Here is a 57,671-nt window from a genome sequence, read left to right on the forward strand (position 1 = left end):
GCCGCCTTGCGGTCGATCCTGCCTTGCTCATCGCCTCTCCCGGTCATCAACACTATGGGTGTTGCATTGACCCGTTGAAACCGCCGGCCCAAAGAAAAAGTAACCCAAAAGAAATGGCCTGAGAGCCAAGGCTCGCGACGCGACTAGAAGGAGCGGTGGGCGGCTGCGGTAACCTGATTAACCTGGGTCTACACGAAACCACAGTGCGTTTACGTAGCGGGTGCTTCAACGTGCCGTGGCGAAGAGGATGTTCAAGGACTGGCGCCAGCCTTTGCTCTTCGTTCCTGCTTACCTCACGCCATCACCCCTCTCCCCTCCGGGGAGAGGGCAGGGTGAGGGGCCGGGGCTCGCGGTAACGCCGCATCGGGCGCTACTTCACCTCTTCCGCATCCGGCGCAAACTTTCCCTCCTCAGCCAGCCGCGCGAACAGGCCGCCGCGCCGGATCAGTTCGTCGAAACGGCCCTGCTCGACCAATCTTCCCTGATCCAGTACCAGAATCAGATCGGCGTTGCGCACTGTGGAAAGGCGGTGGGCGATGACGAAGGTGGTGCGGCCGCGGGTCAGTGCGTCGAGTGCTTTCTGGATGCGGGCTTCGGTGGTGTTGTCCAGGGCGCTGGTTGCTTCGTCCAGCACAAGGATCGGTGCGTTCTTCAGCATCGCTCGTGCGATAGCAAGGCGCTGGCGTTCGCCGCCGGACAGTGAGCGGCCGCGTTCGGCCACCATTGTTTCGTAGCCTTCGGGTTTGCGTGCGATGAATGCGGCTGCTTCCGCGGCAACTACGGCGGCCTCGATTTCGGCGTGGTCGGCGTCGGGTTTGCCTACGCGCAGGTTGTCCAGGATGGAGCGGTAGAACATGCCGGGGTCCTGGAATACCACGCCTACGTTCCAGCGCAGGGATTCCAGGGTGATGTCGCGGATGTCGTGGCCGTCGATGGTGATGCGGCCGCCGCTGGGGTCGTAGGCGCGGTACAGCAGGCTGAGTGCGGTGGTCTTGCCGGCGCCGGTGGGGCCGACCAGGGCAATAGTGGTGCCGGGTTCGGCGCGGAAGCTCAGGTCGTGCAGCGCGGGCTGTACGGGGTCGTAGCCGAAGCTCACGTGTTCGAATGCTACTTCGCCGCGCACCGCGGGCAGGTCCTTCGCGCCGATGGCGTCGACCACGCCGGGGCGTTCGTCCAGCACGGCGAAGTAATCGCGCAGCGACTGGCTCTGGAAGAACAGGCCGGAAATGAAATTCGCCAGCTGCTCCAGGCGGCCGATCAGCATCATCGAGAAACCCACGAAGCTGACGATGCCGCCCACCGTCACCTCGCCGCGCGCATGCAGCGCGCTGCCCAGCGCGAAGATCGCCACGATGGTGAGCGTGCTCGCCGCGCGGTTGAGCACCGACAGGATGGCCCAGCCGCGCAGCACCGGATACTGCGCATCCAGCACGCGGCGCATCATGTCTTTCAAAGCAGCCGATTCGGCGGCCAGGCGGGTGAAGCTCTGTACCACCGTCACGTTGCCGAACACGTCGCCGGCGCGGGTGGCGATCTCGTGGTGCAGTTCCTCCACTTCACCTTGCGCGCGGTGCGTGCGGCGCACCGCCACCGCGTTGAAGGTGGCGAAGCTCAGCATCAGCGCCACCATCAGCAGCGCCAGTTTCCAGTTCATCCACAGCGCCAGCGGGATCATCACCACGATCGCCAGCAAGGTGGCCAGCTGCTCGCGGAAGAAGCCCAGCCACAGGCCGAACAGATTGCCCACGCCGTTGTTCATGATGCGCGCGAGGCGGCCGGTGTGGTGCTCGCTGTGGAAACCCAGCGAGAGCGCCGCCGCATGCTCGAAGAACAGCGCGATCGCCGCGAGGCGGCGGCGGTGCGCGAGGCGGTCCGCATGCAGCGACACCCACACGCCGGCCAGCACGCCGCCGAAGCCGACCACGGCCCACCAGGCGATCAGGCGCGGCGCGCTTTTGGCTGAAGGCGCGGCCAGCGCATCGACCACCCGGCCGAACAGCACCGGCTCCAGGAAGAACACGCCGGCCAGCGCGAGATTGGCCAGCGCCAGCGATATGGCCAGCTTGCGCTCCGGCGCCAGCAGGCCGAGCACGCGCAGGTAGAGGCGCAGGAAGGACAAGGCGACGGCTTCCCGTAAGGCGCGGTATCGCGTGGCGCGTAGCATCGCATGGGGCGGCGCGCGGCCGGAATTCGGCCACATCGGCTAGGGCTGGTGGTTACCATAACTTTCAAGCTGAAGTCCTTCTCCCTCCGGCGACCCGAAGGTAGTCCCCGTGGGAGAGAAGGTGGCGGCAGCCGGATGAGGGTTCGGCCGGAGCGGTGCACTTCACCCTTGCGCTCCGCCCGTACCCTCACCCCAACCCCTCTCTCCCACGGGGACTACCTGCGGGTCGCCGGAGGGAGAGGGGCTCAGCGTCGTGGCACCACCGACGCCGCGGTATTCCTCGACACTCAAGGTGGAACCCTTCTCCCTCCGGGAGAAGGTGGCGGCAGCCGGATGAGGGTTCGGCCGGAGCGGTGCACATCACTCTTGCGCTCCGCCCGTACCCTCACCCCAACCCCTCTCCCGGAGGGAGAGGGGCTCAGCGTCGTGGCACCACCGACGCCGCGGTATTCCTCGACATTCAAGGTGAAACCCCTCTCCCTCCGGCGACCCGAAGGTAGTCCCCGTGGGAGAGAAGGTGGCGGCAGCCGGATGAGGGTTCGGCCGGAGCGGAGCACATCACTCTTGCGCTCCGCCCGTACCCTCACCCCAACCCCTCTCTCAGAGGGAGAGGGGCTTTGCACCCCGCACTCTGTGACGCACACATCACCTCCGCGTCACAAACCCCCTCTAACCTTCGGCGCTTTCGCCACCCGTTTTGGGCGGCTTTCTGGGGGCGGCCCGTCCGCCGAACAAAGGGAAAAGGAACGACATGAACGTCAGTCCGCGCGCGCGGCTGTTGCCGCTGCTCATTGCCTCGCTGCTGGCCGCTCCGGCCTTCGCGCAGAACACCTCCTCCTCGCTCAGCGGCCGCGCGCTCGACGCGGCCGGCCAGCCCGTGGCCGGCGCGCGCGTGCAGATCGTGCACGTGCCCTCCGGTACCACCCAGGTGGTGAGCACCGATGCCGACGGCCGCTACAAGGCACAGGGCCTGCGCGTCGGCGGTCCGTTCGACGTCACGGTGAGCAAGGACGGCCAGGCTTCCGCCGAGAAGGACGGCGTGTACCTGCAGCTGGCGCAGGAGACCACGCTGGACCTGAGCCTGGGCGCCGCCGCGGCCAATGCCACCAACCTGCAGGGTGTGCAGGTCAGCGCCGACAGCTCGGCGGTGGCGATGGCGCAGATCTTCCAGCCGGACGCCAAGGGCATCAGCACCCATGTCTCGCAGCGCGAGCTGAAGGTGCTGCCGATTCCCAACCGCTCGATCCAGGACATCGCGCGGATGGACCCGATGATCACGGTGACCAACAAGAGCAAGGGCGAGATCTCCGCGCTCGGCCAGAACAGCCGCTACAACAACATCAGCATCGACGCGGTGCCGACCAACGACTCGTTCGGCCTGGAAGACAACGGCCTGCCGGCGCTCAACCAGCCGGTGGCGCTGGACGCGATCGAGGAATACAACATCTCCACCGCCAACTACGACGTGGCCAACAAGCGCGCGGTGGGCGCGGCGATCAATATCGTCACCAAGAGCGGCACCAACGATTTCCACGGCTCGGCCTATTACGCCTACCGCAACGCGGACGGCTGGGTGGGCAAGGACCGCGCCGGCAACCCGTTCACCGGCTACAAGCGCCAGTGGACCGGCGGCGCCACCTTCGGCGGCCCGATCATCAAGGACAAGCTGTTCTTCTTTGCCAACGTCGAGGAATCCAAGACCATCGCCGCCGCGCCGAACTTCGGGCCGCAGGGCTCGGGCAAGGGCAACATCGTGCCGATCGCCCAGGCCGACATCGACCGCATCAGCCAGATCGCCAGCCAGCTCGGCATGAAGCCCGGCGTGGTCAATGCCGCCGGCGCCGACCAGGACGAGAAGCGCGCGCTGTTCAAGCTGGACTGGAACATCGCCGACGGCCACCGCGTGAGCTTCCGCTTCGACCGCGTCAAGAGCACCCAGCCCAACCTCAACGGCTACAGCACCTCGTCCACCACGCCGAGCCTGAGCCTTTCCAGCTACTGGTTCACCAAGCACCGCCAGAGCAAGCAGTACGTGCTCAATGCTTACGACGCCTGGACCGACAGCTTCTCCACCGAGGCGGCGGTGTCCTACACCACCTATGACGCCACGCCGGTGCCGTTCGCGCAGCAGCCGCAGGTGCGCGTGTTCACCAATGGCAACATCAGCGGCAGCACCATCACCGGCCCGAGCGTGTACCTGGGCGAGGAAGAGTTCCGCCACTACAACATCCTCAACATCAAGAGCCTCAACACCTTCTTCGCCGGCACCTGGGCGCTGGGCGACCACAGCGTGAAGGTGGGCTTCGACTTCCAGCGCGACAAGTTCTACAACCTGTTCGGCCGCACCGAGTTCGGCGCGTACACCTTCCCCAGCATCGACGCCTTCGCGGCCGGCAACTGGTTCCAGTACTCCGTGTTCCGGCCCACCGACGGCAACCTGCAGAGCATCGCCGCGCGCTGGACACTCAACCAGTGGGGCTTCTTCGCGCAGGACACCTGGCAGATCGGCAACCTGTCGTTGCAGTACGGCTTCCGCTACGACCTGCCCAAGGTGAGCAGCACGCCGCTGGCCAATCCGGTGTTCAATGCCGCTTATCCGGGCACGCCGAACAATGCCAGCTTCGACGGCAACGGCCTGTTCGAGCCGCGCATCTCCTTCAACTACAGCTTCGACGGCGAGCGCGCGATGCAGCTGCGCGGCGGCGTGGGCTTGTCCGAAGGCGCGCCTCCGGGCGTGTGGCTGTCCAACCCGTACACCAATAACGGCGTGTCGCTCACCAGCTACTCGGCCTCCAATGGCGTGGGCTTCTCGGCCGATCCGAACAACCCGCTGATTCCGGCCGGCGCGCGCAAGGGCGGTTCGCCGGAAGTGGACGTGACCGATGCCCGCTTCCGCATGCCCTCGGTGTGGAAGGCCAGCCTGGGCTTCGATCGCCAGCTGCCGTGGTGGAACACGGTGTTCACCGCCGAGGTGGAGCATCTGTCCACGCGCGACGGCGTGTACTTCCAGGACCTCAACCTCGGCCGCGCCAACGGCGCCCTGCCGGACGGCCGCCTGAGCTACTGGAACACCACCGACCCGAACGCCTTCCTGGTCACCGGCAAGAGCCCCTCCGGCCAGTCGCTGTGCGCCACTGTCGACCGCAGCTGCGCGGTGGCGCGCGCCAACCGCGACCAGCGCTTCGGCAACGTCATCTATCTGAGCAATACGCGCAACGGCTCGGCCGATTACCTGACGCTGAAGCTCACCCGCCCGTTCACCGCCGACTCCGACTGGTCCGGCTCGCTGGGCGTGGTGTTCGGCCGCTCCACCGACGTCAGCTCCGGCAACGAGAAAGTGGCCGCCAGCACCTGGGCGAACGACGCGGTGTATCAGCCGAACGCGGACAAGGCCAGCCACAGCAACTTCGAGATCGCGCGCCGCGTGATCGCCTCGCTGACCTGGCAGCACCGTTTCTTCGGCGACTACACCACCAGCATCAGCGCGTTCTACGACGGCCATACCGGTCAGCCGTACAGCTGGGTGTTCGGCAACGACGTCAGCGGCATCAAGCCGGCCGGCCTCTCGGCGCCGCCGGGGCTGATGTATATCCCGCGTCCGGGCGAGGTGCAGTTCCAGAAGGGCACGCCGCAGCAGGCGATCGACCAGTTCTATGCGTTCATTCAGCGCGACGACTACCTGCGCGACCACCAGGGCAAGGTGGCGGGCCGCAACGGCGCGCACTCGCCATGGGTGAACGAGCTGGATCTGGCCTTCCGCCAGGAGATCCCCGGCCTGTTCAAGGGCAACAAGGGCGAGCTGCGGCTGGACCTGTTCAACGTGCTGAACATGGTGAACAAGCGCTGGGGCCAGGTGCGCGACGTGGGCTATCCGTACATGCGCAGCCTTGCCAACTTCGCGGGTGTCGATCCGGCGACCGGCAAGTACGTGTATGCGCTGCCCACCGACAAGAACGGCAACTTCAACAGCGGCGGCTATGTGCTGGAAGACGACCGCGCGCAGTCGCGGTGGTCGGTGCAGGCGACGCTGCGGTACACGTTCTGAGCCAAGCTGCAGGCTCGCCCCACGTAGGTTGGGGTGAGCCGAAGGCAAACTCCAGCCATCCGATGCACCCGACCTTGGGGTTCGCCTGCGGCTCACCCCAACCTGCGCCGGCGCGCTATTTCAGCGAGGCCTGGGGGCCGGGTGTCGCCATCTATTCGCAAGAAATTGCCCGCGGCGCGCGAGAGCGGTAAACCCGTTTTGAGCAGAAAGCGGCACGCAGCCGGTGCCGCTTCCCTCCATGCTCGGGCCATGTTCGGAAAAGACCTGCGCCCGTCTACGGCCATTTTACCCCCGTGCCGTTAGTCCAGTTGACCGAGCTGTCATTTCGGTTCAATAATGAGAATGATCGTTCACTCTTGTTCTGCCGCCCCTCCCCATCGGCAGGGACCGAGGTCTCTCATGTCTTCAAATCGCATTTTCTTGCGCGGCCTGGCCCTGACGGCCCTGGCCGCTTCCGTCCTTACCCTGGCCGCCTGCAAGGGCCAGCAGGCGGCGCCGCAGCAGGGCGGTCCCGCCGAAGTCACGGTGGTGACGCTCAAGCCGCAGGCGGTCACCGTCACGCGCGAACTGCCGGGGCGCACCAGTGCGTTCCAGATCGCCGAAGTGCGGCCGCAGGTGAACGGCATCGTCAAGCAGCGCCTGTTCGAGGAAGGCGCGCTGGTGAAGGCGGGCCAGCCGCTGTACCAGCTGGATGACGCGGTGTATCGCGCGGAAAACAACAACGCCAAGGCCACGCTGGCGAAAGCGAAGGCCGCGCTGTATTCGGCGCAGCTCAACGCCAGGCGCACCAGCGAGCTGGCGCGCATCGACGCGGTGAGCAAGCAGGACGACGAAACCGCCACCGCGACCTGGCGCCAGGCCGAGGCCGACGTCGCCGCCGGCCAGGCGCAGGTGGAAAGCACCGGCGTGAACCTGGCCTTCGCGCGCATCGTGTCGCCGATCACCGGGCGCATCGGCAAGTCCGCGGTGACGCCGGGCGCGCTGGTCACCGCCAACCAGGCCGAGCCGATGGCGCGCGTGCAGCAGATGGACCCGATCTTTATCGACGTCACCCAGTCCAGCGGCGAGCTGCTCGATCTGCGCAAGCGCATCGCCGCCGGCTCGCTGAAGGAAGCCGGCGGCACGCCGGTGAAGATCCTGCTCGAAGACGGCAGCACCTACGCGCACGACGGCAAGCTGCAGTTCGCCGACGTCAGCGTCGACCCCACCACCGGCAGCTTCGCGCTGCGCGTGATCGTGCCCAATCCGGAAGGCGTGCTGCTGCCGGGCATGTACGTGCGCGCGGTGCTCGACAAGGGCAGCAATCCGCGCGGGCTGCTGGTGCCGCAGGCGGGTATTTCGCGCGATCCCAAGGGCGGCGCCACCGCCATGGTCGTCGGCAAGGACGGCAAGGCGGAACTGCGCGAAGTGCAGGTCGGCCGCACCGTCGGCGACCAGTGGCTGGTCGAAGGCGGCCTGGCCGCCGGCGACAAGGTGATCGTCGAAGGCCTGCAGACGATCCAGCCCGGCACGCCCGTGCACGCCAGCGAAGCCGGCGCAGCCGCTGCCGCCGCCGGCGGACACGCGGCCGCCGCGGCGCACTGAGGACTCATACCCATGGCACGCTTTTTTATCGATCGCCCCATCTTCGCCTGGGTGATCGCCATCATCGTGATGCTGGCCGGCACGCTGTCGCTGCTGCGCCTGCCGGTATCGCAATACCCGGTGATCGCGCCGCCGCAGGTCACCATCAACGCCAACTATCCCGGCGCGTCGGCGCAGGCGGCGGAAGACTCGGTGACGCAGATCATCGAGCAGAACATGAAGGGCCTGGACGGCCTGCTGTACATGTCCGCCACCAGCGATTCCGACGGCGCGGTGCAGGTCACGCTCACCTTCGAGAACGGCACCAACCCGGACATCGCCCAGGTGCAGGTGCAGAACAAGCTGCAGCTGGCCACGCCGCTGCTGCCGCAGATCGTGCAGCAGCAGGGCATCAACGTGGTGAAGTCCAGCTCCGGCTTCCTGATGGTGGTGGGCTTCGTGTCCGAGGATGGCCGCCTGGACGGCGAAGACATCTCCGACTTCGTCAATGCCCATCTGGTCGACCCGCTCAGCCGCGTCGCCGGCGTGGGCAATATCGAAGTGTTCGGTTCCAAGTACGCCATGCGCATCTGGCTGGACCCGAACAAGCTCGACACCTACAAGCTGACGCCGCCCGAAGTGGTGGCCGCGCTGCGCGCGCAGAACCAGCAGGTGGCGGTGGGCCAGATCGGCGGCAACCCCGCGGTGAAGGGCCAGCAGATCAACGCCTCGGTGATCGCGCAGCAGCGCCTGCAGACGCCGGAGCAGTTCCGCCAGATCGTGATCCGCAGCAATACCGACGGCTCGGTGCTGACCCTGGGCGACGTCGCGCGCGTGGAGCTGGGCCTGCAGGACTACGGCTCGGCCAGCAAGTACAACGGCAAGTCCGCCACCGGCATCGCCGTCTCGCTCACCTCCGGCGCCAACGCGCTGGCCACGGCCGAGCGTGTGAAGGCCGCGCTCAAGCAGATGGAGCCCTCGTTCCCGCGCGGCGTGAAGTCGGTGATCGCGTTCGACACCACGCCGTTCGTGCGCGTGTCGATCGAAGGCGTGATCAAGACCCTGCTCGAAGCGATCGTGCTGGTGTTCCTGGTGATGTACCTGTTCCTGCAGAACTTCCGCGCCACGCTGATCCCGACCATCGCGGTGCCGGTGGTGCTGCTGGGCACCTTCGGCGTGCTCGCGGCGATGGGTTATTCGATCAACATGCTCACCATGTTCGCCATGGTGCTGGCGATCGGCCTGCTGGTGGACGACGCCATCGTGGTGGTGGAGAACGTCGAGCGCGTGATGAGCGAGGAGGGGCTGTCGCCGCTGGAAGCCACGCGCAAGTCGATGTCGCAGATCACCGGCGCGCTGGTGGGCATCGCCCTGGTGCTGTCGGCGGTGTTCGTGCCGATGGCTTTCCTGAGCGGTTCCACCGGCGTGATCTACCGGCAGTTCTCGGTGACCATCGTGTCGTCGATGGCCTTGTCGGTGCTGGTGGCGATCGTGCTGACGCCGGCGCTGTGCGCCACCTTGCTGAAGCCGATCGCCAAGGGCCATCACGCCTCCGATCGCGGCTTCTTCGGCTGGTTCAACCGCCGCTTCGACCAGGGCACGCGCAAGTACCAGGGCGTGGTGGGCGCGATCATCGCGCGCGGCCGGCGCTTCCTGCTGGTGTTCGTGGCGATGAGCGCGGCGATGGTGGTGGTGTTCCTGCGCCTGCCCACCTCGTTCCTGCCGATGGAGGACCAGGGCTTTCTGTTCACCATGGTGCAGGCGCCGGTGGGCGCCACCACCGAACGCACGGCGCGCGTGATGGGCCGCATCGAGCAGCATTTCATGGCCGACCCGGCGGTGGACTCGGTGTTCTCCGTGCTCGGCTTCAGCTTCGCCGGCAACGGCCAGAACGCCGGCATGGCCTTCGTGCAGCTGAAGGACTGGAGCGAGCGCCATGGCGAAGCCGCCAGCCTCAATGCGGTGGCCGGCAATGCCATGGGCGCCTTCAGCCAATACAAGGACGCGCTGGCCTTCGCCTTCGCGCCGCCGGCGGTGCCGGAGCTGGGCAATTCGGCGGGCTTCGATTTCTATCTGAAGGACAACGCCGGCCTGGGCCACGAAGCGCTGGTGGCGGCGCGCAACCAGTTCCTGCAGGAAGCCGCGCAGAGCAAGCTGCTGGCCAATGTGCGCGCCAACGGCCAGGACGACACGCCGCAGTTCCGCATCGACGTGGACTACAGGAAGGCCGCGGCGCAGGGCCTGTCGATCGGCGATCTCAACGACACGCTGACCATGGCCTGGGGCGGCCAGTACATCGACGACTTCATGGACCGCGGCCGCGTCAAGCGTGTGTTCGTGCAGGCCGATGCGCCGTTCCGCATGGCGCCGGAGGATTTCGAGAAGTGGTCGGTGCGCAATGCCGCCGGCGCGATGGTGCCGTTCCGCGCCTTCGCCAGCACGCGCTGGGATTTCGGTTCGCCCCGCCTGGAACGCTACAACGGCGTGTCCGCCATGCAGATCAATGGCGAAGCCGCGCCGGGCGTGAGCTCGGGCGACGCCATGGCCGAAGTGGAAAAACTGGTGGCCAGGCTGCCGGCCGGCGTCGGCCTGGAATGGACCGGGCAGTCGTACCAGGAGCGCGAGGCCGGTGCGCAGGCGCCGATGCTGTACACGCTGTCGGTGCTGGTGGTGTTCCTGTGCCTGGCCGCGCTGTACGAGAGCTGGTCGATTCCCACCTCGGTGCTGCTGGTGGCGCCGCTGGGCATTCTGGGCACGGTGCTGGCGGCGTACTTCCGCGGGCTGGATCGCGACGTGTACTTCCAGGTGGCGATGCTCACCACGGTGGGCCTGTCGAGCAAGAACGCGATCCTGATCGTGGAGTTCGCCAAGGAGAACGTGGAGAAGGGCATGGCCCTGCTCGACGCCACCTTGCTGGCGGTGCGCACGCGCCTGCGGCCGATCCTGATGACCTCGCTGGCCTTCGGCCTGGGCGTGCTGCCGCTGGCGCTGGCCAACGGCGCCGGTTCCGGCGCGCAGCGCGCGATCGGCACCGGCGTGCTGGGCGGCATGGTCGCCGGTACGGCGCTGGGCCTGTTCTTCGTGCCGCTGTTCTTCGTGCTGGTGCAGCGGCTGTTCGGGCGGCGCAAGCGCGCCGTGGGCGGCGTGGCCGTCGCCGGAGATACCTCGCATGAATAAGTCTTTCATTTTGAGTTGTGCGGTCACGCTCGCCTTGGGCCTGAGCGGCTGCGTAAGCCTGGCGCCGAAGGTGCCGGCCGCGCAGCCGGATGTTCCGGCAAGCTGGCCGTTGCCCGAGAACAGCGTGGCGCCCGACGCTTCGGCTCCGGCCGGCAGCCAGGGCCGCACCGCGGATATCGGCTGGCGCCAGTTCTATGTCGATCCGCGCCTGTCCGCGCTGATCGAACGGGCGCTGCACAACAACCGCGATCTGCGCGTGGCCGTGCTCAACGTGGAGAAGGCGCGCGCGCAGTACCGCATCCAGCGCGCGGACCGCCTGCCGTCGATCGCCGCCACCGCGTTGCTGCAGCGCAGCCGCGACATCAACCAGCCGCAGCCGATCACCCAGCAATACCGCGCCGAACTGGGCACTACCCAGTTCGAGCTGGACCTGTTCGGCCGCGTCGCCTCGCTGAGCACCGGCGCGCTGGAGCGCTACCTGGCCGAAGGCGAGGCCAGCCGCAGCGCGCAGCTGAGCCTGATCGCCGAAGTGGCCAATGCCTGGCTGACGCTGGCGGCGGACCGCGAGTCGCTGAAGGTGGCGCAGGCCACGCGCGACACGCAGGAGGCTTCATTCCAATTGACTGAACAACGCCATGCGCTCGGCGCGGCCTCGAGCCTGGATGTCAGCCAGGCGCAGACCACGGTCGAAACCGCGCGCGCCGACATGGCGCGCTACACCGGCCAGGTGGCGCAGGACATCAATGCGCTGCGCCTGCTGGCGGGCGGCGCGCTGGACGAAGCGCTGCTGCCCGCCGGCCTGGGCGACGACGCCACCATGCTCGGCGCGCTGCCGGCGGAGTTGCCCTCGGATGTACTGCTGCGCCGCCCGGACATCCTGCAGTCGGAACATCTGCTGCGCGCGGCCAATGCCGATATCGGCGCGGCGCGCGCGGCGTTCTTCCCGTCCATCCTGCTGACCGGCAGCGTGGGCACGGCCAGCGGACAGCTCAACAATCTGTTCGACAGCGGCACCCGCGTGTGGAGCTTCGCGCCGCAGATCAGCCTGCCGATCTTCCAGGGCGGCCGCCTGCGCGCGCAGCTGGCCGGCGCCAAGGCCGATCAGCAGATCGCGCTGGCGCAATACGAGAAGGCCATCCAGGCCGGCTTCCGCGAAGTGGCCGACGCGCTGGCGCTTACTTCCACCCTGGCCGGGCAGCGCCAGGCGCAGGAGGCGCTGGTGGGCGCGGCGGCGCGGGCGGACGAGCTGTCGCGGGCGCGCTACAAGGCCGGCAAGGACAGCTACCTGGTGGCGCTGGATGCGCAGCGTGCGCTGTACGCCGCGCAGCAGCAGCTGATCGCGACGCGGCTGGCCGAGCAGACCAACCGGGTCACTTTGTATAAAGTGCTGGGCGGCGGCTGGAACGAGCGCAGCCCTATCCCCGGTACCCCATGAGCCGCGACGACAAGAACGACGAAACCCCCTTGAGCCCGCGCGCGCGCGAACAGCGCGAGCGCATCCTGGCCGCGGCGCAGCACTGCTTCGTGAAATACGGCTTCCATGCCGCCAGCATGGCGAACATCGCCGAAGCGGCGGCGATGAGCGCCGGCCTGATCTACCGCTACTTCCCGAACAAGAGCTCGATCGTGCTGGCCATCATCGAGCGCCAGAGCGAGATGGAGCTGGAGGACATCCGCGCGCTCGGCGCCTCGACCGATCCGGTCGACGCGCTGATGGAATGCTTCGTGGAATGGAGCCGGCCACGTCCGGACATGCGCATCATGAATGCCGCGTTGTTCCTGGAAACCAGCGCGGAGGCCACCCGCGACAAGCAGGTGGCCACCGCGATCCATCACGCGGACGAGCTGGCCTGCACCGAGTTTCGCCAATGGCTGGAGAAGCCCGCGGAGGAAGGCGGCATCGGCATGTCGCCGGCGATCAGCGAGCGGCGTTCGCTGGCATTGATGCTGCTGGTCGAGGGGCTGGCGGTGCGTGCGGCGAGGGATCCGAAGCTGGATACGGAGTTGTTGCGGGAGGCGTTGGCTGAGGTTGTGCACAAGTTGATGGAAGAGTAAGTACATGGAGCCCTTCGCCCCTCCGGGGAGAAGGTGGCGGCGGCCGGATGAGGGGCGGCCCTTGCGGGGCCATTGCTACGAAGCGAAGAAAAGCTTTTAGCCTTTCTCGACCCTCCGCTCACCGCTCCGCCCGGACCCTCACCCCGGCCCTCTCCCCGGAGGGGAGAGGGGGAAAGGCGGCGTGCTTGTTCGCGGTCGACGGACGCGCCAAGCTTGGCCTTTCCCCATCGAGGACTGGCCGTGGACTGGGTCGACCTGCGCAGCGATACCGTGACCAAGCCCACCCGCGCCATGCGCGAGGCCATGTTGCTGGCCGAGGTGGGCGACGACGTCTACGGCGAAGATCCCACGGTCAACGCCTTGCAGGCGAAACTGGCCGATGAACTCGGCTTCGAGGCGGCGCTGTTCGTGCCGACCGGTACGCAGTCGAACCTGCTGGCGCTGATGTCGCACTGCGAGCGCGGCGACGAATACCTGGTCGGCGCCGACGCGCACACTTACAAGTTCGAAGGCGGCGGCGCCGCGGTGCTGGGTTCGATCCAGCCGCAGCCGATTCCGCATGAGGCAGACGGCAGCCTGGCGCTGGACAAGCTGGCCGCGGCGATCAAACCGGTCGATCCGCACTTCGCGCGCACGAAGCTGCTGGCCCTGGAAAACACCTGGCACGGCCGCGCGCTCCCGCTGGATTACCTGCACGCCGCGCAGAAATTCGCGCGCGAACGCGGACTGGGTTTCCATCTCGACGGCGCGCGGCTGTTCAACGCCGCCGTGGCCAGCGGCGTGCACGCGCGCGAGATCGCGAGCCTGTTCGATACCGTCTCGGTCTGCCTGTCGAAGGGGCTGGGCGCGCCGGTGGGTTCGGTGCTGCTCGGTCCCGGCGCACTCGTGGAGAAGGCGCGGCGCTGGCGCAAGGTGGCCGGCGGCGGCTGGCGCCAGGCCGGCATGCTCGCGGCGGCGGCCATCCATGCGCTGGATCATCACGTGGCGCGCCTGGCCGAGGATCACGCGCGCGCCGCCACGCTGGCGGCACGCATGGGCGAGATTCCCGGGGTGAAGCTATTGGGCCATCACACCAATATGGTGTTCGTGGACGTGCCGGCGGCGCATCTGCGCGAACTCGACGTGCATCTGCGCGAAGCCAGGGTGCGCATCAGCATCGGCTATCTGCCGACCTTGCGGCTGGTCACGCATCTGGATATCGACGACGACGGCGTGGAACGCACCGTCGATGCGTTCCGCGCGTTTTTCCGGCATTGAGGCCTCAGGCCGGCGGCTGGTCGAAGCGCTTGATGAAATCGCGCACCTGCGGATAGACCACTTCGCGCCAGCGGCGGCCGCTGAAGATGCCGTAATGGCCGGCGCCTTCGATCACCTTGTGCGCGCGCCGGTCGGTGGGGATCCCGCTGCACAGCGTATGCGCCGCCTGGGTCTGGCCAAGGCCGGAGATATCGTCCAGCTCGCCTTCCACGGTGAGCAGGGCGCTCTTGGTGATCGCGGCCGGCGTCACGCGCTCGCCGCGCACGTCCCATAGCCCGCGCGGCAGCAGGAACTGCTGGAACACGGTGTGGATGGTGTCGAGGTAATACTCGGCCGGCATGTCCAGCACGGCGTTGTACTCGTCGTAGAACTTGCGGTGCGCCTGGGCGTCGTCCAGGTCGCCGCGCAGCAGGTCGAGATAGAAATCCCAGTGCGAATTCAGATGGCGGCTGGGGTTCATCGCCACGAAGCCCGCATGCTGCAGGAAGCCCGGATACACCTCGCGGCCATGGCCGGGGTAGTTCGGCGGCACGGTGTGGATCAGGTTGCCCTTGAACCAGCTCAGCGGCTGCGTGGTGGCCAGGCTGTTGACGCCGGTGGGATTGCTGCGCGGCTCGATCGGGCCGCCCATCATGGTCAGGCTAAGCGGCGTGGTTTCGCCGCGCGCGGCCATCAGCGACACCGCGGCCAGCACCGGCACCGTCGGCTGGCACACCGAGATCACGTGCAGGCGATGCGCGCCGATATGGCGGATGAACTCCTGCACGTATTCGACGTAGTCATCCAGATGGAACGCGCCTTGCTCGGCCGGCACCATGCGCGCGTCGACCCAGTCGGTGATGTACACCTTGTGGTCGCGCAGCAGGGTGCGCACGGTGTCGCGCAGCAGGGTGGCGTGGTGGCCGGACAGCGGTGCGACGACCAGCACCGACGGCTCGTTCTTCAGGCGCTCGATGGTGTCCTGGTCGTCGCTGTAGCGCTTGAAGCGCTTGAGCTCGCAGAACGGCTTGGCCAGCACGGTGCGCTCGACGATGGCGATGTCCTGCCCGTGCGATTGCACCTGGTGGATATCGAACGCGGGCTTCTCGTATTCCTTGCCCAGCCGGTGCAGCAGTTCGTAGCCGGCGGCCATGCGCTGCGCGCCGGGCACCTGGGCGAACGGGCCCGAAGGATCGGTCAGCATCTTCGCGCTGGCATCGGCGTAGTGGCTGAGCGGGCCGAGGAAGGCGCGCTGCCATTCGTGAATCTGATAGAGCATGCGGGAAAGCCGGGCGGGCGGAAAAATCCGATTCTACCTGCTCCCGCGCTTCCGTGCTGCGATGCCGCAAGATTGTTATGCCAACGTAATCAGCGCCTTGCGTAGGTTGGGGTGAGCCGGCAGGCGAACCCCAACATCGCGACCTCCGGGAGCTCCGCATCGTTGGGGTTCGCCTGCCGGCTCACCCCAACCTACGGTTTGCGGCAGACGAGCAGGATTTCGTCCACGCCCGTGGTGTCGCCCAGCCCCGCGCGCCACTGCAGCGGCTTCTGCATGCGCACCGCGATCGGCATGAACACGCGGTTGTACCACCACATCGCGCGCTCCCTTTTATGCGTGAGATACCACTGGCCGATCTCGAGCAGGCGCGAGGATTTCGGCTGCATGCCGTAGACCGCGCTCTGCTCGATGCGGAAGCCGTGTTGCGCCAGGCGCGCATGGATGTCGTCCGGCTCGTAGCGGCGGCAATGGCCGACGAATTCGTCGAACGGCGTCCACGCCGCGGTATGCAGCGGCACCGACAGCAGCAAGGTGGCGCCGGGCGCGGCGACGCGGGCGAGTTCCTTCAGTGCGCCGATGTCGTCCGCCACGTGCTCCAGGATGTCGAACGCGCAGACCAGGTCGAACTGTGCATCGGCATAGGGCAGGGCGCCGATGGTGCCGTGCACCGCGCTGGCGCCGTGGCGGCGCAGCTTGCGCAGCGCCTCGGCGCTGAGGTCGACGAAGCAGGTGTCCTGCAGCGGCAGGCGCGGGCGCAGCCCCGGTGCAATCTCCAGCCGGCGCGTGGATGCGGCGGCCAGTTCGCGCACCAGCGGCCAGGTATTGAAGCGCTCCGGGGGCACCAGCCGGGCTTGCGCCCACAGGGGTTCGTAGAAGCCGCGGTTGGCGGCGGCCAGGTCGGCGTCGCTGCGCGGCGCAGGCGCGAAGTGGGTGGGCATCGGGCTAGTGTGGCGCGGGCCCGGCTGACAAGCGAGTGAATGCGGGCGTGAGTTCTTGCGTCAGCCGATGCGCACCACTTCGGTGCCGGCGATCACGTCGTGCAGCGCGCGCCGGCGCGCATTGGTCAGCGCCCAGGCGAAGTAAATGACCCAGGCAATAAGCACCGCCCACAGCGCCACCGACGTGCTGGATACGCGGGCCAGTTCCAGCAGCAGCAGCGGCGCGGCACCCGCCAGCAGACGGATCAGCGCCTGCGCGAAACGCACCCGTCCGCCATCCACGCGCACCAGCCGCAGGCGCCACGGCCGCATGCCCAGCGTCTGTCCGCCGCGCAGCCACGAGGCGATGAAATACGCCGACAGCACCAGCCCCTGCAGCGGCTGGTACCACCATGCCGTTTCCACGTGGCCGGCGGTGGCGATCAGCTGGCCGCCGGTGGCGCGCTGGCAGGCGTAGCCCACCATGGCAAGGATGGCGATTACCGCCCACAGGTCGTAGAACAGCGCCAGCAGCCGGCGCGGCAAGGTGGCGGGCATAAGCGAAGGATTCGGGATGCTCGGGTTCATTCGTCGGCTTGCGTCCGGCGCGCGCTATGCCCAGCATCTCGCGCATGTCAGAGAAAGCCGCAAGTATCGCCGAAGCCGACCAGCGCAGCATCGCCGCCTTCCTGGAGCGCGTGTGGTCGGAGGACGGCCTGTCCGACCGCACCCTCGATGCCTACCGCCGCGATCTCGAAGGCCTGGCCCGCTGGCTGGCCGGGCGGAACTTGAGCCTGAACCAGGCGCGGCGCCAGCATCTGTCCGAATACCACGGCGCGCAGCCGGTGGCGGTGCGCTCGATGGCACGGCGGCAGTCCTCGTTCCGCCGCTACTACGGCTTCGTGGCGCGCAACGAGCCGGGCTTCGAAGATCCCACCCTGCTGATCGAACGCCCGCGCACGCCGCGCAGCCTGCCCAAGGCCCTGGCGGAGCGCGAGATCGAAGGCCTGCTGCAGGCGCCGGACCTGGACACCACCCTGGGCCTGCGCGACCGCGCGATGCTGGAGCTGATGTACGCCTCGGGCCTGCGCGTGTCCGAACTGGTCGAGCTGCCGCTGGCCTCGCTCAATCTGCGCCAGGGCGTGCTGCGCGTCACCGGCAAGGGCGGCAAGGACCGCCTGGTGCCGGTGGGCGAGCTGGCGCTGGAGCGGATCGAGGCTTACCTCGCGGCGGCGCGCCCGGTGCTGGCCAAGGGGCGCCAGCCGGCGGCGCTGTTCCTGAGCAAGCGCGGCGAAGGCATGACGCGGCAGATGTTCTGGACCCTGGTCAAGCGCTATGCGCTGCGCGTGGGCATCGTGGCCAAGCGCATCTCGCCGCATGTGCTGCGGCATTCCTTCGCCACCCATCTGCTCAACCACGGCGCCGACCTGCGCGCGCTGCAGATGCTGCTGGGCCACAGCGCGCTCAGCACCACGCAGATCTACACGCTGGTGGCCAAGGAAGGACTCAAGCGGCTGCATGCGCAGCACCATCCGCGCGGTTGAGACAGGCCCGACGGAGCGTTTAGGCGGCCTGTGCGAGAATCCGGCCATCCCCCGATCATTCCGTGCCGAACGGAAGCCAGTGAGGTTTGCGATGCTCAAGAATGGATGGCTGGCCCTGTGCGCCAGCGTGGTTTGCGCGGTGGCGTTCGCCCAACCGGCGCGCGCCGCCGACGATGCGGCCAAGGCCGGTCCCGAGGACACCGTGCGCCAGGCGGTGCTGGGCCTCGCCAGCAAGGTGAAGATCGAATCGATCAGGCCGGCGCCGCTGCCGGGCTTCTACCAGGTGATCGCCTCCGGCCAGCTGGTCTATGTGAGCGCCGATGGCAAGTACATGCTCACCGGCAACCTGATCGACCTGTCCAGCAAGAAGGATATGAGCGACCTGGTCTGGGCCGACTTCCGCAAGGCGCAGCTGGACAAGCTGCCGGTGTCCGACCGCATCGTGTTCGGCCCGGCCAAGCCGCGCTACAAGGTCACCGTGTTCACCGACGTCAACTGCGGCTACTGCCGCGCGCTGCATCAGCACGTGGACGACTTCACCAAGGCCGGCATTGCCCTGGAATACGTGGCCTGGCCGCGCGAAGGCGTGACCAGCACCGCGGGCAACCCCACCCCGACCTATACCGAAATGGTCTCGGTATGGTGCGCGGCGGACCGCAAGGCCGCCTTCAGCGCCGCCAAGGAGGGCAAGCAGCCCAAGTCGGCCACCTGCGCCAACCCGGTGAAGGACGAGTTCGACCTGGGCGTGCGCTTAGGCGTCACCGGCACCCCGACCATCGTGGCCGAGGACGGCACCGTGCTCGGCGGCTACATGACCCCCGATCAGCTGATCGAAGCCCTGCAGAAGCGCGGTATCAAGCCGATCGGGGGCTGAGTCTCCGCGGCGTAGAGCCCCTCTCCCGCCGGGAGAGGGGTTGGGGTGAGGGTACGGGCGGAGCGTAACGCTGCGCTCCGCCCGTACCCTCATCCGGCTGCCGCCACCTTCTCCCGGAGGGAGAAGGGAGGCACTCCAGGAGGCTGAGGGGATGCCTGTCCACCCTCCCCGATGTTGTCCTGCAGCATGGAGTAGAATGGACGGCTTCTCCGCATAGCTCCCGTTCCCCGCCATGATCGCTCTCGACGGGCAGGCCGCCCTTTCCCCGTTCCGCCTCGAACGCCTCAATGCCCGCCTGGATGCCCTGCATCGCGGCGCCCGCGTGCAGGCTTCCTGGTTCGTCTACTTCATCGACGCCGACGCCGCCCCGGAAGGCGAGGCGCGCCAGCGCCTGCTGGAAGTGCTGGAGGCGAAGGAAAGCGCCACCGAGAACGCCTCGCTGTGGGTGGTGCCCCGCCTGGGCACGATCTCGCCCTGGTCGAGCAAGGCCACCGACATCCTCCACGGCGCCGGTTTCGCGGTGCGCCGGGTGGAGCGCGGCGTGGCCTATCAGATCGCCGGCCTGCCCGAGCCGGGCGCGCCCGAATACGACGCGATGATGGCGGTGCTGTGCGACGCCATGACGCAGTCGGTGCTCCACCGCATCGGCGAGGCCAAGGGCCTGTTCCTGGCCGGCAAGCCCGGCGACCTGGTGCACATCCCGCTGGGCGGCGACCCGCGCGCGGCCCTGGCCAAGGCCAATGCCGAACTGGGCCTGGCGCTGGCCGAGGACGAGATCGACTACCTGGCCGAGCGCTACGCCGAGCTGGGCCGCGATCCCACCGACGCCGAACTCTTCATGTTCGCCCAGGCCAATTCCGAGCACTGCCGCCACAAGGTGTTCAACGCCAGCTGGACGCTGGACGGCCAGCCGCAGGACAAGAGCCTGTTCGGCATGATCAAGAACACCCACCAGCACTCGCCCGCCTACACGCTGTCCGCCTACAAGGACAACGCCGCGGTGATCGAGGGCAGCGACGGCAAGCGCTTCTTCAGCGGCGCCGACGGCGTGTGGCGCCGCAGCGGCGAGCGCATCGACTACGCGATCAAGGTGGAAACGCATAACCATCCCACCGCGATCGCACCCTGGCCGGGCGCGGCCACCGGCGCCGGCGGCGAGATCCGCGACGAAGGCGCCACCGGCCGCGGCGCCAAGCCGAAGGCGGGGCTCAGCGGCTTCTCGGTGTCCGACCTGCGCATTCCCGGCCATCCGCAGCCGTGGGAAGTGGAGCGCCCGCTGCCGCCGCGCATGGCCAGCGCGTTCGAGATCATGCGCGACGGCCCGCTCGGCGCCGCCGCGTTCAACAACGAATTCGGCCGCCCCTGCCTGGGCGGCTATTTCCGCACCTACGAGCACGAGACCGGCGAAGCCGGCGTGCGCCGCGGCTACGACAAGCCGATCATGATCGCCGGCGGCCTGGCCAATATCCGCTCCGGCCACGTGCAGAAGCTGGAGATCCAGCCCGGCCACAAGGTGATCGTGCTGGGCGGCCCGGCCATGCTGATCGGCCTGGGCGGCGGCGCCGCCTCGTCGGTGGCTTCCGGCACCTCCAGCGCGGAGCTGGATTTCGCCTCCGTGCAGCGCGACAACGCCGAGATGGAGCGCCGCTGCCAGCAGGTGATCGACAGCTGCTGGTCGCTGGGCGAGAACAACCCCATCGTGAGCATCCACGACGTCGGCGCGGGCGGTCTCTCCAACGCCATTCCCGAACTGCTCAACGATGCGGGCGTGGGCGGCGTGATCGATCTCTCGAAGGTGCCGTGCGACGACCCGTCGCTGTCGCCGATGCAGGTGTGGAGCAACGAATCGCAGGAGCGCTACGTGCTCGGCATCGCCGCCGAGCGCCTGGCCGAGTTCGAAGCGTTCTGCGTGCGCGAGCGCTGCCCCTACGCGGTGGTCGGCGACGCCACCGAAGAGCGCCGCCTGCTGGTCACCGACCCGCGCCGCGAGCTCACCGTTATCGACCTGCCGATGGACGTCCTGTTCGGCAAGGCGCCGCGCATGCACCGCGACGCCAGGCGCGTGAAGCCGCGCATCGACGTGGTGCCGGATCTGTCCGGCATCAGCATGGACGAGGCCCTGCGCCGCGTGCTGCGCCTGCCCACCGTGGGCAGCAAGAGCTTCCTGGTCACCATCGGCGACCGCACCGTGGGCGGCTTGAATCATCGCGATCCGATGGTCGGCCCCTGGCAGGTGCCGGTGGCCGATTGCGCCGTGACCATCGCCGATTTCGACGGCTACGCCGGCGAAGCCATGGCCATGGCCGAGCGCGCGCCGGTAGCGCTGCTGAGCAGCGCGGACGCCGCGCGCCTGGCGGTGGGCGAGGCCATCACCAACCTGGCCGCCGCGCCGATCCGTTCGCTGGGCGAAGTGCGCCTGTCGGCGAACTGGATGGCCGCGGTGAACCACCCCGGCGAAGACGCGGCCCTGTTCGATGCGGTCAAAGCCGTGGGCATGGAACTGTGCCCGGAGCTGGACATCTCCATCCCGGTGGGCAAGGACTCGCTGTCCATGCAGACGGTGTGGACCGACGGCGACCAGCCGCAGCGCACGATCGCGCCGGTGTCGCTGGTGGTCACGGGTTTTGCGCGCGTGCACGACGTGCGCCGCACGCTCACCCCGCAGTTGCGCCTGGACCGCGGCGATTCCGACCTGTGGCTGCTGGACCTCGGCGGCGGCCGCGACCGCCTCGGCGGTTCCGCGCTGACCCAGGTGTTCAACCGCGGCGGCGGCGTGCCGCCGGACCTGGACGACGCCGGGCATCTGAAGGGCCTGTTCGACCTGGTGCAGGAAGCCAATGCGGCCGGCCTGCTGCTGGCTTATCACGACCGTTCCGATGGCGGCGCCATCGTCACCCTGCTGGAAATGGCCTTCGCCGGCCATTGCGGCCTGGAAATCCAGCTCGAAGGCTGGGCCGAGGCCGCGCTGCGCGCGCTGTTCAATGAGGAACTGGGCGCCGTGGTGCAGGTGGCGCAGGCCAACCGCGAAGCGTTCGAGGCGCTGCTGGTCAAGCACGGCCTGGCCGGCATGAGCTATCGCATCGGCCATCCGAAGGAAAAGCTCGGCATCAAGCTGTTCCACGGCGGCGAGAAGCAGTTCGCCTGGAAGTGGACCGAGCTGTTCGCCGCGTGGAACGAAACCAGCCACCACATGCAGCGCCTGCGCGACAACCCGCTCAGCGCCGACGCGGAACTGGAATGGCGCCTGGACGATGCCGACCCGGGCATCAGCCCCAAGCTCAGCTTCGACCCGTCCGAGGACGTGGCCGCGCCGCTGATCGCCAAGGGCGCGCGTCCGCGCGTGGCGATCCTGCGCGAGCAGGGCGTCAACGGCCAGGTGGAAATGGCCGCGGCATTCGACCGCGCCGGCTTCGAGGCGGTGGACGTGCACATGTCCGACCTGGCCAGCGGCCGCATCAGGCTGGCGGATTTCCGCGGTTTCGCGGCCTGCGGCGGTTTCTCGTACGGCGACGTGCTGGGCGCCGGCCGCGGCTGGGCCACCTCGATCATGTACAACGAAATGCTGCGCGCGGAATTCACCGCGTTCTTCGCCGACACCAGCAAGTTCGCGCTGGGCGTGTGCAACGGCTGCCAGATGCTGTCGCAGCTGAAGGAGATCATCCCGGGCGCGCAGCATTGGCCGAAGTTTTTGCGCAATGCGTCCGAGCAGTACGAAGGCCGCGTCGCCACGCTGGAAGTGCTCGATTCGCCCAGCATCTTCTTCAAGGGCATGGCCGGTTCGCGCATCCCGGTGGCGGTGGCGCACGGCGAAGGCCGCGTGAGCTTCCCGCAGGTGTGCAGCCCGTCGAAGTCCGGCGGCGCGGTGCGCTTCGTCGACAACCGCGGCCGTCCGACCGAGCACTACCCGCTTAACCCGAACGGCTCGCCGGGTGGCCTGGCCGGCTTCACCGCGGCCGACGGCCGCGTGACGATCATGATGCCGCACCCCGAGCGCGTGTTCCGCAGCGCGCAGATGAGCTGGCATCCGGATCACTGGGGCGAGGACTCGCCGTGGATGCGCATGTTCCGCAACGCCAGGGTGTGGTGCGGCTGACAGCCCGCCATAAGCTTGCGACCGGGCGCGCCGCATGAATGCGCCCGGCCAGCGTTTCGCGCGCTGGCTGCTGCTGGCCGGATGGGCGGTACTGCTGGCGCTGCTGCCGTGGTGGCTGGGATGGGCGTTGCTGGTCGTGCTTGCCGCGGGTGCGGTGATCTATGCGCGCCGCTCCCATCCTCGAGGTGAACTCTGCCGCAGCGGCCTGAAGTGGGGCCTGCCGGGCATGCTGTTCGCCGTGCAGCGTGCGCTCGGCGGCGACCTCATTGCCTGGGGCGCGGCCTTGCTCGGCGCCCTGGTCGGCTACTCGCTGGTGGCATTGCTGGAATCGCTGCTGCTGCATCGCGTGCGGCGCACGTCGGCGCCGATGCCGGAGTGGAGCGAGCTGGCGATGGCGCCGGTGGGGCCGCCGGCGCGCATCATCGAGCTGGCGCCGGTGCAATGGCGCGATGCGGCCGACGTGCCCGAGCTGCACTACGAAGCCACCGGCCAGGACGAAGGCAACTATCGCCTCGCCGATGGGCACACACTGCGGCGCCTGGGTCCGCGCTGCAGCTTCAGTCCGCAGGGCCGCTGGTTCGCGGCGAACCCGGCCGGCGGCAGCGGCGAGCTGCTGTTCGAGTTCGCACGCGGCAGGCAGCACCGCCTGCGCGGCTGGGAACTGTGCGGCTGGGACCAGGACGATGCTCCGTGGCTGGCGCGCCATGCCGACGGCGTGCCGGTGCCGCTGCACGAAGCGCTGGGCCAGGACGCGCCGCGCGATTGATGCTCCCTCCACCGGGATGTCGCGCCGCGGCTATGCCGTTCGCCGGCCGCTCCCCCATACTTGGCGATCATGAATTCAGCCTTCGAAACCACACCCCTCGTCAGCGTGATCGTGGTTGCCGCCGATAGCGGCCCCACGCTGCGCGAATGTGTAGGACGCGTGATGGCATGCGAGGTGCCGCTGGAATTGATCCTGGTGGACAACGGGTCGTCCGATGGCATTCCGCAGGCGATCGAGCGCGCGATGCAGCACGAGTGGCGGCTGCGTCCGCTCTACAACCACGCCAATCTCGGTTTCGGTCCCGCGGTGAATCGCGGCGCCGCGCAGGCGCGGGCCAAGTTGCTGCTGATCCTCAACCCGGACTGCATGCTCGACGACGCCAGCCTGCGGCGCCTGCTGGAACTGCAGCAGGCGCATCCGAAGGCGGGCGTGATCGGCGCGGTGGTGTGCGACGAGCAAGGCCGGCCGGATCGCGCTTCGTATCGCCGCGATCCTTATCTCGGCCGCGCGCTGCGTACCTTCATGGGGCAGGGCGAGGGCGTGAACATCGGCGGCGAGATGCCCGCCGAACCCGTGCAGGTGGAAGCGGTGTCGGGTGCGCTGATGCTGATGCCGCGCGTGGCATTCGAGAACCTCCGCGGTTTCGACGAGGAATACTTTCTGCACTGCGAAGACCTGGATCTGTGCCGCCGCGCGCGCGATGCCGGCTATCAGGTGTGGCTGGCGGGCGACGTGCGCGTGCTGCACGGAAAGGGCGGCTCCAGCCGGCACCGGCCGGTATTCGTCAGCTGGCACAAGCATCGCGGCATGTGGCGCTGGTTCCGCAAGTTCGATCCGGCGGCGCGCAACCCGGCCGTGTCCGCCGTGGTGTGGCTGGGCCTGTGGGCGCATTTCCTGCTGAAGATACCCGGCCAGTGGCTGCGCCTGCTGCGCCGCCGCCCGGCGCCCGCGGCGAGCGACGCATGAGCGCTGCGCAGGCGCGCGTCGCCACGCTGGCGACGCTGGGGCTGGTCGCGGTCACCACCATCTGGGGTTCCACGTTTTTCCTGATCAAGGATCTGGTCGGGCGCATGGCGCCGGCGGATTTCCTGGCGGTGCGCTTCCTGATCGCGGCGGTGTCGATGCTGCTCCTGTTCCATCGCTCGCTTTTGCGGCTGGGCAGGCGCGAATGGCTGCAGGGCGCGGCGCTCGGCGTGGTGTACGGCATTGCGCAGCAGCTGCAGACCACCGGGCTGGAACACACCTCCGCCAGCATCAGCGGCTTCGCCACCGGCATGTATGTGGTGTTTACGCCGCTGCTCGGCACGGTGCTGCTGCGGCAGCGTCTGCCGTCGATCACCTGGATTGCCGTGCTGCTCGCTGTCGGCGGCCTGGCCTTGCTGGCGCTGCGCGGTTTCAGCCTTGGCTATGGCGTGTGGATCACGCTGGTGTCGGCTTTGCTGTACGGCCTGCATATCGTGGGGCTGGGCGTGTGGTCGCGGCCGGGGCATGCGTTCGCGCTGTCGACGTTGCAGATGCTGGTGATCGCCGCCGTGTGCCTGCTGGCTACGCTGCCGCATGGCCCTTCCTTGCCGCCGGATGCGAAGGCATGGGTGGCGGTGGTGTACATGGCCTTGGCCGCCGGCGCCGGCGCGATGCTGGTGCAGACCTGGGCGCAGGCGCATATCAGCGCGACGCGGGCAGCGATCGTGATGACGACGGAGCCGGTATTTGCTGCCGGGTTTGCCGTGGCGTTCGGCGGGGAAGGGCTGACGTGGCGGATGCTGGCCGGCGGCGCCTTGATCCTCGGAGCGATGTATCTGGTGGAGCTCGCGCCGCGGCGCTCGAATGCTTTGCCTGCCGAGGCCGCGCACCACGAAGTGTAGGTTGGGGTGAGCCGCAGGCGAACCCCAACGATGCGACGTTACGAAGCGCTCTTCTTCGGCCGCGGCTGCATCGCAATCCGCACCAGATAAACCACGATCGCGATATTCCCCAGCAGCACCACCAGCTTCAGCCAGCTGAAGTGCGCAATCGTCTCGTAGAACTCCACCGGCACCAGCGAACCGGTGGCGATCACCGTGAACCACTCCGCCCAGTGCTTGCGCAGCCACAGCCCGGTGCCCTCGGTGGCGAAGATCGCCGCATAGGCGAGCGCCACGATCCCCACCGCCACGAACTTGCTCGGCCCCTGCTCCATCAGCAGATTCACCAGCTGCCAGCGCAGATGGTTGCTGTCCGTGAGCGACAGGTGCTCCAGCCAGTGCACCAGGTGATCGAAGCTCTCCTGCCGGTTGAGCCTGAAGGCGGCGATCGCGACCAGGATCAAGCCGACGGTCTTGAATGCCTTGTAGATGGCGATGATGCGCAGGCCGAGACTGTGCTGCGCCTCGATTTCCGAGCTGGGCCGGGTGAGATGGCGGTCTGAGTGGGTCATGGTGGCCGGGGACTTGGCGATGTCCCTATTGTCCCTGGAGCCACCTGAGCCGGGAATAGCCCAGGCGTAAGTTGCCAGCGGAGAGCCGCGGTTGTGCCGGCTTCGATGGCGCCTGCGAGCTATTGGAAAAATCCAGGCGCCCAGGCATCGGCACCCCTGCAATATCCCGCGCTTCCCCCAAAGCGCATCAGGGATCGCATCACGTGCCTACGCTCAGCAGTCATAGCGGCACCGCATCCATGCAGGCGGATACAGCCCGCCATCGTGTCCCTTTCCGGCCTCCATTCCACGCAGGCAACACCCCCGCGCAACCAGCGCAGTCCGGGTAATTCCGCGCCCCAAATGTCCTTCCTACGGCTGGCCTTCAAGGCCGCCGTCGCGTTTCCGTGATCCATGGATGGCTCGCGGCCCCAGGGGGTATTCAAAATGAGGCAATTCGCATGTCGAAATCCAATAACCATGTCCTGCGCCGCCGCGAGCTGTATGTGGCGGCCGCGCTGATCCTTCCGGCCAGCGCGTTTGCGGCGATCACGCCGGTGGCGGGCGGGGCGAACGTGCTGCCGGGCAATACGCCGGTGGTGAATATCGTTGCGCCCAACGCGGCGGGTGTATCGCACAACCGCTTCGAAGCGTTCGGTGTCAATGCGTCGGGCGTGGTGCTCAATAACAGCGTCAAGGCGGTGAAGTCGCAGCTCGCCGGCCAGATCGACGGCAATGCGAACTTCACCGGCCGCGCGGCCCAGGTGATCATCACCGAGGTTACCGGGAGGACCGCCACCGCGCTGAACGGCGCCATGGAAATCGCCGGCCAGCGCGCCACCCTGGTGGTGGCCAATCCGAACGGCATCAGCGCCGACGGCGCCAGCTTCATCAACGCCTCGCGCGTCACGCTGACCACCGGCACGCCGCAGCTGGATCGCTATGGCCGGCTGAATGCGCTGGAGGTGAATCAGGGCGTGATCAGCGTGACGGGCAAGGGGGTCGATGCGACCGGCGCCCAGCGCGCCGACTTGCTTGCACGCAGCGTGGAACTCAATGCCAAGCTGCAGGCCAGGCAGCTGAGCGTGGTCACCGGCGCGAACAAGATCGGCTATGCCAGCGGGCGCATTTCCGCGGCTGACGCCGCCGGTACGGCGCCGACGGTGGCGCTGGACGTGGCCGAGCTGGGCAGCATGTATGCCGATGCGATCCAGATGGTCGGCACCGAGCAGGGCGTGGGCGTGAACATCGCCGGCAAGATCGAAGCGGCGACTGGTTCGCTGAGCCTGGCCAATGCCGGTTCGGTGGATATTGCCGAATCGGCGACGCTGAAGACGCAGCGCTATGCGGACCTCAGCGCCGGTTTGAACGGCTGGGGTTATCCGATCGCCGACGATGCCGGCGTGAACGTGGCGGGCAAGGTCGACGCCGGTTCGCTCACGGTGAACAGCTCCGGCGCGCTGAAGGTGGCCAAGTCCGCCACGCTGACCGCGAAGAACGACGTCTATCTGCGTGCCGGCGATCGCTACGGCTATGCGGCCGACAGCGGCATCGACATGGCGGGCAAGGTGCAGGCCACCTCCGGCTCGGTGTCGGCCAGCGCGTCCGGTGCGATGAAGATCGCCGATGGCGGCAGCGTGCAGGCGCAGCGGGATCTGTATCTGTCGGCATCGAATATGGACAACGCCGGCGCGATGACTACGGTCAAGGGCAATATCTACGCGCGCGGCCCGGGCTTCTGGTCCAGCCACTCGAGCAAGTTCGCCAACACCGGCTCGATCTCCGCCGGCGGCCGGGCCTACGTCACGGGCTTCGACGACAAAACAGTGAACGGAACCATCCATACCGCCAAGGGCGACTTCCTTCTGGACGAATACGGCCATCAGCTGAAGTCGGGCACCGAGGATCACACGGGCTCGGACTTCAAGGCGAAGTGGGGCAGCTGGATGTGGTGAGCTGACATCCCGTCAGCGGTTTGAAAAAAAACGGCCGGGGCGCAACCCCGGCCGTTCTGTTTTTCACGGAAGGCCATTCAGCAGCAGCGCCCGCCCGTTCCTTTGTATCGCGCGACTTGCCGCTCGCGGAAAAACTCCGCATACGTAGGCACCGCACGCTCGGGATGATGTTCGCGCAGATGCCGCACATACACGTCGTAATCCGGAACACCGCAGCACAGCCGGGCGGTCTGCACCGCCCATTTCCGGAATGCCTGGAAGCTGGCTTTCATGGCATGGCCCTCAGCGGGTGGGAACGCCGTCCAGCGCCACGTACGGTTCCTCGTGCGCGGTGGGATGGTTGATGCGCCAGGCTTTCATGATGGCGTTGATGGCGAAGCCGGCCATGCTTACCACCAGCAGCATGAAGATGCCGGTAAGCGCGGCGTCCACGTAGTTGTTGGTGACGATGCGCTGCATTTCTTCAGCGGTCTTGGCCGGTGCCAGAAGCTTGCCGTCGGCGGCGGCCTGGGCGTATTTCTGCGCGGCGGCGGTGAAGCTGATCGAGCCGGACAGCTTGTAGTAGCCGGCCGTCAGCGTGCACACCACCAGCCAGATCGCCGGAATGCCCGGCACCCACACGTAGCGTTCGCGCTTGAGCTTCACCGTCACCACCGTGGCCAGCATCAGCGCCACCGCCGCGAGCATCTGGTTGGCGATGCCGAACAGCGGCCACAAGGTGTTGATGCCGCCCAGCGGATCGACCGCGCCCTGATACAGGAAATAACCCCACAGGCCGACGCAGATCGCGGTGGCGATGAGGTTGCCCAGCCACGATTCGGTGTGCTTCAGCGGCTCGTGCACGAGGCCGGCGATCTCCTGGATCATGAAGCGGCCCACGCGCGTGCCGGCGTCCACGGTGGTGAGGATGAACAGCGCTTCGAACAGAATCGCGTAGTGGTACCAGAACGCCATCATGCCTTCGCCCGGGATGATCCCGTGCAGCAGCTGGGCCATGCCTACCGCCAGCGTCGGCGCACCGCCGGCGCGGCTCAGGATGCTGCTCTCGCCGATGTTCTTGGCCGTGTTCAAGAGTTCATCCGGCGAGACCACGAAGCCCCACTGGCTGATGGTGGTGGCGGCCTGCTGCGCGGTGGTGCCGATCAGCGCGCCGGGCGAGTTCATCGCGAAGTACACGCCCGGATGCAGCGAGGCGGCGGCGATCAAGGCCATGATGGCGACGAAGGCCTCCATCAGCATGCCGCCGTAGCCGACCATGCGCGCCTCGCCTTCATTGCTGAGCAGCTTGGGCGTAGTGCCGGAGGCAATGATCGAGTGCCAGCCCGAGACGGCGCCGCAGGCGATGGTGATGAACAGGAACGGGAACAGGTTGCCCTGGAACACCGGGCCGCTGCCGTCGACGAACTTGGTCAGCGCAGGCATCTGCAAGGTCGGCGCGGCCAGGAAGATCGCCAGCGCAAGCAGCGCGATGGTGCCGATCTTGAGGAAGGTGCTGAGGTAATCGCGCGGCGCCAGCAGCAGCCACACCGGCAGCACCGAGGCGCAGAAGCCGTAGGCGATCAGCAGCCAGGCCAGCGCCTTGGCGTCGAAGTCGAACGCGGCGGCCCAGGCCGGCGAAGCGGCGATGAAAGCGCCGGACCAGATCGCCAGCAACAGCAGGATCAGGCCGATGATCGACACTTCGAGAATCCGGCCCGGCCGGATATAGCGCAGATACACGCCCATCAGCAGCGCGATCGGAATGGTGCAGGCCACCGTCCAGGTGCCCCAGGGGCTGTGCGTCAGCGCCTTGACCACCACCAGCGCCAGCACCGCCAGCACGATCATCATCAGCACCAGCACGCCGAACATGGCGACGATGCCGGCCACCGGCCCCAGTTCGTCGCGCAGCATGTTGCCTAGCGAGCGGCCGTCGCGGCGTACCGATAAACCGAGAATCATGAAGTCCTGTACCGCGCCGGCGAACACCACGCCGAACAGGATCCACAAGGTGCCGGGCAGATAACCCATCTGCGCCGCCAGCACGGGGCCGACCAGCGGGCCGGCGCCGGCGATCGCGGCGAAATGGTGGCCGAACACCACCCACTTGTCGGTGGGCACGTAGTCGAGCCCGTCGTTGCGCAGCACGGCCGGGGTGGCGCGGCTGGGGTCCATGCGCAGCACGTAGGCGTTGATGAACTTGCTGTAGAAGCGGTAGCCGATCACGAACACGGCGATCGAGGCGGCGACCAGCCAGATCGCATTGATCGGTTCGCCGCGGCGCAGGGCCACGACGCCTAGACACCACGCGCCGACGATGGCGATGGCGGCCCAGAGGATCTTGCCCGCTGGGCTGGGTTTGCTGACGGCGGTATGCATGAACGGACTCCCACGGATGCTCATCCGCAAGGGTCCGCTCCGCGCCGACAGGGGTCAATGCCGGCGCGCGGCCGCCGGCATTAGCCATTGGTCGAATGGTCGCGCGCGCCGCGCCATGCGGCGCTGCCGCAAAGTTCAGCCTGCCGATTCGGCCGGCGTCCTGACCAGCACCGCCGCCAGTGCCTGGGCCAGCTGCTCGCCATGCAGCGGCTTGCGCAGGAAGCCGTCCATGCCGGCGGCGTAGGCGCGGCTTTCCTCGTCGCCGCCGGAGCGCGCGGTGATGGCGATCATCGGCAGGCGGCCGTCCTGTTCGCGCGAGCGCACCAGGCCGGCCCACTGGAAGCCGTCGAGGCCGGGCAGGTCCAGGTCGACCAGGGCGGCGTCGAAGCGCTGGCGCTCCAGCGCTTCCATCGCGTGCAATGCGTTTGGCACGTGCTCCACCGCGTGGCCCTGCGCTTCGAGCAGGCCGGCGATCACCGCGGCCACGGTCGGGTCGTCCTCCAGCAACAGCAGCTGCCAGCGCGGGCCTTCGCCGCCGCGTACCGCGCTTTCCACCGGCGAGGCCGCGGCCGGCAGCGGCAGGTGCACGCGGAAGCTGCTGCCCTTGCCGGGCGCGGAATCCAGTTCGATGCGCCCGCCCATCAGGCCGGCCAGCTCGCGGCAGATCGCCAGGCCCAGGCCGCTGCCGGAACCGCGCTGCGGGCTGTCCAGCTGCTGGTAGTGCTGGAACAGCTTGGCCTGGTCGGCGGCGGCGATGCCGGGGCCGGTGTCGCTCACCACTAAGACGAGGCCGTCGCCGTCGGTGTTCAAGCTCAGCCGCACTTCGCCGCGCTCGGTGAACTTCAAGGCATTGCCGCTGAGGTTGAGCAGGATCTGCCGCACGCGCACCGCATCGCCGGATACATGCGGCGGCACGTCCGCGCCCACGTGCACGCGCAAGGCGAGCCCCTTGCTCACTGCCTTGCCGCGCTGCAGGTCCGCCACGTCGAGCAGCAAGGCGTAGGGATCGAACGGTGCGGGATGGAGCTGCAGCCGCCCGGCTTCGATGCGCGCCAGATCCAGCGCGTCGTTGACCAGGGTAAGCAGCACCTCGCCGGAGTTGCGGATGGTCTGCGCGTAGTGCCGCTCCGTCGTGCCGAGCGGGCGGCTCAGCAGCAGTTCCGCCATGCCCAGCACGCCGGTCATCGGCGTGCGGATCTCGTGGCCCAGCTCGGCCAGGAACTGCGTCTTGGCGCGGCTGGCGGCCTGGGCCAGCTGGTGTTCCTGGGTGATCAGCTCCAGCCGGTGGCGCTGCGTTTGGCGCCGGCGCATGGCGGCGAGCAGGGCGGCGAACAGCAGGGCCAGCAGCAGCGCATAGGCCAGCCAGGCCCACCAGCGCAGCCACGGTGGACTGTCGGCATGGATCGCCAGCGCCGGCGTTTCGCCCCAGGCGCCGTCGGGGCCGGCCGCCTGCACGTGCAGCACGTAGTCGCCGCCGGGCAGCTGGGTGAAGCTGCGGTCGCCGCGCGCGCCGGTCTCCACCCAGTCGCTGTCCAGGCCATCCAGGCGGAAGCGGTAGCGCGTGCGTTCCGGTGCAAGGTAGGTGAGCGCGCGCGCGTTGACGGTGAGATCGCGGTCGCTCCAGTCCAGCTGCCACGGCTGCGCATCCGCGGCCAGGCGCATCGTCTTGCCGCCGCGGCGCACGGTGCCGTCCTCCAGCCGCACGCGCGGCTCGCGCGAGTGCTCGCCGATGGACTCCGGCACGAAGATCGCGATGCCGTCGCTGGTCGCCGCGGCCACGCGTCCGTCGGCCAGCAGCACCTGGTTGACGTTGGTGAACTGGGCATCCGGCAGGCCTTGTTCCAACCCTGGCTCGCGCACGTTGCCGCTGGCCGGGTCGTAGCGCCACAGGCCGCTGCGCGAGAAGAACCACAGCCGGCCCAGGCCATCGGCGTGGATGCCGAGCAGGTCGTTGAGCGGATGCCGGCGATAGATCGGGTAACTGCCGGCCGGCGCGGCGCGCAGGCCATCCAGCCGGTAGGCGCTGAGGTTCTGCTCGTCCACCAGCCACAGCTTGCCGTCGCGCAGCGCGAGGAAATTGAACGGCGTCGCCGGCACGCCTTCGATCGCACTGGCCTGCGTATCGCCCGGCGCCCAGCGCAGCACGCCGGAGCTGGTGGCGAACCACAGCGCGCCGTCGTACAGGCGCATGTCGCTCAGCGTGAGGTCCTTGGCGTGCGGGCCGAAGCTGAGCGGCCGCGCCTTGAACGTGTCCGGGTCGTAGGCCTGGACGCCGTCGTCCATCTGCAGATACGCCGTGCCGTCGGCGCCGAACACGATGCGCTCGGCCATCGGTGCATCCAGCTCGGTGGCTTTGTCGCCGTCGACCACGAAGCTGCCGCTGGCCGAGGCGATCCACAGCCGGCCGCGCGCGTCTTCGGCGATGCAGTTGGCGCTGCGTCCTTGCGGGATATGGAAGGCCAGATGGCGCACCTTGCCGGTGGCCAGGTCCAGGCGGTCGATCGCGCCCTTGGCGCCGGCCAGCCACAGATGGTCGCCGCCGTTGCCGGCGATGGCGTAGTAGGCGCCGGGCACGATGCTGTCCGGGTTTTCCGGCACGTGCGTGACGTACTGGAAGTCGGCCCAGCGCGGCGACAGATAGGCCAGCCCGTCGTAGCTGCCGATCCACAGGCCGCCTTCGTGGTCGCGCAGCAGCTGGGTGATGAAGCCATTCGGCAGGCCGTGGCGCTGCAGCGGGCGCGGTTCGAGATGGCGGTAGCTGCCGTCGGCTTCGCGCAGATAGATGCCGTCGTGGGTGCCGATCCACAGCCGGTGCTGCGCGTCGGCGGCCAGCGCGTAGATCAGCGTCTGCGGCAGCACGTCCGGCGCCACCGGCACCGCGCTGGACGCAGCCGGCGCCAGCGCGTACAGGCCGCGGTTGCCGGCGATGTACAGCGTGCCGTCGATGCGGGCGAGCTGGTAGATCTTCAGCGGCTTGTCGCGCGACGCATCGTCGGGGCGTTCGAACGCGACGTGGCTGAGGCGGCCGTCCGGCGCGCGGCGGTCCAGGCCCTTGCCGGTGCCGATCCACAGCGTGCCGTCCGCGTCGGCCAGCAGCGAGTACACGGTGTCCGAAGCAAGAGTGGCGGGATCGTCAGGGTCGTGGCGGAAATGATCGAAGCCGCGCCCGTCGGCGCGCATGCGGTCCAGGCCGACGTCGAAATGGCCGACCCACAGCGGCCCCTGCGGCGGCTGCGCCAGCGCGGTGACGTCGTTGCTGCCGGCCGAGGCGGGGTCGGCCGGATCGTGCCGCCAGTGCTCGAAGTTCTCGTGCGCCGCGTCGTAGCGCACCAGGCCATCGCGGCTGCCGCCCCACAGCTGTCCCTGCGTGTCCACCATCAAGGTGGCCAGCGGCGCGGCGGACAGCGAGCGCGGATCGCGCGGGTCGTGCCGCCAGACGCGGAAGCGGTTGCCGTCGTAGCGCGCCAGCCCCGATTCGGTGGCTACCCACACATAGCCGCGGCCGTCCTGGGCCAGCGCGTCGATATTGCTGCTGGGCAGGCCTTCGGCCATGCCGTAGTTGCGGAAGCTCGGTGCGACCCAGGCCGGTGGCGGCGCGCCGGTTGCGGCGGCGGCCAGCAGCGTCTGCAGGATCAAAGCGGAAAACAACGGTCGGTCTCCTCGCCGGCCTGGCGGCGCTGCGCCGGAGCGGGTGGTGAATGGGCATTCGATGGCATGGCCCCGGATGCGCCCCGGCGCATCCTGCGCCAGCTTGCCCGGCCGATGATGCCGCATCGGCTGCGGGCGTGCCGTTTTCGCGTTCACACCGCTTGCACGCCGCACTAAGCTGGCGGCTCCGCCGCGCCTTGCAAAGCGAGCGCGCGGCCCTCAGTCAAAAAGCATCGTCGACGCATCGAGGCCAGCATGATCCGCGAGATTCTGAAGATGGGCGACCCGCGCCTGCTGCGCGTGGCGCCACCGGTGCCGGACGCGATGATCGGCAGCGCCGAGCTGGATGTACTCATCCAGGACATGTTCGACACCATGCACGATGCCGGCGGCGTCGGCCTGGCCGCGCCGCAGATCGGCGTGGACCTGCAGCTGGTGATCTTCGGCTTCGACCGTTCCGAGCGTTATCCGGACGCACCCGCGGTGCCGCGCACCATCCTGCTCAATCCGGTGATCCTGCCGCTGTCGCAGGACATGGAAGAAGGCTGGGAAGGCTGCCTGTCGGTGCCCGGCCTGCGCGGCGCGGTCAACCGCTACACCATGATCCGCTACCAGGGCATCGACCCGAAGGGCGAGAAGATCGACCGCGACGCGCAGGGCTTCCATGCGCGCGTGGTGCAGCACGAATGCGATCACCTGATCGGCCGGCTGTATCCCTCGCGCATCACCGATTTCGGCAAGTTCGGCTTTACCGAAGTGCTGTTCCCGGGCATGGACCCGGGCGCGGACGACTGAAGCGCGTTCAGCCCGCGCGCTGCCACGCGCTCCACGGCCGCCCGCGTGGGGCGCGCCGTTCCGCCAGCGGCGCTTCCGGCAAGTCGAACCAGAACGTGCTGCCGCGCCCCGGCGCGGAGCGCAGGCCGATGTGCGTGCCGAGCAGGCGCGCCAGGCGGTCGCCGATGGTCAGGCCCAGCCCGTAGCCGTCGCGGCGCGGGTTCTCCGTATCGGGCAGCTGCACGAATTCCTCGAAGATCTGCTGCTGGTGGTTCTCGGCAATGCCGGGTCCGTTGTCGCGCACCTCGATGCGCACGGCGTGGTTGCGCCGGCGCGCGGCGATCAGTACGCGGCCCATCGGCGCATTGGCGATGGCGTTGCTGGCCAGCTGCAGCAGCAGGCCGGCGGCCAGTTCCGCGTCGCCATGGAGACGGTGGTGGCTGCCGTGCCAGGTCAGGGTGACGCCGCGGCGGGCGGCTTCCTCGGCCAGCCAGGTGCGGTCGTGCAGGAACAGTTCCGCCGCGCTGAATTCGGCCGGGCGCACCACCACCACGCCGGCATCCAGGCGCGAGATTTCCAGCAGGCCTTCCAGCAGGCGCGTCATCGAGGCCACGCTGGTGCGCATGTGCGTGAGCAGGGCCTGCTGGTCCTGGTCGGGGCCGGGGTTGAAGTTGGCGGCGAACAGCTGCAGCGCCTGCAGCGGCTGGCGCAGGTGATGGTTGACCAAGGCAATGAAGCGCGACTTGCCGCGCGCGGCGGCATGGCGCTGGCGCATCACGTCCTGGCGCGCCGAGCGCCAGGCGCGCGGCCAGCCGTCCGCCAGGGACAGTTCCAGCGCGCGTTCCAGTTCGCCGAATTCGCGGGTGGAGGCCGTCACCGCCAGCGGCGGCAGGCGGTCTTCCTCCAGCGCGCGGCGCAGTTCGGCCAGCGGCCGCAGCACGTGGCGGCGCAGCGACCAGCGCGCCAGCCAGGCCAGCAGCAGGATGCCGCAGGCGCACAGCGCGCCGAGCAGCCAGGTGACGGCCTGGGCGCGGCGCACGGGGCCGAGCTCGGCCTGCGCGGTCAGCAAGGGGCGGTTGCCGGCGGTGCCGGCCAGCTCGCGACGGTAGTTGCCGGCGTCCTGTTCGGGCAGGGCGCTGCCGCTGTTCCATGCCGGGCCGTCCGGATAGCTCAGGGCCACCTGGCGCAGCAGGCCGTCGCGGCGGGCCTCGTCCAGGATGCCCTGCGGCGCGGCCAGCGCCTGATCCACCGCCAGCGCGCCGGCCAGCTGTTCCACGCGCAGGGCGGCGCGCGCATCCGCCCGTTCGCCTTGCATGCCGGCTACCTGCGAGGTGAGCACGGCGACCAGCACCAGGGAGGCGAGGGTGGCGGGCAGTACCGCATCCAGGAGCAGCCGGCGCAGAAGGGATTCGCTGGCCATCGGCTCAGCCTCCGCCGGCGGGGCGCCGGCCGGGCTGGCCGCCAAGCAGGACTGGAGCAGGGCACTGCGGCAGGGGCACGGCTGGAGTCGTGGACATGAACGGTCGCGGCAGCGGTTGATGGCGGGGCGCGGCGGGCGCCTTGGTGCCGGTCCATGGCATGCGGCCACTCTAGGCGAGCCCGTACGGCCATTCGATACGCTGTTCGAACTAGCTTCTCGGCGTATGGACCGAAGATGTGACGAAGCCGTGCATGACGCGGCCATGTTTTGCGGCTACCGTGCCCGGCCAGGGGCCCGCCGGGCCCGTCCTCGAGGCTCTGGAGATCGCCATGTCGACCCGTTTCCGTCCGCTGTTCGCGCTGTCCCTGCTGTGTCTGGCCGCTTCCGCGGCCGCCGTCGAACTCCCGGCCAACCTGCCCAAGCGCAAGGCCGGCCTGTGGGAGATGCAGATGGGCACGGCCGGCGGCCAGTCGCAGACCATGAAGGTGTGCCTGGACGAAGCCACCGACAAGGCGATGTACCAGATGGGCGCGCAGATGAGCGGCTCGATGTGCAGCAAGTTCTCGCTTGCCGTGAAGGACGGCGCCGTGGTCGCCGACGGCGTGTGCAGCCTGCCCGGCCCGCAGGGCAACGTCACCATGACCAGCCACAGCGAAACCCGCTTCCAGGGCAACAGCTCCTACAGCACCACCGGCCACGTGAAGTACGACCCGGCCGTGATGGGCCACAGCGAGGCCGACGTCAGCAGCAGCGGCAAGTGGGTCGGCGCCTGCGCCGCGGGCCAGAAGCCGGGCGACATGATTCTGCCGAACGGGCAGAAGGTGAATATCAACGACATGGCGGCGGCCAAGTAGGTTGGGGTGAGCCGCAGGCGAACCCCAACAGGAGCTTGGGGTTCGCCTCACCGGACATCATCGCCATCACCTGCGTAGGTTGGGGTTCGCCTGCGGCTCACCCCAACCTACGGCGACGAAATCGCCAATCGCTTCACCAGCGCCCGGTGGTCGTCATCCAGCTTCTTCAGCCGCGCATCCAGCGCCGCGCTGTTCACCCACTGCGCACCCAGCGCGCGCCGGCGCTCCAGCGTGTAGGCGATGTCCGCGAACGGCACCAGGGTGTCGTTGCCAGCGGGGGCGAAGCCGCTGATGTCGTGGATCAGCTTCAGCCTGGCCAGCTCCGCCGCGCCGTTCTTGCCCTTGGCATAGCCGGTGAAGAACGCGGCGATGCGCTGGCGCAGCTCCGGCGGCAGGTCGGTGCGCATGATCACCACCGCGTGCGGGATCAGGCTGGACTTCCACAGGATGCGCAGCCGCGCGTACTGCTCGGGGAAGCGCTGGGCGAAGCGCTCCAGGTCGGCGGTGTTGTTGGTGGCGAGGTCCGCCTCGCGGTTGGCCACGGCCAGCGCGTTGTTCTGGTGGTTGTCCACCGCGACGCTGGCGAAGAAGGTGTCCGAATCCAGCCCGCGGCCGGCGAACAGCTGGGTCTCCGGCACCACATAGCCGGACACTGACAGCGCCTCGCCGCGCGCGTAACGCCAGTGCCCGGGCTGGCGGAAGATGTCGTCCACGCCGCGGATCGGCGAGTTCTTCTCCACCAGCAGCACCGAGTAATAGCCGCGCGAACCGTCGCCGCGGGTGAGCTGGGCGAACACGCGCATGCGGTCGCGCGCCACCGCGTCCAGGGCCAGCTTGCCCGAGACGAAGGCCAGGTCGATGCGGTCCTCGGCCAAGGCTTGCGCCAGGCCTTCGTAGGTGCTGACCGACAGCGGCCGCACATGGCGGTGCAGGCTGTGCTCCATGTCGTCCAGCATCGGCCGCCAGGCTTCCAGCGACTCGGACGGCCCGCCGATGGGCAGGATGCCGAAGATGAGCGGGCGTTCCTCCGGCGCCGGCGCGGCGGCGGCGAAGCCGCTCAGCAGGCCGGCGAGCAGCGCCAGTGCGCGCGCAAAAAAGCGCACCTTGGCCGGTAGCGACCGGCCATGCCGTAAGCCTGCGGACCGTCCCTCGCGCAACGCTTTTCTCCCCCGGCGGTCGGCGAAACGGGTCGCCGTGTCGGGGCGGCTCCTCCACCCCGGATGGGGCCGAAGCATACGCCATGGGCGGCGCGCCGGAAGCGGAGCGCCGCACGCCGGCCGCACGGAAGATTCAAAGCCCGCTGATGCGCCGCGAGGCCACCACCGCCTCGACGCGGTTGCGCACGTTGAGCGCGCGGAAGATCGCCGCCAGGTGGATCTTCACCGTGCCCTCGCTGATGCCCAGGTCGCGCGCGATCAGCTTGTTCGGCTTGCCCTGCGAGAGCAGGCGCAGCACGTCGATCTGGCGCTCGGTGAGCAGCTTGCGCAGCCGCTCCTCCAGCGAGTCGATGCCGTTGGACGCGCCGGGCGGCGGCGGTACGGCGACGTGCCGTTCGTCCAGCATCATCGGCGGCACGTAGGTGCCGCCGGACAGCACCAGGCGCACGGCCGACAGCATCACCTCGGGCGAATACGCCTTCGGGATGAAGCCGCGCGCGCCGGCGGAAAGCAGTTCCTTCATCAGCGCAGGGTCTTCCGAGCCGGACAGCACGATCACCGGCAGCCCCGGCAAGGCGCGAATGGTCTCCAGTAGATGCGCCGTGCCGTGCGCGCCGGGCATGGCCAGGTCGATCAGGGCCAGGCGCAAGGTACGCGCGTCTTCGCTGCGGATCAGGTCGCGCAATTCGTCCACATCCTGCGCTACCGCGAAATCCGTCTCCGGCCCTAGCTCGGCGAGCTTGAGCTTGACTCCTTCGACGATCAGCCGATGGTCGTCCGCGATCAATATCCGCATGTCGCTCCCCATGGCGCCGGCATCCTCCCGTCCCTCGCGGCGCGCGCCAGCAACATAGTGCCAGTGCTTACCCGTCGCAACCGCGTTCTGATTCGCCATATGGCCTAGACGCTAGGTGATAGGGGCGTGAACCCCCCGGTGGAGATCGGCATGCCCCGGCCGGTCACGCGCAAGGTCACCATCGCCTCGCGCAGCTGCTCGGGCGAGACCGGCTTGTACAGCACCGGAATCCGCGCGGCCATGATGGCGCGCAGGCGGTCGCTGCGCGTCTCGCCGGTGATCAGCAGGCGCGGGAACGGTTCGAAGCCCAGCTCGGCATAGCGGCGATCCAGTTCGGCCAGCACGTCCAGGCCGCTCTCGTTGTCGCGCAGGCGCAGGTCGGACATCACCAGGTCCGGCGGCGTCACCCAGGTTTCCATTGCCTCCAGCGCCTGCACGCGGTCCTCGGCCACCGCCACGTCGCAACCCCAGCTGCGCAGCAGATAGCGGATGCCGGAAAGGATCGCCGGCTCGTCGTCGATCACCAGCACGCGCATGCCGGAAACGTCCAGCGCCGCCTCGTCCACCTCCATGCGGGTGGGGTGCTGCGGCGGCACTTCCGGCAGGTGGAAGCTGAAGACGCTGCCGCGCGCCGGCGTGGATTTCAGCAGCACGCGCGTGTCGAGCAGTTCGGCCAGGCGCTGCACGGTGGCCAGGCCCAGCCCCAGCCCGCGGCGCGGGCCCGAATCGTGTTCGCCGCTGCCGTGGTGGTCGACGCGGTAGAACTCGTCGAACACGCGCGCCTGGTGTTCCGGCTCGATGCCGCTGCCGGTGTCCCACACGTCGACGCGCACGGTGCCGTCCTGGCGGCGGCGCGCCACCACCAGCACGCCGCCTTCGTGCGTATAGCGCAGCGCATTGCTCACCAGGTTGTTGAGGATGCGCGCCAGCATGGTGCGGTCGCTGCGCACCCACAGGTGCGTGGTGCGCATCACCAGGCGCAGGCCGTGCTGCTCGGCGATCATGCGGAAGTTGCGGCTGACTTCTTCGAACACGTGGTCGAGCGGGAACTCGCTGATCTCGATCTGCATCGCGCCGGTTTCCAGGCGCGACAGGTCCAGCAGCTCGCTGAAGAGATGGTCCAGTGCTTCCACGCATTCCTGGATGTGCGCGATGCGGTCCAGGCGCACCGGGTCGCGTTCGTCCACCGACAGCGAAGACGAGAACAAGGTCAGCGCGTACAGCGGCTGGCGCAGGTCGTGCGAGGCGGCGGCGAGGAAGCGCGCCTTGGCCACGCTGGCGGCTTCCAGCGCGGCGTTCTTGCGCGCCAGTTCCACCGTGGCGTGTTCGATTTCCTGCTCCATGCCGCGCTGCACGTCGAACAGCGCGGCGGCGGCGCTGTTGAAGCCGCGCTGCAGTTCGCCGATTTCGTTTTCGTCGGTGACTTCCACTTCCACGCGGCGGTCGCCGCGCCCCAGCTTGTGCACCGCGCCGGCCAGGCGGCGCAGCGGGGCGCTGATCCAGCGCGCGGCCTGCCAGCCGATCACGCCGGCGATGAACAGCGCCAGCGCCAGCGCGATCAGCGCATTGCGCAGGCTGGCGCGCTGGGCGGCGATCGCCTCGCCCAGGCTCAGGTCGATCAGCACCGAGCCGAGCGCGGGCTGCAGCGGCTGGTCGCCGTCCTTGACGTCGCGCACCACGGTCAGCACGTCGCGCGAGCGCGGCGCGGCGTCGCCATGGCTGTCGGCCAGGATCTCGCCGTCGGCGGCGCGGATCTGCACGTGCACCACGTGCGGCAGGTTGCCGACCGATTCGGCGATGCGCTTGAGATCGCGCCGCTGCATGTTGCGGATCGCATCGGCGGATACCGAGGCGGCCTGCGTGGCGATGGCGTCGGCGGTGCTCTGCGCCATGCCGCGCAGCGTGTTGAGCTGGTAGCGCGTGAGCATCACCACCAGCAAGGCGGCGGTGACCAGGGTGGGGACCAGGGCGATGAAGGCGAGGCGCTGCATCAGCGACGTGCGCCGCCACAAGCGTACCGTCCAGTTCGCCCCCGCGACGACCATTTGGCCATTCCCCATGCGGCGCGCGGCGCCGGCGCGCTGAGCCTAGCGCGAAACGGGGGTAAGGGAGCTAGTCGGCTTGAGGAGGTAGCCCGGATGCCTGTCGCGAAGCTGTGCCGCCGCGGTGCAGCCGCCCGCGGAGCATCCGTTCGAGCAGCAGCGGCAGCAGCGCGAGCAAGGCGATGCAGCCCAGCGAAAGCAGGATCTTCGGCTGCAGCAGCACCGAGGTATCGAAGCGGCCATGCGTGCGCGCAAGCGCTTCGCCCAGGCCCGCGCCGATGGAGGTTTCGAAGATCAGCGACACCGTGCCGCCCAGCCAGCTCGCGCCGAGGAACAGCCACAGCGGACAGCGCAGCCAGGCCAGGCACACGGTGATCAGCCCGAACGGCGCCACCGGCACGAAGCGCAAGAACATGGTGTAGGCCACCGGATGGCGCTCGAAGCCATGGTGGATGCGCTCGATCAGCGCCGGCGGATGGCGGCTGCCGTTGCCGAAGGCGTAGCGGCTGGCCAGGAACAGGATCAAGGTGCCCAGGGTGAGCCCGACCGACGCATACGCGGTGCCTTCCAGCGTGCCGAACACGAAGCCGCCGGCCATGATGATCAGCACCGTGCCGGGTACGCCGGTGGACATCGCCAGCGTCAGCACGCCGATGAAGACGATGCGGCTCAGCCAGGGGCTGTCGGCGACCTGGGCGCGCAGCTGCTCCTGGTGCGCCACCAGGCGTTCCGGATGCAGCTGGTCGAAGGCGCCGGAAAAGAACAGCACGACGCCGGCCAGCACCAGCAGGAGCAGCGGCAGCGCGGCGCGCAGGCGGCTCATCCGGTGGCTCAGTAGCTCTGGCCGCGCGCGCCGTAGGCGGCCAATACGGCGCGCGCCTCGTCGCGCAGGATGTCGCGGCGCACGGCGATGCCGCGGCGTTCCAGCTCGCCCACCCAGTCGGCCGGCAGCGGGCCTTCGTCGAACGCGGTCAGCTCCATGACGTCTTCGGCGCGCGCGCCGATCAGCAGCTCGTCCACGCCGGCCCACACGGTGGCGCCGTAGCACTGGCAGCACGGCTGCGCGCTGGTGGCCAGGATGTAGCGGCCGCCGTCGCCGTTGAGGCGGAAGCTGGCCATGCGCTGCTGCGCGGCCATGTAGGCCATCATCTCGGCGTGCGCCACCGAGCAGGACTGCGGCACCACGCGGTTGACGCCGACCGAGATGACGCGGCCCTGGCCGTCGAACACCGCGGCGCCGAACGGGCCGCCGAGGCCGTGCTCGATGTTGTGGCTGGACAGCTGGATGGCCAGGTCCACGCGTTCTTCGTCGGTGAGGTAGCGCTTGCCGGTGTCGACCAGGTCGCCCAGCCACGGCGGCAGGGTCAGGTGGATCTGCAGCGGCAGCATGCTCATGCCTGCTTGGCCCAGGTGTCGCGCAGGGTGACGGTGCGGTTGAACACCGGCTGCTGCGCGCGGTGGTCGACACGGTCGGCCACGAAGTAGCCCAGGCGCTCGAACTGGAAACGCTGTTCCGGCGCGGCGGCGGCGGCGGACGGTTCCAGCCAGGCCTGCACGATGCGCTTGGCTTCCGGATTGATGTGCTCGATCCAGCTCTTGCCGTCGCTGTCGTCGTCCGGCGCGGCCACGTTGAACAGGCGGTCGTACACGCGCACTTCGGCAGCCACGGCATGGCGCGCGCTTACCCAGTGGATGGTGCCCTTCACCTTGCGGTCCGCGCCGGGCATGCCCTGGCGCGACTCGAGGTCGAGCGTGCAGCGCAGTTCGATGACGTTGCCGGCGGCGTCCTTGAGCAGTTCCTCGCACTTGACGATGCCGACGCCGCGCAGGCGCACTTCGCCCTCGGGCTTGAGGCGGTGGAAGCCCTTCGGCGGCACTTCGGCGAAGTCCTCGCGCTCGATCCACAGCTCGCGCGCGAACGGCACTTCGCGCGTGCCGAAGCTCTCGTCCTTGGGGTGGTTGGAGAAGGAGAGTTTTTCCTCGTGGCCTTCCGGCAGGTTGGTGATGGTCAGCTTGAGCGGGTCAAGCACGGCCATGCGGCGCGGCGCGCTGCCGTCGAGGTCTTCGCGCACGCAGTTCTCGAAGATGGCGTAGTCGATCACGCTGTTCTGCTTGCTCACGCCCAGGCGCTCGATCAGCAGGCGGATGCCGCCCGGCGTGAAGCCGCGGCGGCGCAGGCCGCGCAAGGTGTTCATGCGCGGGTCGTCCCAGCCGTCGACCAGGCCTTCGTTCACCAGCTGGGCGAGCTTGCGCTTGCTGGTGATGCAGTAGCTGAGGTTGAGGCGCGAGAACTCGATCTGGCGCGGCTTGGCCGGCTCGGTCTGGAAGCCGCCTTCGCGCAGGCGGGTCCACAGCTCCGGATGGTTGACCAGGTCGACCTTGTCGACGAACCAGTCGTACAGCGGGCGGTGGTCTTCGAATTCCAGCGTGCACAGCGAGTGGGTGATGCCTTCCAGCGCATCGGAAAGGCAATGCGCGTAGTCGTACATCGGGTAGATCGGCCAGGCCTCGCCGGTGTTCTGGTGCGGGATGCGGCGGATGCGGTAGATCGCCGGGTCGCGCATGTTGATGTTGCCCGAGGCCATGTCGATCTTCGCGCGCAGCGTCTTGGCGCCGTCGGCGAACTCGCCCTCGCGCATGCGGCGGAACAGGTCGAGGTTCTCGGCCACGCTGCGCTCGCGGTGCGGCGAGTTGCGGCCCGGCGCGGTGAGCGTGCCGCGGTACTCGCGCATCTCCTCGGCGTTGAGGTCGTCGACGTAGGCGTGGCCGTCCTCGATCAGCTTGACCGCGGCGAGGTAGAACACCTCGAAGTAGTCGGAGGCGTGGCGCAGGTCGTGCCACTCGTAGCCGAGCCAGCGCACGTCGTCCTTGATGCCTTCGACGAACTCGGGGTCTTCCTTGCCGGGGTTGGTGTCGTCCAGGCGCAGGTTGCACCAGCCGGCGAATTCGCGGGCGATGCCGAAATTCAGGCAGATCGCCTTGGCGTGGCCGATGTGCAGGTAGCCGTTGGGCTCGGGCGGGAAGCGCGTGCGGATGGCGTGGTGCTTGCCCGTGGCCAGGTCGTCGCGAATGATCTGGCGCACGAAGTCACGCTGGCCCTCGGCCGGGGCGGCGCTGGCGGACGTGGTTTCGGCGGCGGCGGTTTCGGTCGACATCGGGCGGGACTCGCGGGTGATTGGCTGAAACGGCCAAGTTTACCCTGGAGGGAATGGGGAATGGAGAATAGGGAACAGGAAGCACAGGCCACGGCGACGTGAAGCGCTGTGAGCGAAGCGCGAGGTTTGCATCCCCTCGCGCCCGATTTCCTAATTCTCGATTCTCTATTTCCTATTCCCTCGCGCTGCCAGGCGTGAGCCCTCAGACCGTGGCGTGCGCCACGTGGCCGCCGCTGCCGCGGGCCGGTGCCACGCAGACGCGGTTGCGGCCCTGGGCCTTGGCCCGGTACAGGGCCAGGTCGGCCTGGCGCATCCAGGCGCCGACGTCGCGGGCGTCCTCGCCCACCGAGGCCACGCCCAGGCTGATCGTCCACGGGATGTGCTGGTCGCCGCGCTCGGGGCGGCTGTTCTCGGCCAGCAGGCGGATCCGCTCGGCCACCGCGCTGGCGCGCTCCAGGTCGGTCTCCGGCAGCACGATGCCGAACTCGTCGCCGCCCAGGCGGCCGGGGGTGTCCACGTCGCGCAGGCCGCGCTGCAGCAGGCGGGCCAGGTCGCCCAGCAGCTGGTCGCCCGCGGCATGGCCGTAGCGGTCGTTGATCTGCTTGAAGCCGTCCACGTCCAGCAGGATCAGCGCGGCCGGCCGCTGGTTGCGCTGGTAGCGCAGCCATTCCACGCCGGCGGCCTCCAGCCAGTGGTTGCGGTTGTTGAGGCCGGTGAGGGCATCGGTGCGGCTGAGCTGGTCGAGCTGGCGGTTCTGCTGGCGCACTCTTTGCGCCAGGGTGAAATTCACCATGCTCATCCACACCGGGTAGATCATCAGCATGGGAATGCTGGCGGCGACATTGAGCATGGTCGACGCCGGCTGCAGGCGGAACCCGTTCAGCCACCACACCGCCAGGCACACCGCCGCCTGCAGGGCCAGCGACTTCAGCACCAGGCGCAAGCCGCCGGCGCTGATCCGGTCCATCGCCATCATCGCCACCAGCAGGGCGCTCGGCAGCAGGTTGAACTGCATCAGCGCGACCCAGGCGCCGCCCATCGCGGCATCGATCACCAGGTTGCCGTGCTCGGTGTCGATCGGCCGCGCCGAGCGCGAGGCGCGCAAATGCGCCAGATGCGGCCAGACCAGAGCGTTCACGCCGAGCAGGCCCCACAGCCACCACGCGGCGTGCAGCTGATACAGCACGCTGGCGACTGGCAGCGCGCCCAGGGCGAGCCCGAGCAGGCGGAGGCGGTAGACCCGCGTCACGAACCTGAGGTGTCCTTCCACTGCCGCCTTCGACATGCCGCCTCTTCCCCAAAAGAGTCGTGATACGAGGGCGACCTTAAAGCAGCGTCCGCGGGGTTGCCACTAGGCCGCACGGCCGGCCGGCAAGCTCTTGCGGCACCGGCGGGCGGGGGGTAGCTTGCCGGCCATGCGCATCGCCTACCGAGCCGAGACCCTGATCGACGCCCACCTGGTGAAGGACGCGCTGGAAAGCGCGGAGATTCCCGCCTTCGTCGCCGGCGAATACCTTACCGGCGCGGTCGGCAACCTGCCGGCGCTCGACTACGTGGCCGTGCTGGTGCCCGAAGCGAGCCTGCCCGCGGCGATGGCGGTGGTGCGCGAGGTGGAGCGCGAGCTGATCGATGCGCGCCTTGCGCTGGACGAGCAGTACGGCGAAGAGCAGGCCGGCGACGACGCGCCCTCGTTCATGCCGGCCTGAAGCACGCCGCGCGCTATGCTTGCGCGCTCCCTTCGTACAGGCAGCGCGCGTTCCCATGGCATCGAACATCCGACAGATCGAGGCGCTGATCCGCGCCGTTCCCGATTTTCCGCAGGCTGGCGTGGTATTCCGCGACATCACGCCGCTGCTGGCCGATGCCGGCGGCTTCGCCCGCTGCATCGATGCGCTGGCCGAGCCGTGGCAGGGCAGCGGGGTGCAGGCGGTGTGCGGGATCGAATCGCGCGGCTTCATCTTCGGCGCCGCGCTGGCGCAGAAGCTGCACGCCGGCTTCGTGCCGCTGCGCAAGCCGAACAAGCTGCCGCCGCCGGTGGTGTCGGTGGACTACGCGCTGGAATACGGCAAGGACCGGCTGGAGGCACGTAACGATGCGCTGCGTCCGGGCGAAAGAGTGTTGATCGTCGACGACGTGCTCGCCACCGGCGGCACCCTGGACGCGGCCTGCCGGCTGGTGGAAACGCTGGGCGCGGTGCGCGTGGGGGCCAGCGTGGTGATCGAACTGGAGGCCCTGCAAGGCCGCCACCGCCTGCCCGCAGATACGCCCCTGCACGCGCTGCTGCGCTACTGAGCAGTGCGGCGCGGAGTGTTGAGAAGCACGCCGGCCGACGCCATTTTGTCCACTCTCGAACGCAGGAGTATCACGATGCTCGGTATCGGTGCCTGGAAACAACGCATGCCCCGCCGCGAGGACGCGCTGCCTGGACGCACGCAGCCGATCGCGCCCCCCTCCGCCCATCACGTACACGGCCGGCCCCTGACGCCGGAGGCCTTCCCCGGCAGCGAAGTACTGCAGGTCGGCATGGGCTGCTTCTGGGGCGCGGAACGCAAGTTCTGGCAACTGCCCGGCGTGCTGACCACGGCGGTCGGCTATGCCGGCGGCTATACCCCCAATGCCAGCTACCGCGAAGTGTGCTCGGGCGAAACCGGGCATACGGAAGTGGTGCAGGTGGTGTACGACCCGGCCCAGGTCAGCCTGGATACGCTGCTGCGCACGTTCTGGGAGAACCACGACCCCACCCAGGGCATGCAGCAGGGCAATGACGTGGGGACGCAGTACCGTTCGGCCATCTATACGTCCACGCCGGCACAGCGCGAAGCGGCGGAAGCGTCGTTGCAGCGTTATCAGGCGGAACTGGACCGCGCCGGGCATGGGCGGATCACTACCGAGATTGCCGACGCCGGCCCGTTCTATTACGCGGAGGCGGAGCATCAGCAGTATTTGTCGAAGAATCCGGCGGGGTATTGCGGGCTGGGTGGGACGGGTGTGAGTTGCCCGATCGGCCTCACCGGCGCCTGAATGATTGCCCCCTCTCCCCTCCGGGGAGAGGGTTGGGGTGAGGGGCCGGGCGGAGCGTGGCGTTGATGATCGCCGCAAGCTCAAGAGCGTTTTTGCTTCGTAGGTGCGTCTTGGCGAGCCCCGACCCCTCATCTGCCTGCCGGCATCTTCCTCGCTCCTCAAAGCCGCGCACATCCCTGTGCGCTCCCCGCGTACTCCCCGGCGGGGAAAAGAGTTCGCTTATTTGACGCCGCGCGAACGCCAAGTCTTCCAATACCCCCACAACGTGGGGTGATACCACTGCTTCGACACCCCTTCGCCCATACGCGGCGCCAGCTTCCCTTCCGCCGCATCGTTCAACGCCGCCTTCATCAGCGGCAAGGCCGCCGCCAACTGCAACACCGGATACGTAGCGAAGCTGTCCTCTTCCTCCGGCTCGATGCGTGCCTGGTAAAGCACGCCCCCCGTATCCACCCCTTCATCCACCAGATGCACGGTAACCCCGCAACGCTCGCGGTCATCGTTCGCCAGCGCCCAGTAACCGCCATGCACTCCGCGATACGCCGGCGTGATTCCCATATGCGTATTGATGAACGGCGCATCCACCGCGGCGAGCAGCTTCTTCGACAGGATGCGCGTGCCGTTCACCACCACCGCCTGCGGCTCCAGCTTTTTCAGCAGCGCAGCCACGCGCCTGTGGTTGGCGCTTTCGACTTGAGTGACGGCGATGCCGGGTATCGGCGTATCCGACAAGCCATGGCGGTGCATCAGCATGGCGATGCGCATGTCCGCGGCGCGCGCCAGCAGCCGGCTGTACAGGATGAAGCAGAACTGCCCGAAGGTTTCCGTCCAGCCCAGCGTGCGTGCACGGTAGCGCAGCATCTTCAGCGCCGAGGGCTTGCGCTCGACGATCACCGCGACGATCTCGAACTCCTCGCGCAAGCCGTTGTAGATGGCGCTGGTCGACCAGCCTTCGCCCGCGAGCAGGGCGATCCTAGGCCTGGCCGGCATGCATGTCCTCCAGCAAGGTGGCTACTTCGCCCATGTTGAGCGACTGCATGCCGTAGCGCTCGCGCAGGTAACCGTAGTAGCCGAGCACCTCGGTGAGGCAGGCCAGGTTGTGCTGGATATCCGCGCCGAAGTTGTGTGGATGCCACCACAGGTGGAACAGCCGCTCGCCGGTGGCCGCGTCGAGCATGGCCCGCTTGATGCGGCGCAGGCGCAGGCTTTCCAGCAGCGCCAGCGGGCGCGAATACGGGCGCAGGAAACGGCTGGACGGAATATTGAACGGACGGCTGCGCGCGCAATCCTGCAGCGCATAGGTGTGGTAGCCGCTGAGGTTCACGTAGGCATCGAGCAGGCGCGAGGCGCGCACGATCAGGTTCTGTTCGCGCTGGTTGCGCGGTGCGTAGAACGCCGCGTTCTCGTTGCCGCGATAGCAGGCGATGCCGAGTTCGTCGAGCACGGCCAGGTATTCCGGATTGCTCTGGTTGCGCGGGAACACCAGGCTGGCGGTAGGAATGCCGTGCGCCTGCGCCGCGGCCAGCGCGGCTTTCAGGTCGGCGCGGAAGGCCTCCAGCGTCTGCCCGTCTTCCAGGCAGTAGTAGTGCGAAAACGTATGCGTGCCGATTTCCTGGCCGTCGTAATCGCGGATCAGCTGGACCATCTCCGGCGCGAAGTGGAAATGATCGTCGTCGCTGCCCCAGGCGTGTTCCTGCAGGTAGCGGTAGGAGGAAAGCTGTTGGCGGCGGTAATCGGGAAGCACGTCCGGCAGGTGGTGCCGCAGTTCCTCGGCGTCCTTGTAGAACAGGAAGCCCAGGGTGGCCCAGGTGGCATGGATGTCGTGTTCTTCGAACAGCTCCAGCATGCCGCGGATGGCTTCGCGCTCGCCGCGCAGGTTGGACTCGTAGCTCTCGATGCTGCGCGCGTCGCGCACGCCCCAGTAGAGCTCGAGATCCAGCGAGACGGTGAAGATGCCCGGCATTGTCTGCACTCAAACCTCGTGATCTGGTTCGCCGCCCAGTCCTGCCGCGCTATCGGCTACCGCGCCGCTCGGCGCGGCGTGGGTCGATCCCGGCAGTCCATCTGCCCCCCTTTGTTCAGCCTCGAGGCGTGCGTCGAGCGAACAATCTCGCGGATTGTTCTGGCCGAAATATGAAGCTTCCATGAGGGGGCGGGCGCGAGCGAATCCGCCGTTTAGGTGGCCGTTTGTGTGCGGCCGCACATCCTGCGGCAACAGGCTCTTACGCGTGTTTATGCCGATGCGCGCGGGCGGCTGGCCGGTTTCGATTCGTTAAGTTCCGGGCGCAGCAGTTCGGCCGGCATGCTGCGGATGACTTCCGCAAAGCGCTTAAGAAAATTTCCTACCGACGAACTCTTGCGCCATACCAGCGCGATCCGCCGGCTGGGCGGATGGCCGGCGAATTCCACCAGGTGCACGTTGTCGGTGCGCGCCACCGGCGGCTTGATCGCCAGGGTCGGCAACAGGGTGATGCCGACATTGGCGGCGACCATCTGGCGCAGCGTTTCCAGGCTGGTGGCGCGGAAGCCCGAGCGTTCGCCCGCGCCGGCCAGCTGGCAGACCTCCAGCGCCTGGTCGCGCATGCAATGGCCGTCTTCCAGCAGCAGCAGGCTTTCGTCCTCCAGATCGCCGAGCTTGAGACGATGCTTCTTATGCGCCAGCGGGTGGCTTTCCGGCACCGCCAGTACGAAAGGTTCCTCGAACAGGAACTCGGCATGCAGGCTGTCTTCGTGCAGCGGCAGGGCGAGCACGCCGACGTCCAGCGAGCCTTCGCGCAGCATGCGGATCACCTGCTCGGTCTTTTCCTCCACCAGCAGCAGTTCCAGCCGCGGGAAGCGTTGGCGCACCAGCGGCACCAGGTGAGGCAGCAGGTAGGGGCCGAGGGTAGGGAAGATGCCTAAGCGCAAGGTGCCCGATTCCGGGTCGCGCGTGCGCTGCGCGATGGCCTTGATCTCGTCGATCTCCGACAGCACGCCGCGCGCGCGGCGGGCGATCTCGCGGCCGGTTTCGGTGAGCAGCACCTTGCGCGGCGTGCGTTCGACCAGCGGCACGCCCAGTTCGTCTTCCAGCTTCTTGATCTGGGTCGACAGCGTGGGCTGGCTGACGAAGCTGGCCTCGGCCGCGCGGCCGAAGTGGCGGTGCTCGGCCAGGGCGACGAGGTACTGGAGATCGCGCAGATTCATGGGAATGGCCGTAGTCGGCGAAGACAATAGCCAAAATCTATCACGATCATGAGAACAATCAATTGGAGCAATCCGCACGGGACGCCTAAAGTTCACCTCACCCACCGGTTGCTCCACCCGCGCGCCATCCTTGCCCTCCCCCCGCGGGCGCGCGGTTCCCCACCGGCGGCGAAGCCCCCCCTTCGCCGCCGGTTTTTTCATGGGCGGCTTTCGCTGCGTCGTGCTTGTCCATGCTGCGCAGCAACGGGACGGGCATGTCTTCTGGCACTGTGTCCGAAGTCATGCCAGCTCCTAGCTTGCAAGGCTCTTTGTGTCCCCTGGGGAAATTCTCATGCGTCGTTTCGTCCGCCCGCTCGTGCTGAGCGTCCTTGCCGCGTCCTGCGGCGCTGCTCTTGCCGCCGCTCCCGCCGCTTCCGACCAGCCGCAAGGCAAGCTGCCGCGCTGGGCGATGCCGGAGTCCTATCAGCTGGCCTTCAAGGTGGACCCGAAGCAGCAGGATTTCACCGGCACTACTTCCATCAAATTGAAGTTGGAACAGGCCTCGGACCACATCTGGATGCACGGCCGCGAACTGAAGGTGAGCAAGGTCACCATCACCGACGCCAAGGGCAAGACGCACGCCGGCAAGTACGTGGAGGCCGCGCCGAAGGAAGGCGTGGTGCGCATCGATCTCGGCGCCACCATGCAGCCGCAGGAACTGACCGTGGCGATCGAGTACACCGCGCCGCTCAACCAGCAGCTGCAGGGCCTGTACAAGGTCAGCCACGAAGGGCAGCCGTACGCGATGACGCAGATGGAGCCGATCAGCGCGCGCTTCGCCTTCCCCGGTTTCGACGAGCCCTCGTTCAAGACGCCGTTCGATCTGAAGCTGACCATCCCCACCGATGAAGTCGGCATCGCCAACACCAAGCAGGTGAAGGAAGAGAAAGCCGCCGCCGGCTGGAAGACCCTGACCTTCGCCACCACCCAGCCGCTGCCCACCTACCTGGTGGCGTTCGGCGTCGGTCCGTGGGACGTGGTCAACGGCCCGACCATCCCCGCTTCCGAATACCGCAAGCAGGCCACCGACCTGCGCGGCATCGCCGCCAAGGGCGAAGGCCATCGCATGCAGCACGTGCTGGGCGAGACGCCGAGCATCATCAAGGCGCTGGAGGACTACTACGGCTTCGGCTATCCGTTCGACAAGCTCGACCTGCTCGCCGCCCCGGACTTCTCCGCCGGCGCGATGGAGAACCCGGGCCTGGTCACCTTCCGCGACTGGCTGCTGCTGCTCGACAAGGATTCCGCCGCCCAGTACGTGCGCGGCTCCTTCAATGTCACCGCGCATGAGCTGGCGCACCAGTGGACCGGCGACACCGTGACCATGGGCTGGTGGGACGACCTGTGGCTCAACGAGGCGTTCGCCACCTGGATGCAGCAGAAGGTGACGCAGAAGGTGCATCCGGAATACCGCGCCGATCTCGACCGCGTGCGCGGCGCGCAGGGCGCGATGAACGGCGACAGCCTGGTCACCACGCGCAAGATCCGCCAGCCGATCACCGGCAACGGCGACATCGAAACCGCGTTCGACGGCATTACCTACCAGAAGGGTGCCGCGGTGCTGGGCATGTTCGAGGGTTACGTCAGCGAGCCGGTGTTCCAGAAGGGCATGCGCGGCTATATCCAGGAGCACAAGTTCGGCAACGCCACCGCCGAGGACCTGATCGATTCGATCGCCAAGGCCGCCGACAAGGGCGAAGACTTCAAGAACGCCTTCAAGAGCTTCCTCAACCAGCCCGGCGTGCCCTACGTGCAGACCAAGCTGGCGCAGGAAGGCGGCAAGACCGTGCTGCACTTGACCCAGAGCCGCTACCTGCCGCTGGGCAGCACCGGCGATGCCAACCACGTGTGGGGCGTGCCGGTGTGCGTGCGCTACGCCACCGCCGACGGCAGCAAGGTGGCCTGCGAGCTGCTCGACAAGGCGCAGGGCACCATGGCGCTGCCGGGCGCCACCGCGCAGAGCTGGGTGATGCCCAATGCCAATGGCTCGGGCTATTACCGCTTCAGCATGGACAAGGCCGACCTGGCCAACCTCGGCAAGCAGATCGGCAAGCTGGCCGATGCCGAGCAGCTGGCCTACGGCGATGCGGTGAATGCGGCGTTCCGCCGCGGCGACATCGACGCCGGCTCCGCGCTGGCCGCGCTCAAGCCGCTCACCGGTTCGAAGGTGCGCGAGGTGTCCACCGCGCCGATGAACACCTTCGGCTGGATCTACGACCAGCTCGCCACCACCGATGCGCAGCGCGCCAAGCTGGTGGCCTGGGCCAAGTCCTCCTATCTGCCGGAACTGCAGAGCCTGGGCTACAAGCACAAGGACGGCGAGCCGGACGGCGACTCCCTGCAGCGCGCCACCCTGGCCAACTTCCTCGGCCTGGACGTGAAGCTGCCGGAAGTGCGCGCCGAACTGCTCAAGCAGGGCGACGCCGTGCTCAAGGGCAAGGCCGACGGCAGCCTGGACTTCGCCGCCGCCGACTCCAACCTGCTCGGCAGCGCGCTCGGCGTGTCGGTGCAGGAACACGGCAAGAGCGCGGTCGACACGCTGATCGCCCAGCTGCCGAAGACCAGCGACCCGGCGCAGCGCAACGCCATCCTGGCCGGCCTGGCCGAGGCCAGCGATGCGGCGCAGGCCGAGCGCGTGCGCGACCTGTCGCTGGACAAGTCGGTGAAGGTGGGCGAGATGGCCGCGCTGCTGCGCGGCAACCGCGACACCCAGGCCGGCCGCGACGCGGTGTGGAAGTGGTCGGTGGCGAACTACGACAAGATCGTGGCGCGCACCGGCAGCTTCGCCGGCGGCCGGCTGCCGGGCCTGATGGGCGGCGGCGGCTGCTCCAAGGCCGAGGCGGACCGCCTGCAGGAGTTCTTCAAGACCCGCGCCAAGGAAGTCACCGGCGCCGAACGCGGCCTGGCTCAGACCACCGAGTCCACGCTGCTGTGCTCCGCGCTGAAGGCCAAGCAGGATCCGGCGGCGATCTTGCGTTGATCCAGCGGCACTGATTGTCACGACAGCAGTGACGAACCGGGCGGCGCAAGCCGCCCGGTTTTTTTATGCCTGGCGCCAACCCCGCATCGCCAAACCCCGCGTTGCACCCTTCACGGCGTTGTCACCGATGGCGCCGTTCCACCACACTGCGTCGCGGCCACTGACGGCCCAAGGGAGACAGGTATGCGTCGATGGGGATGGCTGTTGGGTCTGTGGGCGCTCGCGGCGCCTGTGCTGGCGCAGGAGGTGCCGCCGCCGCTGCGCAATTGGCAGGACTGGGTGTTGCACGACGTGCCGCAGCATGCCTGTCCGTTTCTCGCCAACCAGGGGCCGGGCAATGTGCAATGCGCCTGGCCCGGCCGGCTGGGCGTGGATGCCGGCAAGGACGGCGGCCGCTTCTCCCTCGACGTGCATGTGGATGCGCCCAGCTGGGTGACCCTCCCCGGCGATGCGCGCAGCTGGCCGCAGCAGGTGGCCGCCGGCGCGAAGGCGCTGGCGGTACTCGAGCGCGGCGGTGAACCGTCGGTGTGGCTGGAGCCGGGCGACTACAGCATTCATGGCGTGCTGCCGTGGACCTCGCGGCCCGCGCGTCTGCGCGTGCCGGCTTCGATCGGCCTGGTGGCCTTGAACGTGGATGGCGCCGCGGTCACCCGCGTCGAACGCAACGGCGACCAGCTCACGCTCGGGGAAGCCGCCGCGGCGCAGCGCGCGGCCGATGCCTTGTCCTTGCGCGTCTATCGCCGGCTGGAAGACGGCCTGCCGTCGACGCTGGAAACGCATCTGCAGATCAATGTCACCGGCAGCGCGCGCGAGCAGCTGCTCGGCCCGGCGCTGCCGCAGGGCTTCGTCGCCACCGCCTTAAGCAGCAACCTGCCGGCGCGCCTGGAGAGCGACGGCCGGCTGCGCATCCAGTTGCGCCCGGGCCAGTGGACGCTGGACCTCACCTCGCGCGGTACCGATGTGCTCAAGCAGGTGGCGCTGAAGCTGCCGGCCGAGCCCTGGCCGCGCCAGGAAATCTGGAGCTACCAGGACAACACCGAACTGCGCAGCACGCGCGTGGAAGGCCAGCCCACCGACGCCGCGCAGGCCGGCGTGCCGGACGACTGGCGCGAGCTGCCGGCGTTTGCGCTGGACGACAACCAGGGCCTCGCCATCGAGCAGGGCACGCGTGGCAGCGAAGGCGGGCAGGGCGACCAGGTGCAGGTGCAGCGGCAGATCTGGCTGGACTTCGACGGCCGCGGACTCAATGTCAGCGACCGCCTCACCGGCACGCTGCGCAAGAGCCAGCGCCTGGACGTGAGCGCGCCTTGGCAGTTGCAGCGCGCGGCGCAGGGCGAAACCCCGCTGCTGGTCACCGGCGGCGAGAACGGACGCAGCGGCGTGGAGCTGCGCGAATCGCAATTGAATCTGAGCGCGGGCCTGCGCCTGCCGCACGGTGGCTCGCTGCCGAGCGGCGGCTGGCAGTTGCCGCTGGAGAACATCGAGGCGACCTTGCATCTGCCGTATGGCTATCGCCTGCTCGGTGCATCCGGTGCGGATCGTTCGCCCGATTCGTGGATTGCGCAGTGGAGCCTGCTCGATCTGTTCGTGGTCGCGTTGATCGCCTTGCTGGCAGGGCGCCTGATGGGCTGGCCGTGGGCGTTGCTGGCGATCGCTTTCCTTGCCTTGTCGCAGCATGAATCCGGCGCGCCGCGCTGGACGCTCGGCGTCGCGCTCGCATTGGCTTTGCTTGCGCGTGCATTGCCGGAAGGCAAGCTGCGCCTGGGTTCGCGTATCGGCGCGGGTGCCGTGCTGGCGCTGGCGGTGCTGTGGTCCTTGCCGTTCGCGGCGACGCAGATGGATTACGTGCTGCATCCGCAACTGGAACAGGGCGAGGCGATGCCGGTTGCCGTCGGCTGGGCCGCGCCGAAGCCCGCACCGTCGCTGGACGCGATGGAGCCGATGGACAAGGCTCAGGCGCGCCGTCAGCCTGCGCCTGAGCCTGCTCCTGCCGTCGAAGAAGCATCCAGCGAAGCGGTTCCGGAAGCGCTGCCGGCACCTCCTGCGCCGCCCGCGCCGCCTTACGACGCGAACGTCTCCGAGGGCTATGCCGGCAAGGCGAAAGCCTTGAGCGGCATCGTCGTGTCCGCGTCGGCGCTCCCGCCCGGCAACCGCTTCTCGCAGCAGGCCGACACCCGCAACATCATCCAGGCCGGTCACGGCGAACCGGGCTGGAACGTCGGCAACAACTATCGCCTGGGCTGGTCCGGGCCCGTGACCGCGGAGCAGACCACGCGCCTGGTGATCGCACCGTCCTGGCTGGTACGGCTGCTGCGCTTCGCCATGCTGGTGCTGCTGGCCGCTCTGCTCGCGCGCATCGTGTTGCGTGTGTTCCGTCCGGGCGATGGCGGCATGCCGCGCTGGCCGTTCGCGCGTGCGGGCGCTGCGCTGCTGCTGATCGCGCTGGTGCCGCAGATCACCCATGCGCAGGATGCACTGCCGAACGAAGCGTTGTTGCAGCAGTTGCGCCAGCGCCTGACCGAAGCGCCGAAGTGCGTGCCGAACTGCGCGGCGGTGGCTGCCGCGCAGATCCAGGCGAACGGCGATCAGATCGATGTCGATCTGGAATTGCACGTGGGTGCGCCGGTGGCGGTGCCGCTGCCGCAGGCCGATGCCTCCCTGCAGTTGCAGAGCGTCGGCGTCGATGGCCACGCCGACGCGGCGCTGGCGCAGCGCGGAGCGCAGACCCTGGTGCGTATCGAGCGCGGCGTGCATCGCCTGTCGCTGCGCTATCGCGCGGTGGCGGCCGATACGGTGAGCCTGCGCTTCGCGCTGCATCCGCAGCGCGTGGCCTTCGCAGGGCAGGGCTGGGCGGTCGATGGCGTGGATGAAGGGCGCGCCCTGGGCGACAGCCTTTCGCTGCACCGCGTGCGCGCCGGCGCCGATGGCAAGGAAGTCACCGCCAACAGCCAGGCTTTCCCGCCTTACGTCACCGTGCAGCGCGTGCTGGTGCTGGGCGTGGACTGGACGGTTGAGACTACGGTGACGCGTGTTGCGCCGAGCGACGGCGGCTTCAGCCTCGACCTGCCGCTGCTGCCGGGCGAGCACCCGCTGGGCGACGACATCCGCGTGCACGACGGACTGATCGGCGTGACCTTCAACGGCAACCAGCAGGAGGTGAGCTGGACCAGCCGCCTCGATCATGCCGACAAGCTGGAACTGAAGGCGCCCGCGCTCGGCGAGCGTGCGGAGTACTGGGAAGTGCAGGCCGCGCCGATGTGGCATGTGGACGGCGACGGTGTGCCGGCCAGCCAGAACGACGGCGCGCTGGCGTTCCGTCCTCTGCCGGGCGAGGCGCTGCATCTGGCGGTGACCCAGCCCAAGGCGGTAGCGGGCGACAGTCTCGCCTTCGACTCGGTGAGCTTGAACAGCACGGTGGGCGATCGCGCCACCGAGACCACCATGAAGCTGCAGGCGCGCAGCACGCGTGGCGGCGAGCACGTCATCGTGCTGCCGGCCGGCGCGGAGCTGCTGGAAGCCAGGCGCGACGGTCAGCCGCTGAGCCTGGCCGTGCGCGACGGCAAGCTGAGCCTGCCGCTGCTGCCGGGCGCGCACTGGTTCGAACTGCGCCTGCGCGAACCGCACGGCATTGCCGCGGCGACGCGCAGCGCGCAGCTGGGACTGGGCGCATCCGCGGCCAACCTGTACCTGGGCGTGAAGCTGCCGGAAGACCGCTGGGTGCTGTGGACCTGGGGTCCGACCGCCGGCCCCGCCGTGCTGTACTGGTCGCAGCTGGTGGTGCTGTTGCTGGTGGCCTGGCTGCTGGCGCGCTACGCACCGACGCCGCTGCGCTTCCATCACTGGCTGCTGCTGGGCCTTGGGTTCTCCGCCTTTGCCTGGAGCGCGTATGCGCTCGTGGTGGTGTGGCTGATCGCGTTGGGCCTGCGTGCGCGCAAGGCGCCGCCGGAGCGGCTTGGCGCGGTGGGCTTCAACCTGCTGCAGATCGCGCTGGCGTTCTTTACGGTGATCGCGCTGGTGGTGCTGATCTCGGCGGTGCCGAAGGGGCTGCTCGGCCTGCCGGACATGCATGTCGCCGGCAACGGTTCCACGGCCTGGCAGTTGCGCTGGTTTGCCGACCAGACCACCGACGTGCTGCCGCGCGGCGGCGTGTTCAGCGTGTCGCTGTGGGCCTACAAGATCGC

The 57,671-nt window shown here is 68.4% G+C and carries 39 protein-coding genes (1 of these 39 running past the window's edge); 20 read left to right on the forward strand and 19 right to left on the reverse strand.

Features of this window, described 5'->3' with window-relative positions; translation table 11 throughout:
* Nucleotides 1-370 precede the first annotated feature (370 nt).
* On the reverse strand, nucleotides 371-2,119 hold the full coding sequence (locus FHW84_RS21605) for a glucan ABC transporter ATP-binding protein/ permease (RefSeq protein WP_167258296.1): 1,749 nt from the start codon (nucleotides 2,117-2,119) through the stop codon (nucleotides 371-373).
* A gap of 796 nt (nucleotides 2,120-2,915) precedes the next feature.
* Here FHW84_RS21605 and FHW84_RS21610 point away from each other — a divergent pair.
* The 6 genes from FHW84_RS21610 (at nucleotide 2,916) to ltaE (ending at nucleotide 14,261) form a co-directional block, all read left to right on the forward strand.
* Nucleotides 2,916-6,209 carry a TonB-dependent receptor gene (locus FHW84_RS21610; protein WP_167258298.1) on the forward strand — a complete coding sequence of 1,098 codons (3,294 nt, stop codon included), beginning with the start codon at nucleotides 2,916-2,918 and terminating at the stop codon, nucleotides 6,207-6,209.
* 399 nt (nucleotides 6,210-6,608) lie between these two features.
* Nucleotides 6,609-7,793 carry an efflux RND transporter periplasmic adaptor subunit gene (locus FHW84_RS21615; RefSeq protein ID WP_167258300.1) on the forward strand — a complete coding sequence of 395 codons (1,185 nt, stop codon included), beginning with the start codon at nucleotides 6,609-6,611 and terminating at the stop codon, nucleotides 7,791-7,793.
* 12 nt (nucleotides 7,794-7,805) lie between these two features.
* The gene (locus FHW84_RS21620; protein WP_167258302.1) at nucleotides 7,806-10,949 is read left to right on the forward strand and encodes an efflux RND transporter permease subunit; all 3,144 of its coding nucleotides are present in this window, start codon (nucleotides 7,806-7,808) and stop codon (nucleotides 10,947-10,949) included.
* Complete coding sequence (locus FHW84_RS21625; protein ID WP_167258304.1) at nucleotides 10,942-12,384, forward strand: efflux transporter outer membrane subunit; 1,443 nt, start codon at nucleotides 10,942-10,944, stop codon at nucleotides 12,382-12,384. The genes FHW84_RS21620 and FHW84_RS21625 overlap by 8 nt, the downstream gene beginning before the upstream one ends.
* A complete protein-coding gene (locus FHW84_RS21630; protein WP_167258306.1) occupies nucleotides 12,381-13,004 on the forward strand; it encodes a TetR/AcrR family transcriptional regulator in 624 nt (207 codons plus the stop codon). Before FHW84_RS21625 ends, FHW84_RS21630 begins: the two co-directional genes overlap by 4 nt.
* Nucleotides 13,005-13,244: 240 nt before the next feature.
* Nucleotides 13,245-14,261: a low-specificity L-threonine aldolase gene (ltaE, locus tag FHW84_RS21635; RefSeq protein ID WP_167258308.1), complete on the forward strand. Its 1,017-nt coding sequence runs from the start codon at nucleotides 13,245-13,247 to the stop codon at nucleotides 14,259-14,261.
* 4 nt (nucleotides 14,262-14,265) lie between these two features.
* Here the strand turns inward: ltaE and phaZ are convergent, their stop codons facing one another.
* From phaZ to FHW84_RS21650, 3 genes are all read right to left on the reverse strand, one after another.
* Nucleotides 14,266-15,519, reverse strand: coding sequence for a polyhydroxyalkanoate depolymerase (gene phaZ / locus FHW84_RS21640; RefSeq protein ID WP_167258310.1), 1,254 nt, complete (start codon nucleotides 15,517-15,519; stop codon nucleotides 14,266-14,268).
* 191 nt (nucleotides 15,520-15,710) lie between these two features.
* Complete coding sequence (locus FHW84_RS21645) at nucleotides 15,711-16,457, reverse strand: class I SAM-dependent methyltransferase (RefSeq protein WP_167258312.1); 747 nt, start codon at nucleotides 16,455-16,457, stop codon at nucleotides 15,711-15,713.
* Between the two features lie 60 nt (nucleotides 16,458-16,517).
* Complete coding sequence (locus FHW84_RS21650) at nucleotides 16,518-17,024, reverse strand: RDD family protein (protein WP_243868243.1); 507 nt, start codon at nucleotides 17,022-17,024, stop codon at nucleotides 16,518-16,520.
* A gap of 44 nt (nucleotides 17,025-17,068) precedes the next feature.
* Between FHW84_RS21650 and xerD the strand changes: the two genes are divergently transcribed.
* From xerD to FHW84_RS21680, 6 genes are all read left to right on the forward strand, one after another.
* Complete coding sequence (gene xerD, locus FHW84_RS21655; RefSeq protein WP_243868244.1) at nucleotides 17,069-17,980, forward strand: site-specific tyrosine recombinase XerD; 912 nt, start codon at nucleotides 17,069-17,071, stop codon at nucleotides 17,978-17,980.
* A 91-nt stretch (nucleotides 17,981-18,071) separates the two neighbouring features.
* Entirely contained in the window at nucleotides 18,072-18,854 is a 783-nt protein-coding gene (locus tag FHW84_RS21660) for a DsbC family protein (RefSeq protein ID WP_167258316.1), read from the forward strand.
* Nucleotides 18,855-19,086: 232 nt separating this feature from the next.
* Complete coding sequence (purL, locus tag FHW84_RS21665; RefSeq protein ID WP_167258318.1) at nucleotides 19,087-22,947, forward strand: phosphoribosylformylglycinamidine synthase; 3,861 nt, start codon at nucleotides 19,087-19,089, stop codon at nucleotides 22,945-22,947.
* Nucleotides 22,948-22,981: 34 nt separating this feature from the next.
* Nucleotides 22,982-23,713, forward strand: a complete 732-nt coding sequence (locus tag FHW84_RS21670; RefSeq protein ID WP_167258320.1) for a hypothetical protein — start codon at nucleotides 22,982-22,984, stop codon at nucleotides 23,711-23,713.
* Nucleotides 23,714-23,782: 69 nt separating this feature from the next.
* Nucleotides 23,783-24,679: a glycosyltransferase family 2 protein gene (locus FHW84_RS21675; protein WP_167258322.1), complete on the forward strand. Its 897-nt coding sequence runs from the start codon at nucleotides 23,783-23,785 to the stop codon at nucleotides 24,677-24,679.
* Nucleotides 24,676-25,578, forward strand: a complete 903-nt coding sequence (locus FHW84_RS21680; protein ID WP_167258324.1) for a DMT family transporter — start codon at nucleotides 24,676-24,678, stop codon at nucleotides 25,576-25,578. Before FHW84_RS21675 ends, FHW84_RS21680 begins: the two co-directional genes overlap by 4 nt.
* 38 nt (nucleotides 25,579-25,616) lie before the next feature.
* On the opposite strand, the gene FHW84_RS21685 is transcribed toward FHW84_RS21680, so the two are convergent.
* Entirely contained in the window at nucleotides 25,617-26,129 is a 513-nt protein-coding gene (locus FHW84_RS21685) for a DUF2127 domain-containing protein (RefSeq protein WP_167258326.1), read from the reverse strand.
* A 440-nt stretch (nucleotides 26,130-26,569) separates the two neighbouring features.
* Here FHW84_RS21685 and FHW84_RS21690 point away from each other — a divergent pair, with 440 nt between their 5' ends.
* The gene (locus tag FHW84_RS21690) at nucleotides 26,570-28,063 is read left to right on the forward strand and encodes a filamentous hemagglutinin N-terminal domain-containing protein (RefSeq protein ID WP_167258328.1); all 1,494 of its coding nucleotides are present in this window, start codon (nucleotides 26,570-26,572) and stop codon (nucleotides 28,061-28,063) included.
* A gap of 77 nt (nucleotides 28,064-28,140) precedes the next feature.
* On the opposite strand, the gene FHW84_RS21695 is transcribed toward FHW84_RS21690, so the two are convergent.
* The 3 genes from FHW84_RS21695 to FHW84_RS21705 all read right to left on the reverse strand — a co-directional run bounded on the left by FHW84_RS21695 (nucleotide 28,141) and on the right by FHW84_RS21705 (nucleotide 34,069).
* On the reverse strand, nucleotides 28,141-28,335 hold the full coding sequence (locus FHW84_RS21695) for a YbdD/YjiX family protein (RefSeq protein WP_167258330.1): 195 nt from the start codon (nucleotides 28,333-28,335) through the stop codon (nucleotides 28,141-28,143).
* Between the two features lie 10 nt (nucleotides 28,336-28,345).
* Nucleotides 28,346-30,421: a carbon starvation CstA family protein gene (locus FHW84_RS21700; protein WP_167258332.1), complete on the reverse strand. Its 2,076-nt coding sequence runs from the start codon at nucleotides 30,419-30,421 to the stop codon at nucleotides 28,346-28,348.
* A 135-nt stretch (nucleotides 30,422-30,556) separates the two neighbouring features.
* On the reverse strand, nucleotides 30,557-34,069 hold the full coding sequence (locus FHW84_RS21705; RefSeq protein ID WP_167258334.1) for a hybrid sensor histidine kinase/response regulator: 3,513 nt from the start codon (nucleotides 34,067-34,069) through the stop codon (nucleotides 30,557-30,559).
* Between the two features lie 255 nt (nucleotides 34,070-34,324).
* On the opposite strand from FHW84_RS21705, the gene def reads away from it, so the two are divergent.
* Entirely contained in the window at nucleotides 34,325-34,864 is a 540-nt protein-coding gene (gene def, locus FHW84_RS21710) for a peptide deformylase (RefSeq protein ID WP_167258336.1), read from the forward strand.
* Nucleotides 34,865-34,871: 7 nt separating this feature from the next.
* Here def and FHW84_RS21715 read toward each other — a convergent pair whose 3' ends face one another.
* Complete coding sequence (locus tag FHW84_RS21715) at nucleotides 34,872-36,263, reverse strand: HAMP domain-containing sensor histidine kinase (RefSeq protein WP_167258338.1); 1,392 nt, start codon at nucleotides 36,261-36,263, stop codon at nucleotides 34,872-34,874.
* A 329-nt stretch (nucleotides 36,264-36,592) separates the two neighbouring features.
* Here FHW84_RS21715 and FHW84_RS21720 point away from each other — a divergent pair, with 329 nt between their 5' ends.
* Nucleotides 36,593-37,117: a DUF3617 family protein gene (locus FHW84_RS21720; RefSeq protein ID WP_167258340.1), complete on the forward strand. Its 525-nt coding sequence runs from the start codon at nucleotides 36,593-36,595 to the stop codon at nucleotides 37,115-37,117.
* 107 nt (nucleotides 37,118-37,224) lie between these two features.
* Here FHW84_RS21720 and phnD read toward each other — a convergent pair whose 3' ends face one another.
* The 7 genes from phnD to FHW84_RS21755 form a co-directional block, all read right to left on the reverse strand.
* Complete coding sequence (phnD, locus tag FHW84_RS21725) at nucleotides 37,225-38,220, reverse strand: phosphate/phosphite/phosphonate ABC transporter substrate-binding protein (protein WP_343203636.1); 996 nt, start codon at nucleotides 38,218-38,220, stop codon at nucleotides 37,225-37,227.
* Between the two features lie 187 nt (nucleotides 38,221-38,407).
* The gene (locus FHW84_RS21730) at nucleotides 38,408-39,070 is read right to left on the reverse strand and encodes a response regulator transcription factor (RefSeq protein WP_167258344.1); all 663 of its coding nucleotides are present in this window, start codon (nucleotides 39,068-39,070) and stop codon (nucleotides 38,408-38,410) included.
* Nucleotides 39,071-39,174: 104 nt separating this feature from the next.
* Nucleotides 39,175-41,061, reverse strand: a complete 1,887-nt coding sequence (locus FHW84_RS21735; protein WP_243868245.1) for a hybrid sensor histidine kinase/response regulator — start codon at nucleotides 41,059-41,061, stop codon at nucleotides 39,175-39,177.
* Between the two features lie 121 nt (nucleotides 41,062-41,182).
* Entirely contained in the window at nucleotides 41,183-41,935 is a 753-nt protein-coding gene (locus FHW84_RS21740) for a VTT domain-containing protein (RefSeq protein ID WP_167258348.1), read from the reverse strand.
* Nucleotides 41,936-41,943: 8 nt separating this feature from the next.
* Nucleotides 41,944-42,501: a nucleoside deaminase gene (locus FHW84_RS21745; protein WP_167258389.1), complete on the reverse strand. Its 558-nt coding sequence runs from the start codon at nucleotides 42,499-42,501 to the stop codon at nucleotides 41,944-41,946.
* Between the two features lie 2 nt (nucleotides 42,502-42,503).
* On the reverse strand, nucleotides 42,504-44,267 hold the full coding sequence (locus FHW84_RS21750) for a glutamine--tRNA ligase/YqeY domain fusion protein (protein WP_167258350.1): 1,764 nt from the start codon (nucleotides 44,265-44,267) through the stop codon (nucleotides 42,504-42,506).
* Nucleotides 44,268-44,469: 202 nt separating this feature from the next.
* Nucleotides 44,470-45,552: a diguanylate cyclase gene (locus tag FHW84_RS21755; RefSeq protein ID WP_167258352.1), complete on the reverse strand. Its 1,083-nt coding sequence runs from the start codon at nucleotides 45,550-45,552 to the stop codon at nucleotides 44,470-44,472.
* Between the two features lie 130 nt (nucleotides 45,553-45,682).
* On the opposite strand from FHW84_RS21755, the gene FHW84_RS21760 reads away from it, so the two are divergent.
* From FHW84_RS21760 to msrA, 3 genes are all read left to right on the forward strand, one after another.
* Nucleotides 45,683-45,973 carry a DUF2007 domain-containing protein gene (locus FHW84_RS21760; protein ID WP_167258354.1) on the forward strand — a complete coding sequence of 97 codons (291 nt, stop codon included), beginning with the start codon at nucleotides 45,683-45,685 and terminating at the stop codon, nucleotides 45,971-45,973.
* Nucleotides 45,974-46,028: 55 nt separating this feature from the next.
* Nucleotides 46,029-46,559, forward strand: coding sequence for an adenine phosphoribosyltransferase (locus FHW84_RS21765; RefSeq protein WP_208399919.1), 531 nt, complete (start codon nucleotides 46,029-46,031; stop codon nucleotides 46,557-46,559).
* A 75-nt stretch (nucleotides 46,560-46,634) separates the two neighbouring features.
* Nucleotides 46,635-47,288 (forward strand): peptide-methionine (S)-S-oxide reductase MsrA, encoded by a 654-nt coding sequence (msrA, locus tag FHW84_RS21770; RefSeq protein ID WP_167258356.1) that lies wholly within the window; start codon nucleotides 46,635-46,637, stop codon nucleotides 47,286-47,288.
* A 219-nt stretch (nucleotides 47,289-47,507) separates the two neighbouring features.
* On the opposite strand, the gene FHW84_RS21775 is transcribed toward msrA, so the two are convergent.
* The 3 genes from FHW84_RS21775 to oxyR form a co-directional block, all read right to left on the reverse strand.
* Nucleotides 47,508-48,278: a formyl transferase gene (locus FHW84_RS21775; protein ID WP_167258358.1), complete on the reverse strand. Its 771-nt coding sequence runs from the start codon at nucleotides 48,276-48,278 to the stop codon at nucleotides 47,508-47,510.
* Nucleotides 48,262-49,251 (reverse strand): polysaccharide deacetylase family protein, encoded by a 990-nt coding sequence (locus FHW84_RS21780; RefSeq protein ID WP_167258393.1) that lies wholly within the window; start codon nucleotides 49,249-49,251, stop codon nucleotides 48,262-48,264. Before FHW84_RS21780 ends, FHW84_RS21775 begins: the two co-directional genes overlap by 17 nt.
* A 269-nt stretch (nucleotides 49,252-49,520) precedes the next feature.
* Nucleotides 49,521-50,471 (reverse strand): DNA-binding transcriptional regulator OxyR, encoded by a 951-nt coding sequence (gene oxyR, locus FHW84_RS21785; protein WP_167258360.1) that lies wholly within the window; start codon nucleotides 50,469-50,471, stop codon nucleotides 49,521-49,523.
* A gap of 331 nt (nucleotides 50,472-50,802) precedes the next feature.
* Between oxyR and FHW84_RS21790 the strand changes: the two genes are divergently transcribed.
* Together FHW84_RS21790 and FHW84_RS21795 are read left to right on the forward strand one after the other, a co-directional pair.
* On the forward strand, nucleotides 50,803-53,490 hold the full coding sequence (locus FHW84_RS21790) for a M1 family metallopeptidase (RefSeq protein ID WP_167258362.1): 2,688 nt from the start codon (nucleotides 50,803-50,805) through the stop codon (nucleotides 53,488-53,490).
* A 183-nt stretch (nucleotides 53,491-53,673) separates the two neighbouring features.
* A protein-coding gene (locus FHW84_RS21795) for a hypothetical protein (protein WP_167258364.1) crosses the window boundary here: on the forward strand, nucleotides 53,674-57,671 show its 5' portion. The gene runs 172 nt beyond the window's last position; only the first 3,998 of its 4,170 coding nucleotides appear in the window; the start codon lies at nucleotides 53,674-53,676; its stop codon lies off the right edge, out of view.

Origin of the sequence: Dyella sp. SG562, assembly GCF_011759495.1 — a bacterium.
GTDB lineage: Bacteria > Pseudomonadota > Gammaproteobacteria > Xanthomonadales > Rhodanobacteraceae > Dyella_D > Dyella_D marensis.

Bases quoted from the DNA above. Each gene is read 5' to 3' on its own strand.
- FHW84_RS21740 (WP_167258348.1), bottom strand. From the start codon at position 41,935: ATGAGCCGCCTGCGCGCCGCGCTGCCGCTGCTCCTGCTGGTGCTGGCC.
- FHW84_RS21650 (WP_243868243.1), bottom strand. From the start codon at position 17,024: ATGAACCCGAGCATCCCGAATCCTTCGCTTATGCCCGCCACCTTGCCG.
- FHW84_RS21630 (WP_167258306.1), top strand. From the start codon at position 12,381: ATGAGCCGCGACGACAAGAACGACGAAACCCCCTTGAGCCCGCGCGCG.
- phaZ (WP_167258310.1), bottom strand. From the start codon at position 15,519: ATGCTCTATCAGATTCACGAATGGCAGCGCGCCTTCCTCGGCCCGCTC.
- FHW84_RS21660 (WP_167258316.1), top strand. From the start codon at position 18,072: ATGCTCAAGAATGGATGGCTGGCCCTGTGCGCCAGCGTGGTTTGCGCG.
- def (WP_167258336.1), top strand. From the start codon at position 34,325: ATGATCCGCGAGATTCTGAAGATGGGCGACCCGCGCCTGCTGCGCGTG.
- FHW84_RS21685 (WP_167258326.1), bottom strand. From the start codon at position 26,129: ATGACCCACTCAGACCGCCATCTCACCCGGCCCAGCTCGGAAATCGAG.
- FHW84_RS21755 (WP_167258352.1), bottom strand. From the start codon at position 45,552: ATGTCGAAGGCGGCAGTGGAAGGACACCTCAGGTTCGTGACGCGGGTC.
- FHW84_RS21620 (WP_167258302.1), top strand. From the start codon at position 7,806: ATGGCACGCTTTTTTATCGATCGCCCCATCTTCGCCTGGGTGATCGCC.
- FHW84_RS21780 (WP_167258393.1), bottom strand. From the start codon at position 49,251: ATGCCGGGCATCTTCACCGTCTCGCTGGATCTCGAGCTCTACTGGGGC.
- FHW84_RS21680 (WP_167258324.1), top strand. From the start codon at position 24,676: ATGAGCGCTGCGCAGGCGCGCGTCGCCACGCTGGCGACGCTGGGGCTG.
- xerD (WP_243868244.1), top strand. From the start codon at position 17,069: ATGTCAGAGAAAGCCGCAAGTATCGCCGAAGCCGACCAGCGCAGCATC.
- FHW84_RS21720 (WP_167258340.1), top strand. From the start codon at position 36,593: ATGTCGACCCGTTTCCGTCCGCTGTTCGCGCTGTCCCTGCTGTGTCTG.
- FHW84_RS21700 (WP_167258332.1), bottom strand. From the start codon at position 30,421: ATGCATACCGCCGTCAGCAAACCCAGCCCAGCGGGCAAGATCCTCTGG.
- FHW84_RS21690 (WP_167258328.1), top strand. From the start codon at position 26,570: ATGTCGAAATCCAATAACCATGTCCTGCGCCGCCGCGAGCTGTATGTG.
- FHW84_RS21695 (WP_167258330.1), bottom strand. From the start codon at position 28,335: ATGAAAGCCAGCTTCCAGGCATTCCGGAAATGGGCGGTGCAGACCGCC.
- FHW84_RS21790 (WP_167258362.1), top strand. From the start codon at position 50,803: ATGCGTCGTTTCGTCCGCCCGCTCGTGCTGAGCGTCCTTGCCGCGTCC.
- FHW84_RS21675 (WP_167258322.1), top strand. From the start codon at position 23,783: ATGAATTCAGCCTTCGAAACCACACCCCTCGTCAGCGTGATCGTGGTT.
- FHW84_RS21625 (WP_167258304.1), top strand. From the start codon at position 10,942: ATGAATAAGTCTTTCATTTTGAGTTGTGCGGTCACGCTCGCCTTGGGC.
- FHW84_RS21730 (WP_167258344.1), bottom strand. From the start codon at position 39,070: ATGCGGATATTGATCGCGGACGACCATCGGCTGATCGTCGAAGGAGTC.
- FHW84_RS21670 (WP_167258320.1), top strand. From the start codon at position 22,982: ATGAATGCGCCCGGCCAGCGTTTCGCGCGCTGGCTGCTGCTGGCCGGA.
- msrA (WP_167258356.1), top strand. From the start codon at position 46,635: ATGCTCGGTATCGGTGCCTGGAAACAACGCATGCCCCGCCGCGAGGAC.
- FHW84_RS21610 (WP_167258298.1), top strand. From the start codon at position 2,916: ATGAACGTCAGTCCGCGCGCGCGGCTGTTGCCGCTGCTCATTGCCTCG.
- FHW84_RS21735 (WP_243868245.1), bottom strand. From the start codon at position 41,061: ATGCAGCGCCTCGCCTTCATCGCCCTGGTCCCCACCCTGGTCACCGCC.
- FHW84_RS21765 (WP_208399919.1), top strand. From the start codon at position 46,029: ATGGCATCGAACATCCGACAGATCGAGGCGCTGATCCGCGCCGTTCCC.
- FHW84_RS21750 (WP_167258350.1), bottom strand. From the start codon at position 44,267: ATGTCGACCGAAACCGCCGCCGCCGAAACCACGTCCGCCAGCGCCGCC.
- FHW84_RS21745 (WP_167258389.1), bottom strand. From the start codon at position 42,501: ATGCTGCCGCTGCAGATCCACCTGACCCTGCCGCCGTGGCTGGGCGAC.
- oxyR (WP_167258360.1), bottom strand. From the start codon at position 50,471: ATGAATCTGCGCGATCTCCAGTACCTCGTCGCCCTGGCCGAGCACCGC.
- FHW84_RS21645 (WP_167258312.1), bottom strand. From the start codon at position 16,457: ATGCCCACCCACTTCGCGCCTGCGCCGCGCAGCGACGCCGACCTGGCC.
- FHW84_RS21760 (WP_167258354.1), top strand. From the start codon at position 45,683: ATGCGCATCGCCTACCGAGCCGAGACCCTGATCGACGCCCACCTGGTG.
- purL (WP_167258318.1), top strand. From the start codon at position 19,087: ATGATCGCTCTCGACGGGCAGGCCGCCCTTTCCCCGTTCCGCCTCGAA.
- FHW84_RS21615 (WP_167258300.1), top strand. From the start codon at position 6,609: ATGTCTTCAAATCGCATTTTCTTGCGCGGCCTGGCCCTGACGGCCCTG.
- FHW84_RS21715 (WP_167258338.1), bottom strand. From the start codon at position 36,263: ATGGCCAGCGAATCCCTTCTGCGCCGGCTGCTCCTGGATGCGGTACTG.
- FHW84_RS21775 (WP_167258358.1), bottom strand. From the start codon at position 48,278: ATGCCGGCCAGGCCTAGGATCGCCCTGCTCGCGGGCGAAGGCTGGTCG.